At 39.0% G+C, this 57671-nt stretch carries 51 protein-coding genes; 37 read left to right on the top strand and 14 right to left on the bottom strand.

Translation table 11 applies throughout. The annotated features are described in order from the left end of the window. The first annotated feature begins 105 nt into the window (after window positions 1-105). Both hisD and hisC read left to right on the top strand, forming a co-directional pair. The gene (gene hisD / locus ASC84_RS13785) at window positions 106-1407 is read left to right on the top strand and encodes a histidinol dehydrogenase (protein WP_081401076.1); all 1302 of its coding nucleotides are present in this window, start codon (window positions 106-108) and stop codon (window positions 1405-1407) included. A 175-nt stretch (window positions 1408-1582) separates the two neighbouring features. Next, window positions 1583-2680, top strand: coding sequence for a histidinol-phosphate transaminase (hisC, locus tag ASC84_RS13780; RefSeq protein WP_056515644.1), 1098 nt, complete (start codon window positions 1583-1585; stop codon window positions 2678-2680). Here the strand turns inward: hisC and ASC84_RS13775 are convergent. Further along, window positions 2677-4020: an anthranilate synthase component I family protein gene (locus ASC84_RS13775; protein ID WP_056515642.1), complete on the bottom strand. Its 1344-nt coding sequence runs from the start codon at window positions 4018-4020 to the stop codon at window positions 2677-2679. The two genes, hisC and ASC84_RS13775, sit on opposite strands and share 4 nt — an antisense overlap. A gap of 264 nt (window positions 4021-4284) precedes the next feature. Here ASC84_RS13775 and ASC84_RS13770 point away from each other — a divergent pair, with 264 nt between their 5' ends. From ASC84_RS13770 to ASC84_RS13745, 6 genes are all read left to right on the top strand, one after another. Then, window positions 4285-5211 carry a DUF6160 family protein gene (locus tag ASC84_RS13770; protein ID WP_056515659.1) on the top strand — a complete coding sequence of 309 codons (927 nt, stop codon included), beginning with the start codon at window positions 4285-4287 and terminating at the stop codon, window positions 5209-5211. 208 nt (window positions 5212-5419) lie between these two features. Further along, a complete protein-coding gene (locus tag ASC84_RS13765; protein ID WP_056515639.1) occupies window positions 5420-6253 on the top strand; it encodes a C39 family peptidase in 834 nt (277 codons plus the stop codon). A 54-nt stretch (window positions 6254-6307) separates the two neighbouring features. Continuing rightward, a complete protein-coding gene (locus ASC84_RS13760) occupies window positions 6308-7546 on the top strand; it encodes a hypothetical protein (protein ID WP_056515636.1) in 1239 nt (412 codons plus the stop codon). Between the two features lie 13 nt (window positions 7547-7559). Beyond that, a complete protein-coding gene (locus tag ASC84_RS13755) occupies window positions 7560-9224 on the top strand; it encodes an OmpP1/FadL family transporter (protein ID WP_056515633.1) in 1665 nt (554 codons plus the stop codon). Further along, complete coding sequence (gene filE, locus ASC84_RS13750) at window positions 9224-10513, top strand: putative pilus assembly protein FilE (protein ID WP_056515630.1); 1290 nt, start codon at window positions 9224-9226, stop codon at window positions 10511-10513. Before ASC84_RS13755 ends, filE begins: the two co-directional genes overlap by 1 nt. 10 nt (window positions 10514-10523) lie before the next feature. After that, window positions 10524-12470 carry a hypothetical protein gene (locus ASC84_RS13745; RefSeq protein WP_056515627.1) on the top strand — a complete coding sequence of 649 codons (1947 nt, stop codon included), beginning with the start codon at window positions 10524-10526 and terminating at the stop codon, window positions 12468-12470. A gap of 106 nt (window positions 12471-12576) precedes the next feature. Here ASC84_RS13745 and ASC84_RS13740 read toward each other — a convergent pair whose 3' ends face one another. Next, window positions 12577-13125 carry an NUDIX hydrolase gene (locus ASC84_RS13740; protein WP_056515655.1) on the bottom strand — a complete coding sequence of 183 codons (549 nt, stop codon included), beginning with the start codon at window positions 13123-13125 and terminating at the stop codon, window positions 12577-12579. A gap of 125 nt (window positions 13126-13250) precedes the next feature. Between ASC84_RS13740 and ASC84_RS13735 the strand changes: the two genes are divergently transcribed. The 13 genes from ASC84_RS13735 to ASC84_RS13675 all read left to right on the top strand — a co-directional run bounded on the left by ASC84_RS13735 (window position 13251) and on the right by ASC84_RS13675 (window position 26601). Next, the gene (locus ASC84_RS13735; protein ID WP_056515624.1) at window positions 13251-13865 is read left to right on the top strand and encodes a CoA pyrophosphatase; all 615 of its coding nucleotides are present in this window, start codon (window positions 13251-13253) and stop codon (window positions 13863-13865) included. 59 nt (window positions 13866-13924) lie between these two features. Continuing rightward, complete coding sequence (locus ASC84_RS13730) at window positions 13925-14458, top strand: gamma carbonic anhydrase family protein (RefSeq protein WP_056515621.1); 534 nt, start codon at window positions 13925-13927, stop codon at window positions 14456-14458. 168 nt (window positions 14459-14626) lie between these two features. Next, a complete protein-coding gene (tsaB, locus tag ASC84_RS13725) occupies window positions 14627-15292 on the top strand; it encodes a tRNA (adenosine(37)-N6)-threonylcarbamoyltransferase complex dimerization subunit type 1 TsaB (protein WP_056515619.1) in 666 nt (221 codons plus the stop codon). A gap of 32 nt (window positions 15293-15324) precedes the next feature. Continuing rightward, window positions 15325-16149, top strand: a complete 825-nt coding sequence (locus ASC84_RS13720; RefSeq protein WP_004723699.1) for an undecaprenyl-diphosphate phosphatase — start codon at window positions 15325-15327, stop codon at window positions 16147-16149. A 5-nt stretch (window positions 16150-16154) separates the two neighbouring features. Then, window positions 16155-16961: a class I SAM-dependent methyltransferase gene (locus ASC84_RS13715; protein ID WP_171252546.1), complete on the top strand. Its 807-nt coding sequence runs from the start codon at window positions 16155-16157 to the stop codon at window positions 16959-16961. 121 nt (window positions 16962-17082) lie between these two features. Then, window positions 17083-18501 carry a C13 family peptidase gene (locus ASC84_RS13710; protein ID WP_056515613.1) on the top strand — a complete coding sequence of 473 codons (1419 nt, stop codon included), beginning with the start codon at window positions 17083-17085 and terminating at the stop codon, window positions 18499-18501. 122 nt (window positions 18502-18623) lie between these two features. Then, a complete protein-coding gene (gene fghA, locus ASC84_RS13705; RefSeq protein ID WP_056515610.1) occupies window positions 18624-19460 on the top strand; it encodes an S-formylglutathione hydrolase in 837 nt (278 codons plus the stop codon). 159 nt (window positions 19461-19619) lie between these two features. Next, a complete protein-coding gene (locus ASC84_RS13700) occupies window positions 19620-20726 on the top strand; it encodes a YjgN family protein (RefSeq protein ID WP_056515605.1) in 1107 nt (368 codons plus the stop codon). A 20-nt stretch (window positions 20727-20746) separates the two neighbouring features. After that, window positions 20747-21871, top strand: coding sequence for a M48 family metallopeptidase (locus tag ASC84_RS13695; RefSeq protein ID WP_056515602.1), 1125 nt, complete (start codon window positions 20747-20749; stop codon window positions 21869-21871). 276 nt (window positions 21872-22147) lie between these two features. Continuing rightward, complete coding sequence (gene rpe, locus ASC84_RS13690) at window positions 22148-22834, top strand: ribulose-phosphate 3-epimerase (protein WP_056515599.1); 687 nt, start codon at window positions 22148-22150, stop codon at window positions 22832-22834. Between the two features lie 408 nt (window positions 22835-23242). Continuing rightward, the gene (locus ASC84_RS13685) at window positions 23243-23653 is read left to right on the top strand and encodes a hypothetical protein (RefSeq protein WP_227515149.1); all 411 of its coding nucleotides are present in this window, start codon (window positions 23243-23245) and stop codon (window positions 23651-23653) included. A 55-nt stretch (window positions 23654-23708) separates the two neighbouring features. Further along, a complete protein-coding gene (locus ASC84_RS13680; RefSeq protein ID WP_056515595.1) occupies window positions 23709-25688 on the top strand; it encodes a multicopper oxidase domain-containing protein in 1980 nt (659 codons plus the stop codon). Next, on the top strand, window positions 25675-26601 hold the full coding sequence (locus ASC84_RS13675; protein ID WP_056515592.1) for a copper resistance protein B: 927 nt from the start codon (window positions 25675-25677) through the stop codon (window positions 26599-26601). Before ASC84_RS13680 ends, ASC84_RS13675 begins: the two co-directional genes overlap by 14 nt. Window positions 26602-26651: 50 nt before the next feature. On the opposite strand, the gene ASC84_RS13670 is transcribed toward ASC84_RS13675, so the two are convergent. Further along, entirely contained in the window at window positions 26652-27143 is a 492-nt protein-coding gene (locus ASC84_RS13670) for a hypothetical protein (RefSeq protein WP_056515589.1), read from the bottom strand. A 218-nt stretch (window positions 27144-27361) separates the two neighbouring features. On the opposite strand from ASC84_RS13670, the gene ASC84_RS13665 reads away from it, so the two are divergent. The 4 genes from ASC84_RS13665 (at window position 27362) to ASC84_RS13650 (ending at window position 29317) form a co-directional block, all read left to right on the top strand. Then, a complete protein-coding gene (locus ASC84_RS13665; protein WP_056515587.1) occupies window positions 27362-27679 on the top strand; it encodes a multidrug efflux SMR transporter in 318 nt (105 codons plus the stop codon). A gap of 109 nt (window positions 27680-27788) precedes the next feature. Next, entirely contained in the window at window positions 27789-28106 is a 318-nt protein-coding gene (gene sugE, locus ASC84_RS13660) for a quaternary ammonium compound efflux SMR transporter SugE (protein ID WP_004723676.1), read from the top strand. A 36-nt stretch (window positions 28107-28142) separates the two neighbouring features. Further along, window positions 28143-28625, top strand: coding sequence for a methylated-DNA--[protein]-cysteine S-methyltransferase (locus ASC84_RS13655; RefSeq protein WP_056515584.1), 483 nt, complete (start codon window positions 28143-28145; stop codon window positions 28623-28625). 35 nt (window positions 28626-28660) lie between these two features. Continuing rightward, window positions 28661-29317: a nuclease-related domain-containing protein gene (locus ASC84_RS13650; RefSeq protein WP_056515581.1), complete on the top strand. Its 657-nt coding sequence runs from the start codon at window positions 28661-28663 to the stop codon at window positions 29315-29317. 109 nt (window positions 29318-29426) lie between these two features. Here ASC84_RS13650 and ASC84_RS13645 read toward each other — a convergent pair whose 3' ends face one another. Further along, a complete protein-coding gene (locus ASC84_RS13645) occupies window positions 29427-29975 on the bottom strand; it encodes a hypothetical protein (protein WP_056515578.1) in 549 nt (182 codons plus the stop codon). 105 nt (window positions 29976-30080) lie between these two features. Next, entirely contained in the window at window positions 30081-30848 is a 768-nt protein-coding gene (locus ASC84_RS13640) for a hydroxymethylpyrimidine/phosphomethylpyrimidine kinase (protein WP_056515576.1), read from the bottom strand. A 105-nt stretch (window positions 30849-30953) separates the two neighbouring features. On the opposite strand from ASC84_RS13640, the gene ASC84_RS13635 reads away from it, so the two are divergent. Then, entirely contained in the window at window positions 30954-31598 is a 645-nt protein-coding gene (locus tag ASC84_RS13635) for an HAD-IA family hydrolase (protein ID WP_056515652.1), read from the top strand. 330 nt (window positions 31599-31928) lie between these two features. Here ASC84_RS13635 and ASC84_RS13630 read toward each other — a convergent pair whose 3' ends face one another. Continuing rightward, the gene (locus ASC84_RS13630; protein WP_004723670.1) at window positions 31929-32393 is read right to left on the bottom strand and encodes an Lrp/AsnC ligand binding domain-containing protein; all 465 of its coding nucleotides are present in this window, start codon (window positions 32391-32393) and stop codon (window positions 31929-31931) included. Window positions 32394-32532: 139 nt separating this feature from the next. Here ASC84_RS13630 and ASC84_RS13625 point away from each other — a divergent pair, with 139 nt between their 5' ends. The 6 genes from ASC84_RS13625 to ASC84_RS13600 all read left to right on the top strand — a co-directional run bounded on the left by ASC84_RS13625 (window position 32533) and on the right by ASC84_RS13600 (window position 38888). Then, entirely contained in the window at window positions 32533-33792 is a 1260-nt protein-coding gene (locus ASC84_RS13625; RefSeq protein WP_004723669.1) for a D-amino acid dehydrogenase, read from the top strand. Window positions 33793-33876: 84 nt separating this feature from the next. Further along, window positions 33877-35001 carry an alanine racemase gene (gene alr, locus ASC84_RS13620; protein WP_056515572.1) on the top strand — a complete coding sequence of 375 codons (1125 nt, stop codon included), beginning with the start codon at window positions 33877-33879 and terminating at the stop codon, window positions 34999-35001. A 10-nt stretch (window positions 35002-35011) separates the two neighbouring features. Beyond that, a complete protein-coding gene (locus ASC84_RS13615) occupies window positions 35012-35383 on the top strand; it encodes a RidA family protein (RefSeq protein ID WP_004723667.1) in 372 nt (123 codons plus the stop codon). Window positions 35384-35568: 185 nt separating this feature from the next. After that, complete coding sequence (locus tag ASC84_RS13610; RefSeq protein ID WP_004723666.1) at window positions 35569-36999, top strand: amino acid permease; 1431 nt, start codon at window positions 35569-35571, stop codon at window positions 36997-36999. Between the two features lie 252 nt (window positions 37000-37251). Then, the gene (locus tag ASC84_RS13605) at window positions 37252-38361 is read left to right on the top strand and encodes an acyltransferase (protein ID WP_056515569.1); all 1110 of its coding nucleotides are present in this window, start codon (window positions 37252-37254) and stop codon (window positions 38359-38361) included. 5 nt (window positions 38362-38366) lie between these two features. Then, the gene (locus ASC84_RS13600; RefSeq protein ID WP_056515566.1) at window positions 38367-38888 is read left to right on the top strand and encodes an SMI1/KNR4 family protein; all 522 of its coding nucleotides are present in this window, start codon (window positions 38367-38369) and stop codon (window positions 38886-38888) included. A 34-nt stretch (window positions 38889-38922) separates the two neighbouring features. Here ASC84_RS13600 and hemJ read toward each other — a convergent pair whose 3' ends face one another. From hemJ to ASC84_RS13565, 8 genes are all read right to left on the bottom strand, one after another. Continuing rightward, complete coding sequence (gene hemJ / locus ASC84_RS13595; protein ID WP_004723664.1) at window positions 38923-39375, bottom strand: protoporphyrinogen oxidase HemJ; 453 nt, start codon at window positions 39373-39375, stop codon at window positions 38923-38925. Window positions 39376-39456: 81 nt separating this feature from the next. After that, window positions 39457-40689, bottom strand: coding sequence for a beta-ketoacyl synthase N-terminal-like domain-containing protein (locus tag ASC84_RS13590; RefSeq protein ID WP_004723663.1), 1233 nt, complete (start codon window positions 40687-40689; stop codon window positions 39457-39459). 302 nt (window positions 40690-40991) lie between these two features. Continuing rightward, window positions 40992-41144 carry a hypothetical protein gene (locus ASC84_RS22940; RefSeq protein WP_227515148.1) on the bottom strand — a complete coding sequence of 51 codons (153 nt, stop codon included), beginning with the start codon at window positions 41142-41144 and terminating at the stop codon, window positions 40992-40994. Further along, on the bottom strand, window positions 41138-44980 hold the full coding sequence (locus ASC84_RS13585) for a DUF4132 domain-containing protein (protein WP_056515563.1): 3843 nt from the start codon (window positions 44978-44980) through the stop codon (window positions 41138-41140). The genes ASC84_RS22940 and ASC84_RS13585 overlap by 7 nt, the downstream gene beginning before the upstream one ends. Window positions 44981-45109: 129 nt before the next feature. Then, window positions 45110-47248 (bottom strand): hypothetical protein, encoded by a 2139-nt coding sequence (locus ASC84_RS13580; protein ID WP_056515560.1) that lies wholly within the window; start codon window positions 47246-47248, stop codon window positions 45110-45112. Further along, a complete protein-coding gene (locus ASC84_RS13575) occupies window positions 47245-48429 on the bottom strand; it encodes a VWA domain-containing protein (RefSeq protein ID WP_056515557.1) in 1185 nt (394 codons plus the stop codon). Before ASC84_RS13575 ends, ASC84_RS13580 begins: the two co-directional genes overlap by 4 nt. Continuing rightward, window positions 48426-51092, bottom strand: coding sequence for a DUF5682 family protein (locus ASC84_RS13570; protein WP_056515553.1), 2667 nt, complete (start codon window positions 51090-51092; stop codon window positions 48426-48428). Before ASC84_RS13570 ends, ASC84_RS13575 begins: the two co-directional genes overlap by 4 nt. Window positions 51093-51094: 2 nt before the next feature. Beyond that, on the bottom strand, window positions 51095-52186 hold the full coding sequence (locus ASC84_RS13565) for an AAA family ATPase (protein ID WP_004817563.1): 1092 nt from the start codon (window positions 52184-52186) through the stop codon (window positions 51095-51097). A 313-nt stretch (window positions 52187-52499) separates the two neighbouring features. Here ASC84_RS13565 and ASC84_RS13560 point away from each other — a divergent pair, with 313 nt between their 5' ends. The 5 genes from ASC84_RS13560 to ASC84_RS13540 all read left to right on the top strand — a co-directional run. Then, complete coding sequence (locus tag ASC84_RS13560; RefSeq protein ID WP_056515550.1) at window positions 52500-53981, top strand: EcsC family protein; 1482 nt, start codon at window positions 52500-52502, stop codon at window positions 53979-53981. A gap of 147 nt (window positions 53982-54128) precedes the next feature. Next, window positions 54129-54503 (top strand): 30S ribosomal protein S12, encoded by a 375-nt coding sequence (rpsL, locus tag ASC84_RS13555; RefSeq protein WP_004648013.1) that lies wholly within the window; start codon window positions 54129-54131, stop codon window positions 54501-54503. A gap of 179 nt (window positions 54504-54682) precedes the next feature. Continuing rightward, window positions 54683-55153: a 30S ribosomal protein S7 gene (gene rpsG / locus ASC84_RS13550; protein WP_004655203.1), complete on the top strand. Its 471-nt coding sequence runs from the start codon at window positions 54683-54685 to the stop codon at window positions 55151-55153. Window positions 55154-55340: 187 nt separating this feature from the next. After that, window positions 55341-57479 carry an elongation factor G gene (fusA, locus tag ASC84_RS13545; protein WP_004723654.1) on the top strand — a complete coding sequence of 713 codons (2139 nt, stop codon included), beginning with the start codon at window positions 55341-55343 and terminating at the stop codon, window positions 57477-57479. Between the two features lie 93 nt (window positions 57480-57572). Continuing rightward, window positions 57573-57671: GTP-binding protein (locus tag ASC84_RS13540; protein WP_009586195.1), on the top strand; the 99-nt coding region annotated here is incomplete at its 3' end.

Genomic DNA, 57671 nt, shown 5'->3' with positions numbered 1-57671 from the left:
TTTTTTGTAATCAAACTTTCCTATTAAAGTAAGTTGAAATGTTGCGGTGATGTTGCCCACAAGATACTCAAAACAAGGTAAACTAAATCTTTCTTAAACAACCTTGTGGGTAAATTGATGCGACGTTTATCGACTCAAGAGCAGAACTTTAAACAAGTCTTTGCTGACTTGTTAGCTTTTGAAACAGTGAGTGATCCTGAGCTTTTAAAAACAGTAGACCAAATTATTGCAGATGTGCGTCAACATGGCGATGCACATGTACTTAAACTCACTCAACAGTTCGATCGACATCCAGCGCATCAATTTTCAGATTTAGAACTGACACAAGAACAACTTAAAGTTGCATTTGAGGGGTTAACCGTAGAAGTACGTGAAGCTTTGGAATTGGCGGCCAATCGTGTTCGCTCATTCCATCAGGCTCAAAAACAAGACGGTTGGTCTTATGTGGATGAATTAGGAAATACCCTGGGTCAAAAAGTCACCCCTTTAGACCGTGTTGGTATTTACGTTCCAGGTGGTTTAGCTTCTTATCCATCCTCTGTGCTGATGAATGCTTTACCCGCGCATGTGGCTGGGGTAGCAGAAATTATTATGGTGGTACCTGCGCCAAATGGTGATTTAAATCCTTTGGTATTGGCAGCTGCTTATTTAGCAGGTGTAAGTCGTGTGTTTACGATTGGCGGTGCGCAAGCAGTTGCCGCACTGGCTTATGGAACAGAAACAATTCCAGCAGTGGATAAAATTACAGGACCAGGTAACCGTTTCGTTGCTGCGGCAAAACGTGCTGTTTTTGGTCAAGTCGGTATTGACATGATTGCAGGGCCTTCTGAAATTTTGGTTTATGCAGAAGGTCACAATGACCCGAAATGGTTGGCGATGGATGTTTTGTCACAAGCTGAACATGATACGGTGGCGCAAGCGATTTTTATTACGCCTGATGAACAGCTGTTAAATGATGTCGAGCAAGCCATTGAAGAACATTTGGCTGCACTACCCAAAGCTGAAATTGCACGAACTTCGATTGCAAATCGTGGTGCTTTGGTCTTGGTTAAAGATCGTCAAGAAGCCATTGATTTGATTAATCAAGTTGCGCCTGAGCATTTGGAATTGTGCTTAGATGACGCTGAGCAGATGTCAGAAAGTATTCGCCATGCAGGTGCAATCTTTATGGGGCGCTATACACCAGAAGCGATTGGTGATTATTGTGCGGGACCTAACCATGTCCTACCTACTTCTGGTACAGCACGCTTTTCATCACCTTTAGGTGTTTATGATTTTCAAAAACGTTCAAGTTTGATTATGTGTTCTGAGCAAGGAGTTAAATCGCTTGCCAAGGCCGCAGATATTCTTGCACAACAAGAAAATTTAGATGCGCATGCCCGATCAGCAAGATATCGTTATCAGTAATTCACCAATGGCCCAGTATCCGTAAAAAATCCTTCTCCCTTATGGAGAGGGTGTGGATGAGGGTGTAAAAATTTAACTGACTTAGTTTGGGGATTCTATTGAAATACCCAAACCCTCTCCTAGAGTGAGAGTGCTTATATAAAGTAAGTCAAGTGAGAAAAAATACGAGATAAAAATGCCAAATATTAGCCCTGAGCAAATGCGTTTTTGGAGCCCTGATGTACGTGAATTAGAACCGTATGTTCCGGGTGAGCAGCCTAAAATCCAAAACTTATTAAAACTGAATACCAATGAAAACCCCTATCCACCATCGCCAAAAGTGGTTGCAGCGGTTCAGTCCGTACTTATAGATTCAGCAGATGTATTGCGACTTTATCCAGATCCAGATGCATCGGCACTCAAACACGCGATTGCGAAACAACAACATGTAGATGTCGAAAATGTCTTTGTTGGCAATGGTTCAGACGAAGTTCTAGCCCATATTTTTAAAGCATTTTTTGTTCAAGATAAGCCAATTCTATACCCGGATATTACCTATAGCTTTTATCCTGTTTATAGTCAGTTTTTTGGAATTTCAACCCAAACTAAAATCTTGCCGTTAAATGATGATTTTGAAATTGATGTGGCTGATTATAAACAGCCGAATGGTGGGATTATCATTACCAACCCCAATGCACCAACCAGTATTGCATTGGGGCTGTCTGCAATTGAACAGGTCTTGCAAGCCAATCCTGATTCGGTGGTTGTGATTGATGAAGCATATGTGGATTTTGGTGCTGAGTCAGCTGTGTGTCTGGTTGAAAAATACGAAAACTTAGTGGTTTGCCAAACGACTTCAAAATCTCGTTCTTTGGCAGGTTTACGCGTTGGTTTTGCAATTGCACAGCCACATTTGATTGCAGCATTGGAAGCTGTTAAAAATAGTTTTAACTCCTATCCAATTGATCGTTTTGCAATAGCTGCAGCTGTCGCATCATTTGAAGATCAAGAATACTTTGTAGCACAATGTCAAAAAGTCATTGTGAGCCGTGACAAACTGGTGGCAGATTTAGCGGCGCTTGGGTTTAAAGTATTACCATCTTCAGCCAACTTTATTTTTGCGTGTTTACCCTCAAAAGATGCTGGTGAACTGGCAAAAGCATTGCGTGAACGTGGCATTATTGTTCGATATTTTAATAAGCCACGGATTGATCAATTCTTACGTATCACTATTGGTACAGATGAACAAAACCAACGCCTTGTTGATACATTAAAGCATGAGATTTTAGTCTAGGATTCATGTTGAGGTTGATGCCATGTATTGAGTAAATCAAGCATGGCAGCAACTTTATCAAAACATTCCTGATATTCTGCATCACAATCTGAAGCGATGGTGATTCCACCGCCTGCCCACAATGAAACATCATCTTGATATTTTTGAATTGAACGAATCAAAATGTTCCAAGAACCGGTTCCATCAAAATTAAAATAGCCCAGTGATCCGCAATAAGCGCCTCTTGGCGCACTTTCAAGTTCTTCAATAATTTGCATGGCGCGAATTTTGGGTGCACCAGTAATTGAACCACCTGGCAACGCTGAAAATAAGACATTAAATGGATTGACATCCGGTTTTAGGATGGCAGTCACCTCACTCACCATATGATGTACTTGGTTAAAAGATTCAATATTAAACAGTTTTGGGGTTTTTACTGAGCCAGTTTCAGCATAGACACTTAGATCATTGCGTAATAAGTCCACAATCATGACATTCTCTGCTTGATCTTTTTTAGAGTGAATCAAAGCATTTTTTGATTGCGCATCTAAAGTTGGATCGTCATAACGAGGCATTGTCCCTTTTATGGGTTTGGTGATAATTTTACGATCAGCTTCGAAATCAATAAATAACTCAGGTGAGCAACTCAGTAATTCAAAATCATTGATTTTTAAATAACCCGAATAGGGAGCATCTGTGAGTGTCCAAAAGTTTTCGGCGGTATCTAAAAGTAAACCTTGTGCTTTTGCAGTGAATTCCTGAGTTAAATTAATTTGATAGCAATCACCCGCTTTTATATATTCTTGGACTTGTGTAAATGCTTGATCATATTGTGGCTTTGTCCACGTCGCAGTACAGTTTGATAAAAGTTTAAAGCTTTGATTTTGTGTGACTGGTCTGGTTAATAAATCTTGTATAAAGTTGAAAAACTCTTCTGCACAGGCTTCTAAACTATAAAAAAAGAATTGTTCATTTTCTCGTTTGATAAATGTTTTATAAACACCCATGTAAAAATTAGGTTGAGACTTGGTTGTAGCATCAATGTGTTGCTGAGAGGCATAGTTGTAGTCAATAAAACCCATATATCCACCCTGAAAAGCATGCTGTTTCGGGGCAGATTGAGAGCTGAAGTTAAAGAAGTGATTTAAATGAGGATCGGCTTTATCTTTTTGATAATGGGTAAAATGATTTCTGGTATAACAAGAAAGTTGTTGCTGGATTGAGATACAGTATTGTTCAGGTGAAAAAGAAACAATATCTTCGCCCGCGTTTTTTAAATAGATACAACCGAATAATGCATCAATACGGTGTAATAAATCTGTAGTGCTATTTGATGAAAAATCTAATAACTTCCGAAACATAGGGAGGGTTAACTCAAGCGCGAAAAGGGTTTATAAAGCACTATTCTACCTGAAAATAGCACTTATAAAAGTGTTTACCGTTTATCGGTTTAATTGGGTTTTTGATAAACAGCAGTTGAACAAAAAGTAACATACCGTTAATTTAAAAGGGCAAAACGGACTACTCAAGGATTGGTGTTCTAAGTTGTAAAACAACTAAAAACAACAGGGAACTATGGAGAGTGGTTAAAAATGAAAAAAAATGCTCTTGGGAGAGTACAGATTATGAAATTATTTACTAAACTTGCTTTAGTTTCGGCAGTGGCTATGAGTTCAAACGCAATGGCGATGCAAGCAATGGATGATGCGGCGCTGAGTGCAACTACTGGTCAGGATGGTATCAGTATTGGTATCGATGCAGATAAAATTGAAATTGCAAAACTACATGTTTTTGATGGTGATGGTTTAGCTGCTACAGGTACTCCTGGTGTTACTGCTGGTTCTGGTGGTTCAGGCAAAGCAGGTGCGATTACTTTAAATAATGTAGTTGTAACTAAAACTGGTACAGGTAATTTAGCTGATTTGGTTATTGATACTGATGGTAGTGCTACCGCTGGTAATACTGGTACACCATTCTTAAATGTCGCTGCTGCAATTAATGCACTGAAAATCGAGTTAGGCAAAATTGAAGTGAATAATGTTACAGGAACAGCTGGTGCATATAAACCTGATGCTGGATCAGCTGAAATTTTGAGTGGCTTGACTGTGAATGTAGGTTCTACTACTGCAAATATTCAATTGGGTAATACACCTCAAGGTGCAATGATTAAACTGAATGGTTCGATGATTGGTGGTTTATCAATCAGTAACTTGGCCTTGAAAGATGCTTCTGCAGCAGGTGGTGGTTATATCGTATTGGGTGGCATAAAAGTGACTGACAGTGGTTCAGCTAATTTGGCTTTAGATGCTGATGTTGCTGTTACAACGAAAGGTTTGGCTGTAACTGCAATGAAAAGCACAACAGGTACAGACATTTATCTAACTAAAGTTGTATTGGGTGGTGGTACTGGCTTTGTGCCAGGCACGCCTGGAACTGCAGGTACAGGAACAGGTTCGGGTTCGATTGGTGATGTTGCAATTACAGGTATGAAATTCTTTAATGGTGGTTCAGCAACAGCAAATGGTGTAAAACTGACAATTTCTGGTCATTAAGTTAAGAATTGAAATGTCAGAAAAGACGCATGCAAAGCATGCGTTTTTTTTTACAAAAAAGCTGAGTAAAAGCGACAAAAGTTGAAAAAAAGACTGTTTTTTTTTTCAAAAACCGTTATCTTCATAAACACAGGGACGTAGAGTGTTCACTCTAAAAATAAAATCAGCACTTTAGGCAAAATACTGCCGAAACTTGATAGTTAAAATTATGATAGAAATTACTTTAGGTTCGGCATTAATGTATTATTTTGCCAACCACGCCTTAGATGTGAAACCCAAGCCAAAGGATGCGATTTACTATACTGAGCTTGCGGATTCCAGAGAAAAATCATTCGGACGTAATCACCGTGAAATGGTGCATGTTAAACCCGCTTTAGAAAATCAATTCCGTGGAATTGTACGTCAAGGCTATGACTATAGTTGTGGTTCTGCTGCGTTAACAACACTGTTAAATGGCTATGTTGGGACAAACTTAACCGAACAGCAAACCATGGAAGGCTTATTACGATTTGGTGAATACAACCGTATTATTGAGCGACGAAGTTTTTCATTGCTGGATATGAAGCGTTTTGTTGCTGCAATTGGATATGAAAGCGGTGGCTATAGAGGTGAGTTCACAGACCTAATCAATCAAAATCAACCGGTGATTGTGCCAATTTCTTATGCAGGTTTTAAACATTTTGTTGTATTTAAAGCTTATAAAGATGGCCGTGTTTATGTGGCAGATCCTGCCTTGGGGAATATTAGTTTTGATCAAGAGCGGTTTAAGCAAATTTGGGAAAATAACACCTTATTTGTGATCAATGCGCCAAAAGATCAACAACGCAACTTGTTGGCACTACAAGATGCGGATATGCGCCATGTAGATGATGCAACAATCAACCGCTATGCTTTAGTTGAAGCGCAATATTCAACCGATTATACCAATAAATTAGCCGATAGAGGCTCAACAATGCGTAAGGTGATTGACCAAGATATCAAGTCTGCAACATACAATCAGCCAATTACATCCTATATGCGACTCTATTATAAACGTAAGTAGAAGATGGATTAAAAAATTACATAATTGAATTGGATTTTTGGGAATAGGAAGAATATGAATAATCAGTGGATGAAACGGACTTTACTTGCGGTGAGTATTCAGTTTGCAATTGGAAGTTTATATGCAGCTGAAACAGAGGCTAGTGCGGATGTAGTAGCAGATCAGGCTGCAAGTACAGACAATGCCAGTTCTGCAACCAGCAGTCAAACAGCTCCAGTTGCAAATGTGGCGCAAGCTACAGAAGATGTAAAGATTAATAAAGATGAAACAAAATCTTTAGTACCTAAACCAGGGACACAAGCTGCAGAAGCATTACAGAAGAAAGAAGGCGACGCTTCTCAAGAAACCAATTTACAAGAAGTTTTTACATCCAATGAACGTCAATACTCTTTAATCAAAAAGGGTGAGTTCTCAACTTTTTATGATTTAGATTATTCCTACTATCGTGATTCGCAGTTAAATTTAGGAATTAACGAAGGTACAGCTTATCAACTTCGTGTTGATGAGGATGCCAGTCATACCATCAGTAATACATTTACTGCACAGTATGGAATACGTGATAATTTAACCTTTACCGCATCTATTCCTTTTATTGCCAAATCAGATAGCTTAAAAGATGCCACTGCTGCGGGTCTAGGGGATATTAACTTTGGTGCACGTTGGGAACCTTTCCCACTGAAAGCAGGCCGATTACCGCTTATTTTATTTGGTAGTTTATCGACCAAAACCGGTGACAGCCCATATGAGATAAATCCAGAAAAAGACCTTTCAACAGGTAAAGGCTATTATTCTGTAGGTGTTGGCGCAAGTACCCGTAAATATATCGACCCTGTTGTACTGTTTGCATCGGTTTCTGCCAATTATGGATTTAAAGAAACAGGTTTAAATCAAGTTCGTGGTGGGGGTAATGCCAATGGTCAAGGTGGTCAGCAGCTTGGTCAGCGAACTTTAGAAGAATTCGATCCAGGTATGACGGGTGGTTTCTCTTTTGGTTTTGCCTATTCATTTAACTATGATGTTTCGATGACCATGTCATATCAACAATCATTCAATATGAATACTTCTTTCACATATAAACCATATCCTGGGGCAACGAATCAGAATCCAGAGAAATATAAAGCAGCTGACCAATCTAGCGGGATGTTTTCCATTGCTTTAGGGGTGCGTGTCAATCCAGATACGATTGTCAATGGTACATTGGGGATCGGCTTAACTGAAGACTCACCAGATATTTCACTCGGTCTATCTTTCCCATTGGATATTTTAGGCTTTGGTAAGAAGAAAGCGAACTAAAGGAGTGTAAAGTATGAAAAACATACGTTTGCGCCCATTAGTTACAGCGATTTTATTAACAGGGTGTTCAACTCAAGTATTTGCGGCGTTAGGACTCAACCTATCGGTAGATATACGCTCACTAACCATGGGGAATGCAGTGACTGCAGATCCGCCTGGAATTAGTGCCATTCATTTTAACCCGGCAGCATTAACTAAACTAAAAGGTTTGCAAACTGACGTACAAGGAATTGTTGCAAACTTTGATATACAACGTGAGTTTTCTGCTCCACCTGGTTATAACGTATTTGGTTATTCTGATGATCCACTGATTTGTAATGATGCACCTGACAATCCTTCGGGGCTTTGTACCGATTATAAAGACTCAGTGCGTGGGGATGTCGAATATGCCAGTTTATATGTTCCTATTCTAAAGAAAGTGGTGGATTTAGGACCTGGATGGCCAGTATTAGCACCAACAGGGGGGATTTCCTATAATCCTCCTGGCTCAAAATTAACCTATGCAACTGCCGTATATGCACCCATGGTGGCAGGTTTTGGATCAGAAGATGGTAACCCAGGTAACTATATGGGGCAGCAAGTTGCCATTGAGCGTATAACCTATTTGTCTCCATCTATTGCATACCAAGTCAGCGATGAATTGTCTATTGGTGCTTCAATCGGGATGTCATACAATGCAATGGCATTAAAAACTGATCTAAGATTTCCAAATGAAATGATCGGCGTTCTACGATTAATCGATGAGTCAGTTTGTGGACCTTTCCGAAATAATTCGAATGTGATTACAGATCTCATATTATTTGGTATTTGTAATGCTGATGAGGGAATGGATCCATTTGGCCAATTCGGGAAGATGCAGGTCAGTCTTGAACAGAGTCTAAGTCCAAGTTATAACTTAGGTTTAATGTGGGAACCTACGGATAACTTTGGTTTTGGTATGGTTTATCAAAGCTCCGCTAAAATGCGTATGAAAGGTAAATATTTTATCGATAATGCCAACGCACCGCGAGAACTTATAAAGGGCCTCAATTCTTCAGCAACAGGACAAATTCTTGCGGCGATTTTAGGTTTTCCAGGTTATATCCCGCCGACCGAGTCAGGTTTGATTTCAATGGATTTGGAATATCCTGCTCATTTCCAAGCTGGTATAAAATATAAGGTTTTACCTGATTTACAGGTGAACTTCGATGTAGGATGGACGGATTTTAAAGCATGGGAAAAGTTTCAGTTTGAATTCGATCGACAAATTTCAGCATTAAAAATTGCCAAATTATTATCCAATCAAGTCACAGATTCATCTTTAGCCTTTCCATTAGGCTTTCAATCGCCATGGAGCTGGGGGATTGGTATTGAGTATTCAGCAAATGATCGTTTAAAACTTCGGGCAGGTTATGAACCGCGTGCTAGTGCGATTCCAGATGATAAACGTAATACTATGGTGCCGATTAACAATGCGCAATTATTTGGTTTAGGTTTAGGTTACCGTTTTGATGAAGATAGTGATATAGATTTATCGATTGGTTTCTTACGTAGCCGAGATAATATCCCAGCAAACAGCAGTAGTTTGGCGAACAAGACAGGGGTAGATAACTTACTATTAAACCCATACGCTGGTTTAAATGTAAAAACCAATACAAAAGTTACAATTCTAGGGCTTAACTACAGAACGAGATGGTAATGCGTTTGAATGTTGATAAAAAAATAGTCGTAACTTCTTTGTGGCTAGCGTTAAGTTCTAGTCTAGCCACATCGGCTTCTTATGCTGCCAATTTTTATACAATTATTGGCCCTGATGGACATCCGATGATTGTTCAGAAGCCTGAAACAGCTCCAAAAGTAGGAGTAAAGCAAAAAGATAAACAAGTACAAGAAGTTAAGCCAATACAAGAAGCTAAAAAAATACAAGAGGCTCAAGCTGCTAAGCCTAATGTACCAGTAGTAGAAGCTCCATCTGTCGTTAAACAAAGTCAAAAAGAGATAACGCCTCAAAATACTCCATCAGCGGTTACTACTGCTCAGTCTGAACGGCAACCCGCTTTAATCGAGCATAAAGCTAAAAGTCAAAGCCCTGTTCAGATACCAGATCAGCCTTTACCACCAGCGTCACAGATGATAGTACCTCAGCTTGTTGTGGAAAAACCTCCACAGCAGCCCACTGATATTACTCAACAAACCAATAAGGTTGAGAAACTAGAGAAAATAACGCCAGTAGACCAAACTGCGGTCAAGACCAATAAAGAAGTTGCGCCGAAAAGTACTCAAACTATAGAAGATCAGCATTTCACAGTTATTGATGGTGAAAAATATGTAAATAATGAGTATTTAGAAGATCGTGAATTCAATTTAGAAGGTAAAAAAAGATTTTATATGACGCCTGAGATTGGCGCAGTGCATGGACGTTATGAAACCATCGAACGGCAAAAAGGTTTAAGTACGAGTCTTTTAAATAGTATTCGCGGAAATCCAGAATCGAAAGAAAAAAAGCCAGTTGTTTTGTCTTCAACCTATTTTCGTTTACCTAAAGATGAGGTTGTTCATAATTTAGAACAAACGTGTTTTTCTGGTAAAAAAATAGCTAAAGCAAAATATTTATCAATCAAAAATCAAGAAGTTGGCTTATGGCCAGTTGCACCGATTAAAGAGAATTTTGCTTATGAAGTAGTGAAATTAGATTCTTCAGTGCAAAATATTTTATTAACATCCTATGCATCCTCTTCAAAGGTTCAAAGCTATTATTGGCCTTTGGTGGTATTTTTAGATAGACAAGGTTGTGTTCTCGAAGGTGTTAGCGGTTTTAAAAATGAAGAATCACACGACAATAATTTACAATATGCAGCGATGGAAGGCGTTTTAAGAAAACCTGATCAAGCTGTATATCTATTTTTAACACCACTATCCTCAGCATTAGATGTGGAAAATAAACAATTAACAAATCATGGACAAATTAAGCTGAGTGTAATTCAGTAAGGATGAAAATATGAAAAAAAGATTATTAGCCCCTTTGGTTTTAACAAGTTTAGGCCTAGCACTCGCGGGATGTGGTGGTGAAAGTGCAACAGTCAATGAAGACCCAAATAAAGGTATCCCAACTTATTCAAATGGTTGTGATGCAGATTCTACAGAAAAATGTTTAGGTTTTTATGTTGATTATCCTGTAGATGGTTTAAATTTTGATTGTAGTACAGATACCAGAAATCATTATGCGACTAAACTAGAAGGTGGTTTGGCACTTGGTGGTTGTTTAATTGGCGATAAAGCGAAATTCTATATAAAAGGCTCACAATCGGAAAGAAAAATTGTTTTAGGCGATGTTGACTTGGCAAAAGTGCGTCCTTTAAAAGTGCGTGGCCAACCTGCTGCAATTGGTTTGATTGATATTGCAAGTGCTATGACAGGCAAGCCACCAACAAGCATGACCATGAGTGATGATACATTTAAAGTAATGGTTGGGTTGGTTCGCGTTTTCCAAGCGATTGGGTTGGAGCAGGATGCCAATCAGGTTGGCGATGTACAACCCCTTGAGTTAACAGATAATATTAAAAATAATTTAACAACAGTCAATGCGGATATTGGGGTGGCTGATTTTATCAATGGTAGCTATGTTGAAAAATTAAAACCGTGGGTCAATATTGAAGCGGTTGATCAAGCTTCTGCAGTCGCGACTGCGCAACGCTTGGTTCAACAATCATTAGTAAATATTTATTCAACAAACTTCCTTATTTTCAGTGGTGCAAATGTTGATATTCAGGGCTTTACAGGTAAAAGTGAATTAAGCACCAAGAATGAATCTATCGCCAATATGTATTTAGTCACTGACCGTCAAGGTTATACATCAGGTTATGCAATGCAATGGGTCGGTGTACCTCAAAAAGTAGAAGGCAGTACAATTGCTGACTCACTGTTAAAATTTTTATTGCTTAATCAGGTTGTACCACAAAAACTCAATGTAAATGGTCAACAAGGTTGGATCAATCCATTGACCCGTAAAATCACCTCTCCACTTGTATTTAAAAAAGATCAAAGTTCAACGGATAAACTTGAAATTTTTCAGGGCGCTTTGCTGAATAATACCAATGTTGCTGGTACTGAATATATGTATAAGCGAACAACGGGTGCAACCACGGCACCTGCGGATCCAACGATATATGGGAAATGGCGTCAAACTTTAAATGCTGATCAACTTTCTGGTGGAATTGATATTTATAAAACCAATCCTGCCAATTACTTAGATCGAAAAGTTTTCCTCACTAAAAACACAGTGAAAACTGGTGAAAAATATTATTTCCCACTGTATGCGAATATTACATTTGCTTTTGATAACAAAGAAGTTAATCCAAATACCCAAACACTCGGTATTGTGATTGATGAAAATGGAGATATTCGTACCAATTTAGGTAAAAATAGTGCGCTAAATTCAACTACATGTGCTGATGTAGATCCAATTACTTATATTGATAAAGAAACAGGGGTACAACAATATCGTATTGGTACTACAGGTACAGCTTATATAAATGGTAATGTTGAAAAGTCGATTACACTTCGTATGATTTTGGCCAATCCTATATTTGGTAGTCTTGATGGTGCATTGGCAGGTTTAAATGAAACATTAGTTGTTCGACCAACCAGTGGTACATCTGCAGAAGAAATAGCCAATGCTTCAGTTTCCTCTGGTGGTATACGCTTAAACCTCCAACGATTAATCAATGAGCAAAATACAAACAATGGTGTTAATATTACCAGTTGGGATGGGGACAAGACGATTACTGCAACATGGGTGAATTTACATGCATTTTACCAGTCAGTTTATAACAATGTAGAAGCCAATAAAGAGAAAGTTACACCTGAGCAAAAAGAGCTAGCAAAGCGTTTATCAGGGTCTTTAACTGTAAGTTTACCGCAGTGTTATACCATTAAAACCAAGTAATTTATGTTAATTAAAAAAACCTCGATTCAAGTGATTTGAATTGAGGTTTTTTTGTGCCAATATTTTTTAATGCTCAACCATTGGTCGAAGCAATATCAGGTTTTTATTATCCTGTCTGATCTAATCGGGTACCCAATGTTTCTAGATGCATTGGAAATGTATTGGTTTTTCGGTCTTCAAAATAATGTCTTAACGTGCGTTCTACACTTGGAAAAGCTAAATCGTTCCAAGGAATCTCATACTCTTCAAATAAACGACTTTCAATGGTTTCTTCACCTGCACCAAATACGCCATCTTTTATTTGTGTTTTAAATAAAACATAAACTTGTCCAATACGTGGAATATTATACATGCAGTAAAGCTGTTCAATCTCAACCTCAGCTTCTGATTCTTCACGTGTTTCGCGTGCTGCACCTTGTTCCATGGTTTCAAAAAGTTCCATATAACCAGCAGGTAAAGTCCATAGTCCATAGCGTGGTTCTATTGCACGACGACAAAGTAAAACTTTATTTTCCCAGATCGCCAAAGCACCACAAATCACTTTAGGGTTAACATAATGAATGGTGCCGCAGTGTGTACAAACTTTACGGATTTTTTGATCACCTAAAGGAATTTTTTCTATGGTTGGATGACCACAAGCACTGCAAAAACTCATAAGCTTCATTAAAAATGTGAGATAACTCAGCATAACTGAAAAATTCTACTTTCGCATCATTTATAGCCTTATCGATAAAATTTCCTATATGATAGAACGAGAACAAAAAAGATAGAGTGAGATCAATGAAGGATGATGAGCTAACCCAAGTATTGCAAAATCGATTACGTTTTGGCAAAAGAACTTATGCCGCCAATGCCGCAGTGCTCATTGCAATTACTCAAGAAGCTGATCCTAAAATTTTACTGACCAGACGTTCTGCTTATTTATCAAATCATGCAGGAGAGGTTTCTTTTCCAGGTGGAAAGCGTGACCCAAATGATACCAGTAATATCGTTGTGGCTTTGCGAGAAGCATGGGAAGAAACAGCACTCAATCCATTTGATGTCAAGCTGATTGGTGATTTACCCATGGAACGGGCAAAAAGTGGAATGACGGTAAAACCTGTTGTTGGGTTAATCCCGCCAGATATTCAATTGATTGCTCAGCCAAGTGAAATTGATCGTATATTCTATGCGCCGATTAAAAAAATGATGGAATCACAGCCTATTCCTTATGAAGTACGTTTGGCACATCAATCGGTTTATTTTCCCAGTCTAAGAATTGAAAATGAAATCATTTGGGGTTTAACCGCCAGAATTCTAATTTCATTATTTAAATATGGTTTGGACTATCAAAAGAACTGGCCATTTTTATTGAATTCTCCATCATTTAAATCACAAATATTCAATAAAAAGTAATGCTGAAAAGTTATGATCCAAGTGAATGGTCTTAAAATATCTCAAAGGAATGTAATACCATGATGTATAAATTTAAAGGTTTTGTGCCAAAAGCGTTACATGTACCTTTTGATGGTTGGATTGCGGATAATGCGACGGTGATTGGTCAGGTCGAATTGGGACAACAAGTCAGTGTCTGGTTTGGTGCAGTCATTCGTGCAGACAATGCCAAAATTCATATTGGGAATTTTAGTAATATTCAAGAAAATGCCGTTTTACATACAGATACAGGGATTGAATTAACCGTTGGCGATTATGTAACCATTGGGCATCAAGCTATGTTGCATGGTTGCAGCATAGGCGATAACAGTCTAATTGGTATTAACGCCGTGGTTTTAAATCATGCTGTGATTGGTAAAAATTGCATCATTGGTGCAAATAGTTTGATTCCAGAAGGTAAAGTTATTCCCGATAATTCCTTGGTGGTGGGCTCACCAGGTAAAGTCGTGCGAACTTTGGATGAGAATGCGGAGAATTTATTAAAAATGAGTGCCTTGCATTATGCGTCCCATTACAAGAATTTTATTGATTTAGAAGAATTTAAATTTGATTAAAGTCGTGGTTTTAAAATTATCACTTAAATGCCAAGCACAATGTCTTGGCATTTTTATGGATAATTTTGATCTAATGTATTTTATCTGACTGGCTTTATCTCTAAGCCCTCGCGCTATTGAAATGAGTGGAGTATCATAGGCAGCATTTTTAACACAGTAAGGTTGTGCATGAAATTGCTGGCATTGGAAACTGCCAATGAGCAGTGTTCCGTTTCGATTGTTGATGAAACTCAAACACTCTATTTTCAACTTGATACGCGAGCAAAAGCACAAACTCAAACCATTTTGCCGATGATTGAGCAAGGTTTTGAGCAAAATCAAATCTCCAGTAAAGACTTGACTGCAATTGCATTTAGTCGTGGACCGGGTTCATTTAGTGGTGTACGTATCAATGCCGCAGTGACTCAAGCTTTAGCCTGGGCAAATGATATTCCTGTGATTCCAGTTTCAACCTTGCAAGCGTTGGCGCAAGCTGCTTATCAGCAAGCCCAATTGATTGAAGTCACGGCTGTTTTAGATGCACGTATGCAAGAAGTTTATATGGCAAGTTTTAAGCTTGACCCAAATAACATTATGCAACTTGTAGACGAAGAAAAATTATTAGACTATCAACATGCTGCAGAATATCAAAAATATACCTTGATCGGTTCAGGTTCAGCTTTGGTGAATGTAGAGGCTGTTGCGTTTCAACAGATTACTGCTTCCGCTAATGATATCGCCACAATTGCGCGTCAAAATGCACTGCAAAAGCAATGGTTGAGTGCAGAACAAGCTTTACCTGTATATTTACGTGATAATGCATGGAAGAAAATTCCAGAACAAGGTAAACCATAATCGTTTTTCGCTTTAATTTTTAGGATTTCACAATGGATCTTTTACTGCTACTCAAAGCAGCCATTATGGGTATTGTTGAAGGTATTACCGAATTCTTACCTATCTCAAGTACAGGGCATTTAATTCTTGCATCTGAATTAATGAATTTCTGGACCAAAGAAAAAAGTGACTTATTTGTCGTTGCTATTCAAATGGGCGCAATCGCTGCGGTGATTTATGAGTATTGGGGCAAGCTTTGGGGTGCAGCAATTGGTTTGTTTTCAGGTGAACCGAAAGGGCGTCATCTTGGGATCAGTATTATTGCAGCTTCAATTCCAATTATGCTAGTTGGCTTAACTTTTGGTGATATCGTAAAAGAGCTGTTGTTTAATGATATTTCTGTGGCGATTGGTTTAATCGTCGGTGGTTTAATCATTTGGTGGGTTGAAAAAAATCCACCAAAAGTCAATGCGGTGGAAGTGGAAAATATCTCGATTAAAGAAGCGATTTATATTGGTTTAATTCAGGTATTGGCGCTTATTCCAGGGACTTCACGTTCAGGTGCAACCATTATTGGCGGCATGATGCTGGGTGTATCGCGTAAGGCTGCAACAGAATTTTCGTTCTTCCTCGGTATACCAGTCATTGTTGGTGCGGGCTTATTAGATCTTTTTAAAAATTATCATATTTATGAAACAACACAAGATTGGACCGTGTTTTTTGTAGGTCTTATCGTTTCTTTTGTTTCTGCTTTAATTTTGATCCGTGTTTTGGTGGCTTATGTTTCTAAGCGTGATTTCATGGTCTTTGCTTGGTATCGTATTGCTTCAGGTTTGTTGATTTTATTGTTTGCATTAACAGGTTGGAAATTATGGTAAGCGAAATTCGCTTATTTACTGAGTCCACATTTTTTGAGAAAGCACAGTCCTACCAAACTGTGCTTTCTTTACGTGGTGTCGTGGTAAACATTGCAACGATTGAAAAACTCAATGCACGGTTTTTAAGACTGAACCCAGAACTTGCCTTGTGTGTTGATGAACAAGGGTTAAGTCTGTGCGCCAATGGCATGAAAATGCAGCCTGATTGGAAAGCGGAGATTCCACGTTTAAAACGTGCAACTTTAAAATCTGAAATGATTGCACGGGCATGTAATATTTCAGAAAAACCAAACTTAATTGATGCAACTGCTGGTCTAGGGCATGACGCATTATTGATGGCACACTTAGGGGCGAAAGTAACCCTGATCGAACGTCATCCAATTTTATTTACATTACTGGAAGATTCAAAAAAACAATTGGAAAATGATCCATTTTTAGCCAAAGTTGTTGAGCGTATTGATTTGGTTTTTTCTGATTCAGCTGAATATTTACAACAATTGATCATCACGCACCAAACTGTCGATGTTGTTTATTTAGATCCGATGTTTCCGCAACGGGATCAAAATCAGCAAGCCATTAAAAAACAGGCGCAAGTGAAAAAGCAAATGCAGCTATTACACATGCTTTTACCTGAAGATGGTGAAATGGATTTAGGCGATCATCTTTTAGTCTTAGCACGGCAAATTGCCAAGCGAGTTGTGGTAAAACGTCCTAGACTGGCTGTATTTTTAAATGATCAGGCAACCGATCATCAATGGCAAGGTGATGCTTGTCGTTTTGATGCCTATTTTAACAGCAATCTTATTGAGTAATTTGGTAACTGTTTCAATAATAGTCGAATTATTGATATATAGTTAAATCAAACATTGATAATTTTTTAGCCAAGCCTAAACTAGATAGGCTGATTGAAGCCACTGCCTTAACAGAATCTTTATGATAGATCTTAAACCCTCGATTAACTTTTGGCATGATTTGAAAAGTAACCAACGTGCAGGGATTTGGTTATTCTTAGGTTCGCGAAAGTCTTTACAAATTGTTCGTCCATCGATTCTTCAATTGATTTTTTGGGGGCTGTTGGGTGCAGGTGCCAATACACTATTTAGCTGGTTAGTTGCTGGTGATGGTGGTGTTTTTAATCGGCAAGGTCTTGTCAGCTACGCATTGTGGCCTTTTATTGCCTTAATTGTAGGGATTTTCCTATCACAACGAACCAATAATCCGCGTTTGATGTTGGTTCCAGCACTGTTATGGCTGGTGCTTGATACGCACATCATGTTGTTTCAATGCTTGCTGCAATATTTGGGCAATCAAGATCTACTACCTTATTTCACTTACGATGTAATCCCACTGCTATTTTTTGCTTTGTTTATTTGGCAAAGCCTTGCTGTGGTGTGGGTATTTTCAAGAGAATTAAAATGGCCATGGTGGGAACGTGCTTTGATCATGTTTGCTACTGTAGCCACTTTGTTCACTTGGCAGGTTTCGATTAAGGAACAGCCGATTTGGAAAGTAGAAGACGTTCCTCCAACGATCAGTGAAAATGCTTTTTATGCACAAAGCCATTTACTCAATAAGGCATTGGAACAGGTTCAGTTTGGTGAGTTTGCTCAAACGCATTGGTACTTTTTAGGTGTTGCTGGTGCAAGTTATCAAGACGTGTTCAAATTTGAAATAGATCGAATTAAAGAACAATTTGATACCCGCTTTGGAACCTTTGGACGCTCTGTTGAGTTGGTCAATAACCCACAAAGTATTAAAGACACTCCTATTGCGTCTAAAACCAGTATCGACCTTGCTTTACGCCGTATTGGCCAACAGATGAATCGCGAAAGTGATGTATTATTTCTTTATATGACTTCTCATGGCTTACCTAATCGTTTTGAACTAGAAAATGAACCGATTAATTTGGATGATGTCGATCCAAAATGGTTAAGAGAAACCCTCGATAAATCGGGTATTCGCTGGAAAGTGATCGTGATTTCAGCCTGTTATTCCGGTAGCTTTGTTTCAGCACTCCAATCACCAGATACTTTGATTATTACTGCTTCAGCAGCAGATCGTGCCTCATTTGGATGTTCAAATGAAGCCGATTATACTTATTTTGGTCGAGCTTTCTTTGATCAGGCAATGCGTGAGCAAGGTTCTCTCAAAGCCGCATTTAAAGAAGCGACTGAAACAGTTGCAAAATGGGAAAATGCACAAGGTTTTGATCCATCTGAGCCGCAATGGGTGATTGGGAAAAATATGGAAATGATGTTACCGCAGTTGGAACAACATTTATTTCCACAACAGGGTGTTATCACTTCTGCACAAACCCAAAATGTAAAATTGGATACGCAACAAAAGCCATGATAAATAACGGCGTTTTAAATGCGAAAGCAAAAGCGCTTTAATTTATATTGAGTTGAATCTATTGATGCTATAAGACGGTAGCCCTAAACAATTTAAAGATCAAAATGTGGAGCGATGCGCTGATGGAACTTTTAAGTAAAAATATCTGTTTTGATGGTGAACAAAGAATTTACCAAACTCAGTCAAATTATTTAAAAGGGGCAACGAAGTTTGCGACATATCTTCCGCCTCAAGCATTAAAAGGGCAGAAATGTCCTGCATTATTCTATTTAGCAGGACTGACCTGTACAGAAGAAACCTTTATCATAAAGGCGCATGCACAGCGCTTGGCATCTCAGCTTGGTTTAATCTTGATTACACCTGATACATCACCTCGTGGTGAACACGTTGCACAAGGCGATTCATGGGATTTGGGGCAGGGTGCAGGATTCTATCTCAATGCAACTCAAGCACCTTGGGCTGAGCATTTTCAGATGGAAAGTTATATTGTAGATGAACTTTATCCATTGCTAATAAAAAATTTACCGATTCAATCTGAAGCTGTAGGAATCTTTGGTCATAGTATGGGCGGGCATGGCGCACTAACACTGGCTTGGAAATATCCAAATTATTTTAAATCAGTATCTGCATTTGCACCGATTTGTGCACCGACAGAATGTCCTTGGGGTGAAAAGGCATTTTCTCATTATTTAGGCGCTGATCAGTCTGAGTGGACAAAGCATGATGCGACTCAATTACTGCTTTCTAAAGGTCAGTTATTTGACGAAGTGCTTATCGATCAAGGTATAAAAGATCAGTTTTATAGTCAATTGAATCCCGAGAAATACCAACAAGCTTGTCATAAAGTTGGGCAAAAACTCACCTTAAGATTTCATGAAGGTTATGATCACGGTTATTATTTCATTCAAAGTTTTATTGATGACCATTTACAATTTCATGCTTTGCAACTACAAAAATAATTGAATCGTCTAACAAAAACTGAATTTTGAGTAAAAGTAAATCGTTGTTTGCTTTTACTCTATTTCTTTCAGCGCAGAAAAAATATAAACTGCTTTTTGAGGTTTTTTATTTCATATCATTTTAGATTGTCATCAAATAATTTGAATAAAGAGAAGAATATGCAAGAACAAATACCGCCTCCATTTCCGAGTCATTTGAGTTTGGAAAAAGGCGCTACACCACCAGAAATACAGCAGCCCGTAGATCAGCAATCTCCTAGAATTCACCGTTTTAAATTTCACGGTGATGCAATGGAATATTTTGGTATATGGATTGTGAATATCTTATTGACCATCATTACTTTAAGTTTGTACGCGCCTTGGGCGAAAGTACGTCGTTTACGTTATTTTTATGGTAATACTGAATTCTTTAAAAGACGTTTTGACTTTACTGGCATCCCCACCAAAATTTTAGTTGGACGTTTGATTGCATTGGGTATTTATGCCGCCTTTTCAATCTCCTCGCAGTATTCCATGATTGCGACGGTGGTTGGTTTAGTGGTGCTGTATGCAGCAGTGCCATGGCTGATTCGGGCAACAATGCGCTTTACCGCAAGAAACAGTAAATTCGGCAATAGTCGGTTTTATTTTGCGGGAACTACAAAAGAATCCTATAAAGTCTTTTTTCTGAGTATTCTAATTTATATTTTTAGTTTAGGGATATTTGCTCCTGTTGCGATCTGGTTGTATAAAAAATACTACATCGATCATTTATATGCAGGGCAGTTGGATTTTAAATTGAATGCCGATTGGTCAGCCTATATGGCGGCAGTTTACATTCCAATTTTTATGTCTTTTGGAATTATGCTGGCATTTGGCATTATTTATTTCGGAATTATCGGCTTTATTGCAGGGTATACGCCAAACTTTTTTATCTTTGGTGTCTTTGCGATGTACGCTGTGGCAGGGTTGTTTATTTATCCATTGATCGCGGCACGTATTTTTATTACCACATGGAACAATACAACAGTTGGCAGCAGCCAATTTAAAACAGATTGTAATCAATGGCGTTATGCATGGATTGTGGCATCAAATTGGCTGGTTAAAATATTAAGTATTGGTTTAATGTCTGCATGGGCGGCAATTCGTATTCACAAATATCAAGTTGATTCGATGAGTTTAATTTTGCATGATGATCCAGATCAAATGATGAATCTTGCACAGCAAGAGCAAAGTGCTTTAGCTGAAGAAATTAGTGACATCTTCGACATTGATGTTTCTTTATAATGATATGAGTTGAATAATTTATGTCACGACCAATAGAAGTCATTTTCTATGATGGTGTGGTGTCTAAACCACACCATGCCCAACTTTTTGCTCAATCTGAGTTCGAAGTGCTGATTCAGTATGGTGAGCGTTTAGAGCATCAACGCCGTTATGCATATCGCGATATGGAATTAATTGGCGCACTGGGGCAATTAAATCCTGCAATTGAACTTAAAGATGACGCACGGATTGAATTTCAGGGGGCTTTACCAGAATGGTTTAATTTGGGGACTAAAAATGTCCAGCATTCAATCTGGAAATTAGAACGCTCTCCAAGTTTAATTGTATTCAGTATCATCTTTGTGGTGGCTTTTGTTTTTGCTTTAGTAAAATGGGGTGTTCCGGCGGCATCACATTATGTTGCTTTTCAGTTGCCTGAAAATAGTTTGAATAAATTAGGCGATGAAGCGGAAAAATATGTGTTGAATAATTGGACTAACCCCAGTCATTTGGCACAAGGTCAAAAAGATCAAATTTCCAAGCAATATCTAAATACCATCGCTGAAGGAAAGCCAGCAAAATTGGTTTTTCGTGAAGGTGGGCGATTGGGTGCCAACGCAGTGGCTTTACCCAACAATACGATCATTGTTACCGATGAGCTGATTGAAATGGCGCATAGTGATCAAGAGATTTTAGGTGTCTTGGCTCATGAGCAAGGGCATTTGGTGGAACGGCATAGCTTACAGCAAGGCTTGACCAGTTTGGGGTTGAGTGTACTCTATATTGCCATGACGGGAGACAGTTCAGACCTCTTGACCTCGTTACCTGCCGCGATGATCGGTGCAAATTATTCACGCAAATTTGAAGCTGAGGCGGATATGTATGCGCTGAAATTGATGGATCGTAAAGGCATTGAAGTGTCTCATTTTGCGAATTTCTTACAACGCTTAAGTGATGAAACTGCACTGGAAGAAAAACCAAAGCAGGCAGGCAAAACGGCTGAAGCTGATAAAAAAACTGACCCAAATAAAAAACAGCCTCAAAATGAGTCTAGTGAAAAAGAGAGCTCTTTAGAGATTTTTGATGCCTTGTCTTCACATCCTGCAACTGAAGAACGCATTAAAATGGTTCGTGATTTTGAGAAAAAACAACTGGCTAAACCTTAAACAGTATAGATAAGCGATGTTTATCTATAGATTGTGCAAGGTGGCGGTGACTGGATCTAGGGCTTAATGAAGCCCTTTATTTTTGTATTTTTCTCAAAAGATCAGATTATTCGTTAAAACCCATATCATCAAGTAATAGACAGCCGCTGATTCAACCAGATTGATTGCTATGACCTGATAAATGAGCAAGATAAGTAAAACTGTTGCTTTTTAAAACAACCCAATAGGGTAAGTTTGTTATAATGGGAAAAATTTTTATCTTTGCCAGGTTGTTTCATGTCCAAGCCATATCTGATCGCACCTTCAATTTTATCTGCTGATTTTGCCCGTCTGGGTGAAGATGTGGAACATGTATTGGCAGCTGGTGCAGATGTTGTCCACTTTGATGTCATGGATAACCACTATGTGCCAAACCTAACTTTTGGTGCGGGTATATGTAAGGCATTAAAGAAATATGGGATCAAAGCCCCGATTGATGTGCATCTTATGGTTTCACCTGTTGATCGTATGATTGGTGATTTCTTAGAAGCAGGTGCAGATATTATTACTTTTCATCCTGAAGCAACGCATCATATCGACCGTTCATTACAATTGGTTAAAGATGGTGGTGCCAAAGCAGGCTTGGTATTTAATCCAGCAACACCCTTGCATTATCTCGATTATGTTTTAGATAAAGTGGATCAAGTGCTTTTAATGAGTGTAAACCCAGGTTTTGGCGGTCAAAAATTTATTCCAACCACTTTGGATAAATTACGTGAGGCGCGTAAAATTATTGATGCTTCAGGTCGTGACATTCGTTTAGAAATTGATGGTGGTGTTGGCCCAGCAAATATCCGTGAAATTGCTGAAGCGGGAGCAGATATGTTTGTTGCAGGTTCTGCAATTTTTAGTAAGCCTGATTATCAAGCTGTGATTAACGAAATGCGCGCTGAATTAGCAAAAGTTGGACAAGTTTCGGCTTAAACTTTTCCACAAATGTATTGTGTGAATTGTGGATAACTTTGATGATAACTATATGGATAACCATGTTGATAAGCATATGGATAAGCTGGGTATAGATTAATCAAAGGGTGATCAATCGTTTATCACACATGCAATTTTTGTTTAAAAAGAGCTCAAACGAGCTCTTTTTTAATAAGAATAGTCCGCTACTCATCAATTTAATTATTCATTTTTTATTCAAAGTGCAGTTGATGGAAAATTATTCAGTGATATTGACAATCTTTCCGCGTGATATTTGCCAAACTCGTCATTATTGGCTATGCTTTAGCTTCATCTTAGATTAAAACATAGGTTTTAGTTTTGTTTAGACAACTGCACAAACGGCTTTGGTTTGTTTGTCTTATGGTTTTTGCCATAGGGTGGAGCAGTGTGTCTATTGCATCTGTAAATGTGATGCAACATGAGCAAATGATGAATTCATCGCTTGTAGATGAACATCAATCGATGATGAAAAACAGTGTTGTACAAGAAATGAAACAGCACTGTGCAGATATACAACAAAAACAAAATGATCAAAACTCGCATCTCAATCATGAGCAACAGGCGCAAAATCTAAAAGATTGCCATAATCAACAGGTTCAATCTCAAGATACGCAACTGACTAAATGTCTAGATTGTGCTGCATTCTCATGCCAATCTTCAGTGGTTTGGTTCAATCCTGATATTCCAAAATTGATTGCACCTGATCATCTGCAAAATACTCAAGCCTATCAAATCAATTACCAAGCTCAGCACCTCGCAGGGCATTGGCAAGAAATCCTACGCCCTCCAAAAGCCTAATCTGATTTTAGACACTTTTTTATTCAAAATTGCTTGTTAAAATTTAGGTTAAGTTATGTTTATTCAGTTATCTCAAAAGCGATTAGCTCAAAGCTTGATTGCGACATTGTGCTTGGTCTCCTCAACTTGGGGAATTGCCGAAATCAAAGAATATCAACTCAGCATTGATGAAGGAATCGTCAATGTAACAGGTAAACCTGTAAAACGAATTACTGTAAATGGCCAGTTTCCCGCACCACTTTTAGAATTTGAAGAAGGTGATGAAGCGGTGATTCGAGTTAAAAATAATTTAAAGAATCAGGATTCATCGATCCATTGGCATGGCCTATTATTGCCCGGCATTATGGATGGTGTACCTGGCTTTAATGGTTATAACGGGATCAAACCCAACGAAGAATTTGTCTATAAGTTTAAAGTTCGTCAGAGTGGAACCTATTGGTATCATGCCCATTCGAAAGGCCAAGAACAGGATGGCTTATATGGTTCTTTAGTGATTTATCCAAAGAATAAAAAACCGCTGGCAGCACATGAACGCACAGATCGTGATTATGTGGTGATGTTGTCGGATTTTCATGAGCAAACCAGCGACCAGATCCAAAAAAACCTAAAAATTTCCGCAGAATATTATCAAAATCGACGTGAAACCTTAGGGGATGTTTGGAAACAGTTACAACGTGATGGTTTAAAAGCAACGTGGTCTGATCGCAAAATGTGGAATCAGATGCGTATGTTAAAAACAGATATGTCTGATGTGACGGGTTATACCTTTCTTGTAAACGGAAAAACCCCTGAACAAAATTGGACAGGTCTGTTTAAGCCAAATGAAAAAGTTCGACTGCGCTTTGTGAATGCATCGGCAATGTCGTTCTTTGATGTACGTATACCTCAGCTAAAAATGACAGTGGTCAGTGCCGATGGGCAACCTGTAAAGCCAGTAAATGTAGATGAGTTTCGTATTGGTACAGCTGAAACCTATGATGTAATTGTTGAACCAAAAACCAGTCATTATCAGATTGAGGCAGAGTCTATTGATCGTTCAGGATTTGCGATTGGAACACTCCATAATGAATTAACAGCAAAAAGTGCTGCTATTCATATGCCTGCTGCTCGTCCACGTGCTGTGCTGACTATGGACGATATGGGAGGTCATGGTGGCGGAGGGATGGATCACTCCAAAATGAGTATGGGTGATATGTCAGGCATGGACCATTCCAAAATGAATGCGAAAGATATGCAGGGTATGGATCATTCAAAAATGAATGCCAACGATATGCAAGGCATGGATCACTCCAAAATGAGTATGGGTGATATGCAAGGCATGGATCACTCGAAAATGAGTGCGAATGATATGCAGGGCATGGATCATTCAAAAATGAATGCCAACGATATGCAAGGTATGGACCATTCAAAAATGAATGCGGATGATACGCAAGCTATAGATCATTCACAGCATCGCAATTCATCGGCAGCGCAAAAAAATGACCAAGTGGTTTATGGTTGGGCAAATGCATCGACGCCGCAAGGAGATAAAGCACTGCAATACAGTGATTTAAAATCACTAACCCCTCAACCTGATACTCGTGATGCCACCAGTGAATTGGTGATTCGCTTAGGCGGAACCATGGAGCGTTATGTTTGGACGATTAATGGTAAAAAATTCAGTGATGCTGAACCACTCAAAGTGAAATATGGCGAACGTATCCGAATTAAATTTATCAATGACAGTATGATGGCGCATCCAATGCATTTACATGGCATGTTTATGCAACTGGAAAATGGTCAGCCTGCTGTGGATATGCCCAATAAACACACCATTGTTGTACCACCTGCAAAAACAGTTACAGCATTATTAACCGCTGATGAATTGGGTGAATGGGCAATCCATTGTCATTTGCTCTACCACATGAGTGCAGGGATGATGAATAAATTGATTGTTGCCAATGTGAGTGAAGGCAAAGTTTCCACTCAGCCAGTTCAAACAAGCAACACCACTCAAAAGACTGAAGTGAAAGGAGACGAACATGCAAATCATTAATCTTTTTTCTAAATCAGTTCTGGCAAGTTCATTACTTATGCTGAGTGGTTTGGCTTTGGCCCATGAAGGGCATCAGATGCAAAGTGATACGAGTATTGGGACTGAATCAACTGTAGTGACTGATCATTCAAGCATGGATCATTCAAAAATGAATCAGTTGGATGAGCAAAGCAATGCTGTAGATCATACACAGCATCAAGCGCTTACAACCACTATGGGGGAGGAGAGCATAGCTTCGCATAGTACCCATGATCATCGTAAAGAACATGGTGCGCAGGTTTATCAGAGAGTGACTATTGATAATGCTTGGATGCTGGATGAAGATGGAAAAGGTACTTTAGATTCATCTTTAGAGTTACGCATAGGTACTGATGAAAATAAGTTATTCATTAAAGGGAGCTCCAGTAAGGCTGAATCAGACAAAGTAGAATATGATCTAAGTGCACTCTATAGTCGTAACATTGCTGATTTTTGGGATGTACAAGCAGGTGTGCGCTACAGTGATAATCCTGAACGAAGCACTGATCAGGAACGCTTTGATGCGGCTTTGGGTTTACACGGATTGGCACAGTACTTTTTTGAGACAGATGCTTATCTGTATTTCGGACAAGACAGTCGGGTTGCATTTAGCCTAGAAACTGAACGTGATTTACTATTAACTCAAAAGCTGATTTTAAAGCCTTATTTAGATTTAAATGTGGTATTTAGCGATGATTCACGCTATGCCCAAAAAACAGGTCTAAACAGCATTAAAACAGGTTTAGAAACCCGTTATGAAATCACAAAAAAGGTGATGCCTTATGTGAGTGTGGCCTATGCATATTCTAAAGGTAACAAAGAGACAGCATGGCAAACTGCAACTGACTCCGAATCAGGTTGGTTATATGGTGCAGGTCTGCGTTTTAGATTCTAAGCTTTCGTTTTTCGTATAAAGCAAAAGGTCACTTCTTTGGGAGTGACCTTTTACGTTTCTGCAATGCCAGCAACACGTTCAAGCTGGTTATTTACAAATTTAAATTCCATTCCATGCTCTGTATCTAAATCATAATGAATAGAGAGGGTTAAAGTGTCGGGTGCACTCACACGCAAATTTAACATGGTCTGAATATAAGGATTGTGAGATTCCACATCCTGAATATTCAATGCAGCCTCACCTGATTTTTCTGGATTTTCATAATAATGTGCATAAAGCTTTTGATAGCGTTCAAAAGCATGTTGCTGGATGGTCTGAACATGTTGTTCAATACTGTTGATAAATAATTGGTAGGTTTTTGCAAAAGCGTTGAGTTGATCAAGATTGGGCGCTTCTTCGATTTCATCGCCATCTTCATCAAACTCTTCCCCTAAGAAAATCTCCCGATCAGCATTTTGATTAAAAAAACAATGCGAAAAAAATGTTTCTGAACTAAACCCAGCCCAGCTCGGGTGGATATCACCCCAATAATCATGTTTCATGGTTTTGATCCCTGATTTTTATATTTAGCATGCTTGATCATAAAGTAAGCCTCATGAAAAAAAATTATTCGAAATGTAAAAAAGGTCAAATTTTGTAAATTTTAATAAATTCCTCAACATGAGTTGATATAATTAGGCTTCTTCAGGAGGAACGACCTCCCTCAATTTGAGAAAAATCGTCAGGACGGCCTGATTCTAATTTAAATTTGGAGCTGGTCATGGCTTGGGTTTTTCTTATTTTCGCAGGTATCTTTGAAATCGTTTGGGCATATAGTATGAAATTGTCCGAAGGTTTTACAAAGCTTACACCAAGTATTGTCACCTTATTTTTCATGATTTTAAGCTTTGGTCTATTGGCATATGCGATGCGTACTTTGCCATTGGGAACTGCTTATACCATTTGGACAGGGATTGGAGCGATAGGCTCATTCTTGGTTGGTATTTTTATCTTGGGCGAACCTGCAACAGCAATGCGTATGTTCGCTGCTGTACTGATTGTTTCTGGCTTAGTTTTAATGAAACTTTCTTCGACTTAATTTATTGAAATGTTTAAGTGCTATTTCTGTAGGAGATAGCACTTTTTTTACGTGTAGTTCATGGTGTAATCAATAGTGGAAACATCCAATAGAAAATGGTGAATGTGTAATGGCATGGGTTTTATTGGCAGTTGCGGGTGTGTTTGAGGTGGTTTGGGCATATTTTATGAAGGTATCTGACGGGTTTACCAAGCTGACACCGAGTATTTTGACCATCATCTTTATGATTGCAAGTTTTGCATTACTTTCTTATGCAATGAAAACATTACCACTTGGAACAGCTTATACCGTGTGGACAGGGATTGGTGCGATTGGTTCTTTTGCCGTCGGAATTTTCTTTTTAGGTGAAGCAGCTTCAGCGATGCGGATGTTGGCTGCTGTATTGATTATTTCAGGTCTTATTTTGATGAAATTATCTTCAAGCTAAGTTAAGCTGTTGGTGAGTTGGAAAGGGAATAAGGACATGCAACTTTCATTTATGGAAATGAGCTCCCCAGTCGGGATATTAAAATTAGTCGCCCATGATCATGCCTTGATTGCAGTACTTTGGGAAAATGAAAATCCTAAACGGGTTCGTTTGGCTGAATTAATTAAAAACAATACACATCCAGTTTTGTTGGAGACGGCGAAACAATTGAATGAGTATTTTCAAGGAAAAAGAACCCAGTTCGATTTACCGCTAGATTTTGCGGGGACTGAGTTTCAACAGAAAGTTTGGCAAGCTTTGTTGACGATTCCATTTGGTGAAACGCGTAGCTATAAAGAGATCGCAGAACAGATTGGAAATGTCAAAGCGGTTCGGGCAGTGGGTGCAGCGAATGGTAAAAATCCCATCTCTATTATTGCGCCATGTCATCGTGTGGTCGGGGCTGATGGTAAATTAGTGGGTTTTGCGGGTGGGTTGGATAATAAGGATATTCTTTTAAAAATTGAACAAGTGCCATAGACTCAACGCTATTCATTATTACATTACAATTTAAAATGATTGCTCAAATTTTTGTACCATTATTATCAAATTTAGGTTGGATTGTTTTACTTTTCGTTGCGATTACGCTGGTTAAATTCTTTAAGCCCTTTTTAAAAGGGAAAATAGGTGAATTTGCTGTCAGCACCCATGTAAAACTCTATTTAGACAAAGAAAATTATATTTTATTAAATGATTGTACTCTGCCTGATGAGCAAAATCAGACCACCCAAATAGATCATATTTTATTAAGCCCTTATGGTATTTTTGTCATTGAAACAAAGAATTATAAAGGTTGGATATTTGGTGGCGAGCGTCAAAAGATTTGGACACAAAAGATTTATAAAAAGAGCTATAAGTTCCAAAATCCATTACATCAAAATTATAAACATCAAAAAGTTTTAGAAAGTGTGCTCACAGATATTGTTGATTCAACTCAGATCCATTCAATCGTGGTTTTTATGCCTGATTGCGAATTTAAAACCCAAATGCCAAACCACGTCTTTCGTGGTGCAGGTTGGACAGATTATGTCAAAAAATTTAAGCAAATCAACATTCCTCCAATGAAATTAAAACGTATTCAGTATCGTCTAGAGAAAGAAATTTTAGAAAAGTCGTGGAAAACCAATCGCCAACATATACAAAGCCTTAAAGATAAATATACTGAGAAATGAACAGATTACTCATAATCAACATCGTCCAGATTACATTATATTTTTTGTTTGATTGGGGTCTTATGCTGTATCAGTGGCATTAATATCAGCAGAGGATGAGGGGGAAAAATCACTCATCCGCAGCTTTAGACTTTAACCATTTCCATTGCCCATTTTTAAATTGGTAAGTGTCGATCCACCATCTTGCGCCACCTCGACATGAGCTGGTCATTTGTTTCTTCTGGGGAATCAGTTTGAGATCCGTCAATCCAGAACATTGTGCATGGCTAAAATCAAATTTTTCTTGGTCCAACACTTGATAATCTTTACTTTTAGGTCGGTAGAGAAAAATATCAAAAATAGAATAAACCCCCATTCCCATATCAGGTGTAGACACAGCAATATCGGTATATCCATCAAAATTATAGTCTTGAAAATGAATCTGTCGTTTTCGTTCAAATGGTAATTCTGCAAGATCAAATGCTTGCTGTTTAGCTGCTGTTTGAATGATGAGTTGACCTGATTCATCATCGCCATCTTTAAAAATAAAATGGGTTTTTTGCCCATTCACTACATCGTTAATATTGTGATTTACAGTTTGTTGTTGTGGTTGAGCAAATACGGCGAATGAGGTTAAAAGTAAACTTGATAGCATTGTTGTCGTGAGTATTTTGTACATTATTATTCTCATTGTCTTTTCTATTGTTTTAGGGGAGTTTCCAAGTTTCAGCTGTTTAGTGAAACTTGGATGCTATTTTCAAAAGTGCAGAGCAATATTCAACATTTAAAAGCGCTTTGGAATTTTTTGGCCACCTTCAATCGGCGTTTCGGCATTTTTTAATACACCAAATAACCATGTTTCAGCATGTTGTACCGCGATTTTAAGCGGATCTCCTAGTGCTAAACGTCCTGCAATAAAGCTTGCCAATGAACAACCTGAACCATGGTATTCACCTGCCAAACGGGGACATTTAGATTCAGCGATCATTTCACCATTCACATACAAGGCGTTGCGAATATAGTCTGGGGTATCTTCATGCCCACCTTTTACCAGAACCGCTTGTGCGCCCATTTCAAACAGTTTGGCTGTGGCTTTTTCTATGTCTTGTTCTGCTGTTAAGGCGCGTAATTCCACAGTATTTGGGGTAATGATTGTTGCCAGAGGAATCAGTTCAATAAAGGCTTTAACCAAGGTCTCTTGATTACCCAGTGAACCACCACTATTTGCCACTAAAACAGGATCAAGTACATATAGATAATCTGGATGTTCACGTAAAAACTCAGCCAGTGCAGCAATATTATCTGTGGTTCCTAACATCCCCGATTTGATGGCTTTAATGGGTAAATCACCGACAACTGCATTGGCCTGAGCAAGCAGTAGTTCTTTGGAGCTGGCTTCAAAACCAAAAACTTGTTGAGAGTTTTGAATGGTTAATGCTGTACAAGCAATTGCCGCATGTGCGCCACTTTGACCAATCGCTTCAATATCAGCCTGTATACCAGCACCACCAGAAGGGTCTAGACCTGAAAAACAAAGTACAGTAGGGCGCACGATGATGTCCTTAATTCACAAATTTACGTTAGTATAGGCAAGTTTACGAGAACACTCGATAGTAATTTGATAATTGTTTCAAACACAGATTTAAAGGATTGGATGGTGATAAAGAATATTTTAATCGATCTCGATGGCACATTAACCGACCCAAAAGTAGGCATTACGACATCTGCACGTTATGGACTTGCAAAGGTTGGGCATCCGATTCCTGACAGTGAAAATATCGACTGGATTATTGGTCCACCGTTAAAGGCATCATTGGCAAAGCTACTCAATGTTGAAGCAAATGACCTCTTAGCTGAGCAAGCTTTATTGGGTTATCGTGAACGTTTTGCTGTAACAGGCTTATTTGAAAATCATGTTTTTGATGATGTAGCGCAAACCTTGGCAGCCTTAAAAAGTAAGGGCTATCGACTGTTTTTAGCCACCGCAAAACCTGAAGTTTATGCACGTCAAATCTTAGATCATTTTGATTTATTAAAATATTTTGATTATCCCTATGGCAGTGAGTTAAATGGCGAGCGCACCAATAAAGGTGAGTTAATCACTTATATCCTTGAAAAAGAAAAGTTAAATCCAGAAGAGTGTTTGATGGTGGGAGATCGGGAACATGATATTTTTGGTGCACGTAAAAATGCGATTGAAACCATTGCGGTAGAATATGGATATGGCTCAAAACAAGAATTGGACGAAGCAGCGCCGAAAGCAAGAATTGCAAAGTTCTCTGAATTGTTAAACCTACTCTAAATCTGCTTTTAGTTCAGACTTTTGGGATAATTTGAATTTACCTTAATGATCCCCAACCGAGAATATTTTATCGATGTGTTGGGGATTTTACTCGTAATCACATAGTTAGTAGCAATCACACATTTAAACAGGGACTAAATCCCCAGTAGTCTTTTAATGTTATTCACCAAATTGGGTAGAGATACTGCATGATGTGGAAGCATTAAACGCTTAAACCCATCACCGCTAAATTTACGATCTATTTGCAGTAAAACTTGGCTTTAAGGTGGAGAGATATTCAAATGTGAAATGGGTGGCAAGTCAATCCATTTAAAGGTAAAAATGATGGAATTAACGCACATCCAAATACAATGATTCCTTAATTTCCTCCATCACAATATAGCTATGTGAAGAGGCTGAAGATGGAAGTTTTTTAAGTAAATCACCAAGTAAGCGTCGATAAGCGCTCATTTCTTTTAATCGGGCTTTGACTAAATAATCAAAATCTCCCGAAATAAGATGGCACTCTTGTACTTCTGGTATTTCCATTAAGTCCTTAGCCACTTGTTCAAACACATCACCAGACTTTGCGGATAAACTAATTTCTAGAAAAACCAATAAGTTACGATCAAGGTGTTTCGGGTTTAGGCGTGCATGATAGCCCATAATGATGCCATCTCGCTCCAAACGTTTGACACGTTCAGAACAAGGTGTGGTCGATAAACTGACCCGTGAAGCCAATTCGCTGATGGCAATTCGACCCTCATTTTGAAGAATATCTAAAATCATTCGATCTATACGGTCTAATTTACGCATCAATTATTCCCTTTTTTTTAATCATTTTTCACGACAATAAATTAAAACACCTAAATTTTAGCATTAAAAATAGTGAAATAAACTATTTAACCAAAAATATACTAGTGAAATAAACTAGTAAATGCATAAAGGATAAGAAATGCGTGTAATAGTATTAGGTAGTGGTGTGATTGGCGTAGCAAGTGCATATTACCTCGCGCAGCAAGGAGCACAAGTTACAGTTTTAGACCGTCAAGCAGGTCCAGCTGAAGAAACCAGCTTTGGTAATGCAGGTCAAATTTCTCCAGGCTATTCGACACCGTGGGCTGCACCCGGTATTCCATTTAAAGCGGTTAAGTGGATGTTTCAACATCATGCACCACTTGCGATTAATATCGATGGCAGTATGTGGCAGTTGCAGTGGATGGCGCAAATGCTTAAAAACTGTAACTCTGAAAGTTATGCGATCAACAAAGAACGCATGACCCGTGTAGCAGAATATAGCCGTGACTGTTTAAGAGAACTGCGTAAAGATACTGGGATTGAATACGAAAACCGTTCAAAAGGCACGTTGCAAGTTTTCCGTAATGAAGCCCAATTAGAAATGGTTCAGCGTGATATTGCTGTACTCAAAGAATGTGGTGTTCCACATGAGTTATTGCTTAAAGATGATCTTGCTAAAGTAGAACCAGCATTAGAACATGCCAAAGATAAATTGGTTGGTGGTTTACATCTTCCAAATGATGAAACAGGCGACTGCTATTTATTTACCAATGCTTTAGCCAATTTAGCCAAAGGTTTAGGTGTCGAGTTTAAATTCAACCAAAATGTTGAAAGATTGGTGGTTGAAGGTGATGAAATCAAAGGTGTAGTGGTTAATGGTGAAGTGTTAACTGCTGATCGCTATGTATTGGCTTTTGGTAGCTATTCACGTGATTTCTTAAAGCCGCTGGAATTGAATTTACCTGTTTACCCAGTGAAGGGTTATTCTTTAACTATTCCAATTGTTGATCCAACATTTGCACCACAATCTACAGTTTTGGATGAAACCTATAAAATCGCGATTACTCGTTTTGATCAACGTATTCGTGTTGGTGGAATGGCAGAATTAAGCGGTTTTAATCATGGTTTAAATGCGGATCGCCGTGGCACATTGGAAATGGTGACCCAAGATTTATTCCCGGGTGGTGATTTGGCACAAGCGTCATTTTGGACCGGTCTTCGCCCAATGACCCCAGACAGCACACCAATTATTGGCGCAACACGTTTTAAAAACTTATTCCTCAATACTGGACATGGCACTTTAGGCTGGACGATGGCATGTGGTTCAGGAAAATTGATCAGTGATCTGGTGCTTAATCATCAAACCGATATCAGTACCGAAGGTTTATCTATTCAGCGTTATCCACACGCTGCTTAAGTGCCACTTTGTTAAAACAGTGATAAATAAATTGTTTAGCGATAAATAATTTACAACGCCAATCCATATTCAGGGATGAATAAAATGCCTAGACCAATTACTGCCGTCATTCATCAGGATGCTTTGTTGCATAACCTGAATGTCGCCCGTCAATTTATGCCACAAAGTAAAGTTTTTACCGTCGTCAAGGCCAATGCTTATGGACACGGTATTGAACGTGTCTATGATGCATTCAAATCCGCAGATGGTTTTGCTTTGTTGGATATCGATGAAGCAAAACGCCTAAGAACATCGGGATGGACAGGTCCAATTCTGCTCTTAGAAGGCATTTTTTCAGCAGATGATTTATTGGATTGTGAAAAGTATCAATTAAGTTTTAGCCTGCATAATGAAGATCAAGTGAATTGGCTAGAACAATTTCAAAGCCAATCTCTCAAAGACAATCCAGCACAGCCTCAATTTGATGTATTTTTAAAAATGAATACAGGAATGAATCGCCTTGGTTTTAAACCTGATGCGTATCGGGCAATGTGGCAAAGATTAAAGCAATTCGATGTGGTGAAATCTATCACGCATATGATGCATTTTTCAGATGCTGATGGTGAGCGTTTGGGGCAATCTGGGATTGCCTACCAGCAGGCTATTTTTGAACAAACCATTCAAGATTTAGACGGTGAGCGCTCAGTTTCAAATAGTGCGGCCATTCTCCGACATTCACAAGATTTACGTTCAGATTATATTCGTAGCGGGATTATGCTGTACGGCAGTTCTCCAGACTATCCAACACATTCAATTCAAGATTGGAATCTTAAACCAAGCATGAGTTTACGCAGTGAAATCATTGCAATTCAAGATTTACAGCCGAGTGAAACAGTGGGTTATGGATCTAAATTTACTGCAACCCAAGCCATGAAAATCGGTATTGTGGCATGTGGTTATGCAGATGGTTACCAACGTATTTCTATGGATGCACCCGTATTGGTTAATTCTGTACGAACCCAAACTATTGGTCGTGTCAGCATGGACATGTTAGCGGTTGATTTAACCCATATCCCAGATGCGCGAGTTGGAAGTGAAGTGGTACTTTGGGGACAGTCTTCAAATGGAACTGTACTGCCGATTGATGAAGTTGCAGCAAGTTCTGGAACCGTAGGTTATGAGCTCATGTGTGGTGTAACTGCACGGGTAAATTTTAAAATTTCAAAATAAGGACATCAACATGTCAAACAACGTTCAACACGCAGACATTCAAAAACTCAACAGCAATCAAGTAATGAGTGCAGTCACCATTTTCAATAAAGTGGTTTATTTGTCAGGCCAAGTTCCTAAAAATACCCAACAGGATATTATTGGTCAAACTCAAGAAATCTTGGCAACAATTGACCAGTTATTGCTTGAGGCAAATACTGATAAATCACGTTTATTGTCTGCTCATGTCTACATCAAAAATTTAGATGATTTTGCGACGTTCAACACCATTTGGATTGATTGGTTAGAAGGCTGTGTTGCACCATCTCGCGCAACGATTCAAGCTGATTTGGTTAATCCAGATTGGTTGATTGAGATCGCAGTTATTGCGGCGCAGGCATAAATTAATCTCTTGTCATAAAGTAGAATTGATTATTGTCAATAATTAAAGCAGTATTTGCCCCGAATTAAAGCTGGACACATGTAAACCATGTGGCCCAGTTCGCGTTAGGTAGAACAATAGAACGGGAATGTTCTTATGCCACAAGCGGGTTTTACCTCCAAAAAATTGTCAAAAAGGATATTTTTATGACAACTTCAAGCCATTCAGATGACGTACCATCGTCGCCAAATGAGCTACAACGGAAATTATCCAATCGTCACCTACAATTAATTGCGATTGGTGGTGCAATTGGTACAGGCTTATTTATGGGTTCAGGGAAAACCATTTCCCTTGCAGGCCCTTCAATTCTGATCATTTATATGATCATTGGTGCAATGTTCTTTTTCCTGATGCGCGCATTGGGTGAAATTCTACTTTCAAATCTGCACTACAAATCCTTTATTGATATGGCACATGACTTAATTGGTCCGGGTGCTGGCTATTATATTGGCTGGTCATACTGGCTCGGTTGGATCTTAGTGGGTATTGCGGATTTGGCTGCAATTATCAATTATCTTAATTTTTGGCTTCCTGACGGAACCGCCTTTACCCCCATGGGACAAGCCTTAATTAGTGCAGGATGCGTACTCTTGGTATTGGGTATTAATCTCCTCACGGTAAAGTTGTTTGGTGAAATTGAGTTTTGGTTTGCTTTGATCAAAATTTTAGCCATTGTCGGATTGATTCTTATTGGTGGCTATATGGTGTTGAGCCATTTCCAAGCACCGACAGGTTCAGTTGCAAGCTTTAGCAATGTCTGGTCGCATGGTGGCATGTTCCCGAAAGGCGCAAGTGGCTTTTTAGCAGGTTTCCAAATTGCCTTGTTTGCTTTTGTCGGTGTCGAGCTGATCGGTACTATGGCGGCAGAAACCAAAGATCCTGAAAAGAACTTACCTAAAGCGGTCAATGCGATTCCGACCCGTATTATTTTGTTCTATGTATTGGCACTCTTTATCGTGATGTCGGTAACCCCTTGGAATGAAATTCCTGCGGATCAAAGTCCATTTGTCACATTGTTTCTACATGCTGGTATTGGTGCAGCGGCTGTGATTATGAACTTGGTGGTTTTATCCTCGGTAATGTCATCGATGAACAGTGGTGTATTTTCGACCAGTCGTATGTTGTTTGGATTGGCCAAAGAAGGACAAGCACCGACTAAGTTGGCTGAACTGTCTAAACGCGCCGTTCCTGCAAAAGGTTTATTGTTCTCTTGTGGCTTTATTATGGCAGGTGCAGCACTACAATATTTTGTTCCAAATACCGTTGAAGCATTTACCTTAGCCAGTTCTTTATGTGTGATTTTATTCATTAGTATCTGGAGTATTATTATGGTGTGTTATATACGCTACCGTAAATTACGCCCAGAATTGCATGAGAAATCAAACTTTAAAATGCCGGGTGGTGTATGGATGTCTTATCTTGTTTTGATCTTCCTTGCTTTTACTTTGGTGATTTTAAGTCTAGAGCCTGATACTTTAAAAGCTTTAATCATCAGCCCATTGTGGGTGATTATTTTAGCAGTGACCTATCAAATGATGTATAAACCGCGTATGAAAAAGCGTAATCAGCAGCTTTAATGTTGAATATTCAATTGATCAGGAGATGGTGTTAGATCATCTCCTGAATAACTATGATATGAAAATTTTTGATATAAATTAAATTTAAAAATTAAACGCTTAGATTAAATATAAAATGCTCAACTTTTTGGTTTTATCCGTGATTGATTGCATAGGTTCAATGTGAAATTTAACAAATTATTCAAAATAAATTACTGAAATAAAAATAAAAAGCACGTTTAATAGCATCATTTACGATAAACAACTGCATATATGCGCAATAACAAGATCGATCTCTTACGTGGAGTTTCAATTTTATTGGTACTTCTCCACCATTTTAATATTCCTTATAAACTGCATGACACATTTCTAGGTATACAAATCTTTGGCGAAAGCTTAAGTACCTTAATTGCCCGCAATGGTAATTATGGTGTGACCCTATTTTTTGTGATTTCAGGTTTTTTAATCACCCAACATACTTTACAAAGAAGTGGCACACTCGCGCAGATTAAGCTCAAAGATTTCTATATCCGCCGTATTGCCCGAATTATGCCTTGTTTGGTCCTACTGGTGGCGCTGGTGACGGCACTGGGTGCAATGGGGTTAAAACCCTTTATCAATCAAGCGCCAAACGGTATTGAAGTCTCTTATGGCTTAACTGTATTTTCTGCTTTTACCTTTTGGATGAATATCCTGATCATTGAAAATGGCTGGGTGAATTATGCGCTAGGCGTGCTATGGTCTTTATCTGTTGAGGAAGTCTTCTATTTAGCATTTCCAATTTTATGTGTTGTATTAGGCCGTGGTAAAGGCTTTATTATATTTTTATTGGCAATCATCATTTATGCACCTTATTTCCGTTCATTGCATTTTGCTGAGGAAAGCGGGGCTTATCTTTATCATTACTTCTCAAGTTTTGACGGAATTGCGATGGGTTGCTTAACTGCTTTAATGACTCAGCGGATGGGACAAAAAATACAGGTTTCAAAAATCGTGGTTCCAATCATTGTTTTGTTGATGGCCGCTGTTTATTTATATGCACCAATCAAAGAGGTTAGTACGTGGGGAATCAGCATTTTTGCCATATTGTCAGCAATGTTGATCTTCTGTTTTGCTCAGAACCCATATACTGAATCTCGCTCTATATTGTCAAAAGGTGTAGCGTGGATTGGACAACGTAGTTATGAAATGTACTTGTTTCATTTGATTATCTTGGGTTTATTTAAAGTTTTTTATTTTCCCAAAGAAACCTTAGCTGTTGAAAAATTAATGCTATTACCAATTTATTTTATTGCTGTTTTTGTATTGAGTTGGGCCATTGAAAAGTGCTATTCAACACCGATGAACAGAAAAATACGCCAAGTTTTACTTAAAAATGGGTGATAAAAATGGAAATATTGCAGTTAATAGAAACCATAAAACAAGATCCAAGCTGTGAGGTGTATCCTGCACAGTTAGCACAAAATTTGCCACAAAATATTCCTGATGATGTGAAGATCTTTTATCGTGAAACCAATGGAATAAAATTTTTTCCACAAGAAGCTTATTCAATTGAAATCGTCGCGAGTCATCAATTTATACCGATTAATACTTATTTATTCTCAGACGAATCAATCGATTTGGAATTGGAAAATGATGATATCAGTCATGACTGGTTTTTAATCGCAAAGGTAGATGAAATGAGTCAATACATCAGTATTGATATGGCGCAAGCTAGACGAGGTCAATGTTATGATAGCTTTTTTGAAACTCATGCAACGATTGGTGATTCACCTATTATTGCCCAGAACTTTACTGCGCTTTTACATCAGTTATATTTGAATAAAGGGCAATACTGGTATTGGTTACAAGATGATTTTCAATATTTAGGTGATGCTTATGATCCGCCTTTACCCAATCGAGATGTATAAAAAAACCTCCATTTAGGAGGTTTCTATCTACAATTTAAAATGTTGGTTTAACGACCACTAAAATCACCACTGCAAATAAAATCAGGGTTGGCATCTCATTGAAAAATCGCCAAAACTTATGCGATTTATAATGTGCATTGCCAATCAGTTTTTTACGGTAATAGCCACAAACAAAGTGGTAAATTACTAAAAGACCAACTAAACCGACTTTTAGATAAAACCATAAAGCTTCATGGTAATGACGTGTAGCATCACCCCAGTCTACGAGAAAATGTGCGGTGATCAATGTTGCGATCATCGAAGGCCACATAATGCCCCGATATAATTTACGCTCCATGATCTCGAAACGCTGATGACTTAGATTGTCATCGCTCATGGCATGGTAGACAAACAAACGCGGGAGATAAAACAGTGCTGCAAACCAACACACGACTGCAATGATATGTAAAGCTTTTACCCAAAGGAAAGCTTCTGAAGGAGCATCCATCAATTTACCCTTTTAAGGGCAGTGTGCGAGATGTTGATCATCCAAACTTATTTTAAATTTGAATGATCAACAATTCTTTGTTTAGCCTTCCCATTTTTTAAAAATGAGACAAGCATTGACACCGCCAAAACCGAAACTGTTACTCATCACAGTATTCAATTTTGTATCGCGTTTTTCAAGTACGATGTCATAACCTTTTGTGCCTTCATCAAGCTCAGTGACATTGATGTTTGGCGCGATAAAGTCATTTTGCATCATCAATACAGAATAAATGGCTTCTTGAACACCAGCAGCACCCAGACTGTGACCTGTCATAGACTTGGTTGAGCTTAATGGTGGAACATTACCTTCACCAAATGCACGACCCATCGCAAGAAGTTCAGTCACATCACCAGCAGGTGTTGAAGTACCATGGGTATTGACATAGTCAACCTTATCTACGCCATGTTGTTTAGCTTCTTCTAAAGCCATTAAAATACAACGGGTAGCACCTTCACCTGATGGTGCAACCATATCCGCACCATCCGAATTTGCAGCATAAGCAACCACTTCTGCAAGAATATTTGCACCACGTGCTTGAGCATGTTCAAGTGATTCAAGTACAACAAAACCACCACCACCCGCGATCACAAAACCGTCACGGTCAGCTGAGTATGGGCGTGAAGCTGTTTCTGGAGCATCATTATATTTAGAACATAGTGCGCCCATCGCATCAAACAATAAGCTTTGTGACCAGTGATCTTCTTCACCGCCACCGGCCAACATTAAATCTTGTTTACCCAATTGAATTAGGTTGTAAGCATAGCCAATCGCATCAGCTGAAGTTGCACAAGCACTGGTGATTGAATGAGCAACACCTTGTAATTTAAATGCAACACCGACATTGGCAGTAATGGTGTTTGACATATTACGTGGTACGAAGAATGGGCCAATTTTACGCGCACCTTTTTCTTCTAAAAGTTTAACCATCTCTGTAACAGACGCCGTTGAGTTACCACCTGAACCCCCTGCAATACCGTAACGAGGATTACCGCCCAATTGCTCTGGTGTTAAGCCAGCATGTTCAACAGCTGCAAGCGCTGAATTGTAGGCATACATTGCACATACGCCCATGAAGCGCTTGAGTTTACGGTCAATACCATCAAAATCTTGTTCTGCTGCGGCACTGACATGACTTTTAAAATTAAGTTCTTCGTAAGTTGAATTATGACGTGTCCCTGAAATACCATTTTCCAAAGAGTGCTTAACAGCTTCCAATGTATTACCGATACATGAGTTAATGCCCATACCAGTGATGACAACACGACGGTTCATGCAAAGTCCTTTATTTTAGAATACAGAATGAATGTTTACATTTAAACGCGTTTACTTTTTTAGTTCAATGGCGAAAGATATTGATTCTTGTGCATCATTTAAAACAATATATTGTATGCTTAAAAGTTAATTAAATAACTGAAAATAAATATATTTATTATTTTTATAATAATATGAATTCATGATGGATATTTACATCAATTAGGCAAAACCATCCATAAGCAGGGCTTACTAGAGATGGTTTGAAGCACTAATTTTTGAAATAAATTTTAAATTGCTGGAACAAGCATGGTGTTTTATCCCTATTGTAGAACAAGGCTTCTCTTTACCTGCTGAGTTGAATTACCCATATAACCGATATGATGACCATCAAGACCAATCATATCGGTTGCAATACAACTGTTATAGCCTGTAGCAAGCCTAAACAAAATTTCTTTGTCTTTATGAATTACCAAGGCGTTTTCTTTTCCCACTCTGGATCAAAACCTGATGTCGATGCAGCAACTTTTAAATAATCTGCATAACTCTCAGCCAATAAAATTGGTGGAATCTGTTTAAGTGGAAGTTCATTGTTGTTCCAAGAGCGGCTGGCTTTTTTACTAAAAGTCAGTTCATAAAGTACAGCAGGAATATTTTCCTCTGGTACATAGCTTCCACTAAATGTAATTTCTACATCGATACCCAACTGTTTATACGGCTTGGTATAGCGGTCAAATGAACCACCATCTTCGATACTGGCACGTTGGTAGCCTAATTTTGTCACTACACCACGGAGGGTAAAGGTATCTGTAAGCCAGCCGTTATGATCCTTAATTTCAGTGACATTATCATCTTCAAGCTTCGGCAGGTGATGAGTCATCTGTTCAAATAAGAATTTCACTTTATAGTCTTTAAAGTGTGCAATCCAATCTTTCGCTTCCTTTTCACCGACCAAAACCGCATGAGAAATTTGAATTTTGCTGTCTGCGCTGAGTTCGATTTCATCATCATCTAAATTCAGTAATGCACCATCATCACTTGGTCTAAAACTGATTTTTTCACCATTGGTTTTGATCTCAAGCCAAATCAGCTTTTGGATTAAGCGTCTCATAATCGGATGGGCAAAGATATACTCTTGCCACTCAGCAACATTCCACTGACGTTCGCTACACATCGCCTCATACAAACGACCTGTTTGCATATCAACGACTTGTTTAAACTCTTTTTTACTGGTGCTAAATAGTGCTTTGGCTTCTTTGATCAGGCTTTCATCATCATTTTGGCGGGCAGCAGGTAGTGCTTTAACTTCTTTACCTTCTTCATTTTTAAGAATGAATTTGTCTTTATCATCGACAATGGCGCTAAAGTTACGTGAGCCATATTGTAGCTGTAACACACCATTTTCATCTAAACCTGCTGTTGGAATAGTACGGTCAGCCAGCTCATCACTTGTCCATTGATTGCGTTCAGCAATCTCAGCAACCAATGTGTTTGCAAGTGTTTGCACTGAAGCAGTACGGTAACGACGTGAAAGTGAAAGCAACAGTTGGATGATTAATGGGTCATTACTGATCGATAATGCACTAATCATGGCTTCAATTTGTGAGCGACGAGGGTAGTGTTGCTTCATATAGTTCTGCAATTGTTTTACTGCAAAACTTCCTTGTGCATTGGCGGTCAGTGAAAGCATACCTTTACTTTTGATCGCGGAACCCAGATAAAGTCCTAAACGTTCGCGTTTAATCTCTTCAATCACTTCTTCTAAGGTGATGGTGCCATATTTGGCATAATATTCAGGGTATTTTTCACCATAACGTTTGTATGAATCCCGATAAGAACTCAGACGGCCAGGCGCTTCTGTGGTTGCATATTGCGTTGCTTCATCCAATGGTGTTTGTAAGGTATCTTGATGAATAAAACTGTGTAATAAATGATTGGCAAGTTGTACCTGATCTTTTTGATCGAGTAAGCCACTGTAGCGTTGTAATAAGGCATTGGCTCTAGGCTCTTTCAGTTTTTCAGCCAATATCACCCACCATTTGACAATTCTAGGGTCAACCTCTTTACCATTCTGCCATTTCACTTTTGGTAATGTGTCAAAATCAAACCATGTAAAACTGCTTGAAAGTTTGCCTTTTAAACCGTCTTCTGCTTCTTTTAGTAGCACTTCTGGTTTGAGATAAGCACTAATATCCTGTCCAAGCTTTTCCAATGCCGTTAGAAGAGCAGCTCGAACGATTTCTTTCTTCTCTTTTTTAAGTAAAGCATTCAGCGGTTTTACTGCATCCTGATTTTGTAGACGTGCTAGCCATTCAATTGCAGTGATTCGAATGTCTTGTTTACCCGAATCTAGAGCTTCAATGGCACGTTGATGAATGTCTGGAAGGTGTTGTAAGGTTTCTTGCGCTTCATAACGCAAACGCTTATTTTCACCCAATGCAAATTCGAGTAAGCGCGGAATAAATTGTACTGGCAAGGATGGGAAACATTTAAGTACAAAGATGGCATCGGATGGGTTAAAGCTTTGATATTCATTTTTTTCTAAAGATGGAGAAAGCCCCAACGCTTCAGTTAAATATTCTTGATTTTCCGCAAAAAATGGCCAAATTTTATCTTTTTCATAAATATGATCTTGTAAACTTTGATAATAGGATGATCCCGCTAGAATCCCTTGAGCGACTCTACGTTTGGGATTATTAAATTTAGCCGCATCTAGGGCCTGAACGATATGACGAAGTTCATAATTGGCATATTCTTCAGGTTTAAGCATTTCAAATAAATTAGGCCAATAAATCCAATTCCGATTGCGTATCGCAATGATTCTCATGGCATGATTAATGGAAAACTCAGGATATTTTTTATATTTATTTTTATGGGTAATAATATTTTCAACTTGGTGTACATTTTTAAAAGATGCATCACCGTTCAGTTGGTCAACAATCGATGTTAAGGTTTGATGATTAATTTTTTTAAGCTGCTTTAAATGATCTTGAGCCCAAGTTCTTTTATAACTTGCTGTTTTATTCTCTTCAATTTCATCGGCAGCATTCTGTTCAGCTTTAGCCAAAATTTCTTGATAATTTTCTAAAATAACCTCGGTAAAACTTGCTGGAATTTTTTGTTCAACAAACGGTTGAAAGGTTGGTGCTTCAAAATCTTGCTGTAATTGAGCAGTATCAACAGATCTTAAGCGCTGAATTGCCATTTGTAAGATTTGTTGTACAGATTTTTGTTTTTCTTGTGCAAAAGCTTGTTCTAGTACAGTTAGATTGTCAGCACCTAAACGTGCCAATAGATCTGCAGAAAAGCCACGTTCCTGACTTGAACCTTCCAATAGATTTTGATTTAAATATTTTTGGCTATCTTCTGGATTTAAATTCGTCAATAAACTGGTGGCTTTAGTACGAATGGTTTTAGATTTCCCTACAGAAAGTTTTACAATCAAGTCGGGGATTTGTTTGATCAATGCTGTTTGTTTGGCGATATAGTCTAAAAAGTTTTCTTGTCCAATGATGCTCAGTGTTGGAATAAGTTTTCTGAGTTGATCTAATCGGGCTGAAATGAAATCTTGGGTGTCCTTGAGTAATAATATTTTATCTAATTTACTAGAATGATAACTGTCGATATTTTGGCGTTCAAATAAATAAGGCAACAGTTCATCGCCTAAACCCTGTTGATCACTTTCAAGCAAATCAAATAGTTTCTGTTGGGTCCAATTTTGCTTTAACAATTTATTCGGATCTGATTCACTAAACTGCTGACTATCAAACGCGGTAATAAATGTATCTACCGTGAGATAAATAAACCAAGCGGGCACTTTTTCATAAATATTGGTAAAATTTTTCTGTTGTGTTGCCGCTTCAAGCACTTTGGCAAAACGAATGATTTGTTCAAATTCTAATTCTTCAAAGATCTCACCATAATAACGACGGCGTAGTTTTAGTGCTGCTTCAGCAAGCTTATTTTCTTTTTTATCCAGTGATTGATTGTTTTGAGGCCAATACCAGCTATAGGTACCCGGCTTTTCCAGTAAAAGCAGTGCTTTTTCATGCGGGTATTGCTGTAATTTAAGTAATATTTCTGGATTTTCTCCATCCAAAATAAACAAAACCACATTTTGATCAAGTTGGTCTTCAATGACGGCCAAAGGCTGGAAAATATGGTAGAGCTTTTCAACTTTATTTTTTAAATCTTCATTATGTTTTTGAATGTGGTCATGATCAGCGGTTGAGTTTGCTTGTTGTGTTTTCACTGCCTTATCCTCAGGCTTTAAAAACATCGACTCAATTTTTGAAAAAAGTTTATTTAACATCTGTATTCCTTTTGAGCAACTCGCTGTTGCTTTTCTATAGGCGCTAATACTTTAGGCTTTAATACTGTGCTTGGTAGTTCACTAAAATTATAGAAAAATATCATCAATTTAAATAGCAAGCTTAATTTATCACGACGTAACTTGTCCTTCTAAAGCGATTCTATGATTTAGGCGTTGTAGTTGTAATAAAACATGTCGCCATTTTAAAAGCTGACTGGCTAAATTGTGCTGTGTGGAATCTGATTTGAGTGAGTTTTGAATAAAGCTTAAACCCAAATCTGCAAACTTTTCAGCAAAATCATCCAGTTTAACCAGATCATCCATATCCAGTTTTGAACGACCTGTATTTGCATAGAATTCAAACAAGGCTTGTGATTCCAAGATCAAAAGGTCTAATGCAGATAAATGTTGCTGATGTTTCCATTGTTTTTTTTGTTCGAGCAATTTTTCAATTCGACCAGTAATCAGCTCAACCAAGCTACTTTTCTTCTGTACAGGATAATCATAATCCAGACTGAATATTTTTAAACCTTTTGGCGTTGTTAAAAACACACTACATGGAATGAATTGAATCTGTTGCTGTGTTGCTTCGATACGCACCAATGTTGTGATAATTTTTTCATTATGAATCAGTTGGGTGAGATGTTTAATTCGTGCACGGTATTCTGGTTCTATCGGAATGACCAGCTTGAGTGCTCTATTTTCATCGTCAGTAATACGGTATTCAAAATATTGCTCTAGTTCGTTGAGTTCAGGCGCTGTGATACTTTTATGGCGAAGCAGTACATAACGTGATTTAAGCTGTTCTAGGCTTGAATGCGGAACAAGCATTTCCTGTAAAGATTGCCATGTTGAAATGCCAATATTCATCTGTTCTAAGTCAGATTGGCTGAGTGCATTCAACAAGCCTTTTGGTAAAAAACGAGTATCTGTGCTGGCACTGAGTTGTGTATCTGAACTGGATTTTGCATGGGTTAGTTCAAGTTGATGTTGGAGTAAAAAGCTGAGAGAACTTCCCCAAATTCCAGTATTGGCTGCACTGTGCATATCAAAGGTACGATCTAAATGATTGGCACGTGCCTGAGTCACTTCTTTGAGTTGTTGCTCTTTTGCATCCCAGAAGCACACTGTTAGACCATGTGCACCACTCTCTGTATTCCACCATTCACAACCAAGAGGGATCAGATGTGCTATGCTTTCTTGTTGATAGTCGCGTTGTACAGCACCACGAAGTTGTCGCAATGCTTCGGCTTTAACATCTGGATTTAAATGCTCGATTTCTGACAGTGCAGCCAAATAGGCATACAAATGTGCCAATTGATTAAAAATCTGCTGCTCATCAACCTGTACATCTGCTTCCAAAAACTGCTTCATTGAGCCATGTAAGGCACGCAATAAGCTCCCTAAACGTGGTAAGTTTTGTGCGCGTGCTTGCATATTTAAAATATGCAGTGACATGACCATTTCTTTGGCCAGATGTGACAAACCTTGCTGAATAAAGTTTTGACAAATGAGTTTAAGTTCTTGGATCAATACCTGATCATCAGGCAAAAGTTGCTGAGTAGGATGGTGTTGTTGCGCTGTTGTATCAATGGACCATTGCCATTTTTCAGGGGCATTTTTCAGAACTAAATAAGCAATACATGCCAAATGCCCAGCAACTTTTTGTTTATCTGCAATTTCTGACAACATGCCTTCAAACCCTGTTGCGGGGTAGAGAACAACTGGATTGGGACTTAAATCGGTTTGAAAAGTGATTTTATGTTCTTGAATATCAATTTGACAGGATTCAGGTTGCAGCAACCAATTTTGTACAAATTCATAGGCCAAACGAATATTGGCTTTGCCTGCTTTTTTTTGGATTTTGCTTGGATCAAATTCTAAAACAGTTTCAAGGGCTGATGTTGTTACTTGCTCAGATGGCTCAGTATGTTGAGCTAGCAGTACTGTATCTTCTCGATTATTGTTAGGGCTATTTTCACTTGGGCTATTTGCGGTAGCCAGTAGTGTTTCATGTTCCTGAACCCATAAAATACTGCTGAGAATGTGTTTACAACAGCCTTGTGCTGAACAATTACACAGTGCTTTGGTGATGCCTTCAAAGGGCAGTTTAACTTCACATTCTTCGACTTTAAATACCAGTTGATCGTGCTCTTGTTGTAGTAGTTCAACAGCATCTAAGGCTTTACGGGCACGACGTAGAAGACCAGCATTACTGTGCATGGTTAGGCTGTCTTCATCGTATTGGGTATAAATATGCCAACTCATTGCATCACCTCTGCAAACCATGTCGCCAAATGTTCAGGAGTCATTGCTGCGATTTGCATACCACGTTCTTGGAGTTTTTGTGCCATATTGATGTCATAAACAGGATTGGCTGCTTGATCCAGCGCCGCAAGCCCAAGCAGTTTGCAGCCTTGTTGGTTGAGTTGACTGGTGGTATTGAGCATTTGTTGAACGGATGCACCTTCTTCAAAGTCACTGATCAAGACTAAAATACTGCGATTGGGCTGTTTAATCTTCTTTTGACAGTATTGCAAAGCTTGACCAATATTGGTTCCGCCACCGAGTTGAATGGTCAGTAAGACTTCAACTGGGTCATGTGCCAAATGGCTTAAATCAACAATTTGGGTGTCAAACAGGACCAGACTAATATTGACCGCAGGGAGAGCTGCCAAAATACTGGCACATACTGCTGCATACATGATCGAATCCATCATCGAGCCACTTTGGTCGACACACAGTACAATTTCCCATGGCAAATGTTTCTGTACACGGGCATTAAAATAAGGGGTTTGGATAATCAGTTTTTGTAAATCAGGCTGATAATTCTTGAGATTGGCTTGAATGGTCCGTTTCCAATCAAAGTTTTGTGTCTGTTTAAGATGTGAACGCTTAAAACGATTACGACGACCTTGTAGTGCTTTTAAAAATTGTGTACGGATTTTTTGTAAGAGTTCTTCCACGACTTTTTGAATTAATTCTCGAATCGCATCTTTCATCTCATTGCTTAAACGACCACGCATACTCAGCAAAGCTTTAGCTACTGCAGGGTTGGGGTCAAGTTGTCTTACATGCTCTGGATTTTTAAATAACTCAGTTAACTCATAGCGTTCTATGGCTTGTTTTTGCATACGTTCAAAGGTCGATTTTGGGAACAGTTTTCGACTTTGGTTGAGCCAGTTAATCGCGTTAAGCTGCGAGGCTTCCAAACCGCCATGGCGATTTTTCCCTTGTTGGATGCCACGACGTTTATATTCATTTTGGTAGAGATAATCGAGGTTGCGCTCAAGTTTTAGTTGATCGCCTGACAATGCCGCTGCTGATAAATTCTGGTCGGCATAGCGACCGAGCATCAAGCGCCAACGGCGTGCTTGATCCATTGCATCAAGAGAAGCGGGGGTATCTGAGTTTTCATCAAGATTTGGTTCAGGAGGTAATTGGCTCATTTATTCACTCCTTGTTGTTCTGATGGCGGTTCAAGCTGTTGTTTTGGGTTGAGTTGTTCTGGATTGAGTTGTTTTGAGCGATTGCTTGCCCAGCGATCTAAGTGATCATATTCAAATATTTTTTGCAGTTGCTGGTTAAGTTGTATGCCTTGGAATACATCCTGTTCCCCAATATGACTGAGTACCTGATCGAGAATGACATCCTCGCCAAGTCCTGTGGTTTTTGCGATAATTTTAGATACTTTAGTGCTTTGCTTTGGGGTAAGCTGACTAAAGATATAGCGTAAATCAGGTAAAATCCGAATAAAGGTGTCTTCCGTCCAATGACTGACCAATTGGTGAAGTGCATCAATTGCAACCTTGGATTGCACAAAGATTTCAGGCGCAATAAAAAACATGCCATGTAGGTATTGCACAGCATCTTCAGGATCACTTCCCACTGCAAAAGCCAGTTGTAATTGTTGTTGAAGCTGATTTTGCTCAATTTCATGATCTAAAAACTGTAAAGTATGTAGCGCACCTTTGAGTGAACTAAGATGAAACTCATCAATTTTTGCCAGATCAATTTGGCTATACATCAGTTCCAGTAAATCTACATCTTGTGCATTTACGACTGCATGCTGTAGTGAAAGATTTCGTTGCTTGATATTTAAAATCAGTTCATGCAAGGTTTTTAAGTTGCTAAGATTTTGTTCAACTTTTTCTTCGTGGGTATCGTAAATTTGATCAAGTAAAAAACAGGCCTGATAGACGGCAAAACTTAAACTTTGTATCACGATATTTTCGGGTAAATTTAACAGCTTGTGACCATGCCACAAATAATACAATTGCTGTGCTGCACCAATCACCGAGGCAAGGTTTTGATCGCTTTCTAAAAAAGTATCGAGTTGTTGACGGAGCAATTCTAAATGTTGCTTTAATCCTAAGCGACATGCCAAAGCCAGCAATTTGGCAGTTTCAAAGGCAGATTGTCCCACACCTTTTGCTTCATTTTCTTGCTGTAGTTTAATAATTTTAAGCAGTGCAATTTGTTCGAGTTGATTGCCCATTTCTGCCAATTCAATCAAACGCGCTTCGACACTGGGTGTCCATGCATAACGCCATTCCTCAAATAGCAAATCCAGACTGGCACCTTGAACAAAATCTGGGCCTGAAATACGTTGAGCAAAATTACAGCCGACAAATTCCAATAAATGCAAATATTGACTAATGTTCTGATGTAAAGGTTTACGATAAATATCGAGTTTTCGATTGCGTAAAATGGTGTCATTTAAATTAAAACGATAGGCTTTAATCTGTTGATAGGTATTTTGTAATAATGCAGGGCTGTGCTGATTTTGAGCAACCTTACCAAGTTGTTGCCCACTTAAAAACTGAAAAATCAGGGTAAATAAATGCTGTTGTCCATCATCCATTTCCCCTTTGATTAAGGCAGATTGTAAGGCATCGAGTAAATCATAACGGCTCGGTTGGTAATGTCCTCGAAGGCAAGCCAATTGCCAAGCTAGTTCAGCGGTATTTTTTAGCGCGATATAAGGCGTTACATCCAGTGCATTTTCTTGGTTTAAAAAATGGCACAACTCATTTAAATATTGAAAAAATTGCAGTTGCGTCTGTTCAACCGTTGGGTTGTTTGCAGATTTTAAATTTTGCCAATGTTGTTGGTAATATGCAGGTGAGGGCATACCTGAAGCATAGCCATTTAAAGCATCTAAACGATCGAAACTATAGCGAATCAGCCAAGCTTGCTCTTGCCAGTGTTGCTTTTGATCTTGGACAATAAAACGTTCTGCTTGCTGTGGGGCTGCTAGATTTTCAATTAAGGCAAGACTATGAAAGCCACCCGTGATCACCAAAATTTTATGCTTGGGATCAATACTGTCTTGGATGCAATTCCACATCACATCTTCACGATGTAATGAAGCATCTTGTAAGAGTACCTCACGCTCATAATCCAGACGTGCCAATGAACACCAAGCAAAAACATCATCAAAAAAAGTTTGAGCATGTTGCAGTTGTTCAACATTTTGCAGCTCGAATAAATGATCCCAAAGTTCATCGTGATTTCGGCAATGCATGGTTTCAGCAAGTTTTTGGATATATTGGCTATGCGCAAAATAACGTTCAGACAGCAAACTTTTTTGTTGCCAGTCCAAATCGGACTGTTGTGTTTTTAAGGCACTTTGTTTTGCCCAATCCAAGTCAATAAATTTAACGTCTGCTTGAATGAGTTTTGCCTGTTGGATGGCGACCCATTCAGGTGAGTATTCACAAAAAGGGAAGTAGGCAGAAAAGATTTCTGGTTGAACCTCGTCATCACTTTCATGTTCTTCGCCAGCACTCTCTTTATTTGCAGCGCCTTTTTTGGGTGAGGTTTTATTGGAAGAGCGTTGTGCTTGTGCAAATATAGCCACAGGAGGCTGAGTGGCTTGGTTCTGTAAGCTTTCAATTAAGAATTCAAAACTTGTTGGTGCTTCGATTAAAATGTGTGTGGGCTTTAGTTCATCGATATATTGTTTTAACGCGTATGCACAAGCGGGGCTATGATGGCGGATTGGCGCAAAAAAAACGTTTTGCTCTGCCATTTGCTGTTTCAGTTGAAATGCCTGTTTTAAGCGTTCAGGCATTTCACCTCTCTCTATATTTCGATCCAACAGCTGCATGATTAAAACTCTCGGCTGGCGTCATAGAAACTTTTCCAGTCGGCATCTTTACGTGCACGCTCTTTCACCACAGTATCCAGATAGTAACGTAGGCGTTTAGCGTCATCTGGATTATCTTTAAACACAACTCCAATCAATTGTTGTGCGAGGTGTTCTGCTTTTAATTTTCCATCACTGAGATAAATGGCTTGTAGACCTGCCGCATGGGCAATATTGACCGCTTCAGCAGTAGACATAACAGCATCAGGCGTTTTAAGTGTTGCGCCTTGCAGACTTTGTCCTGTTCTGAGCTCATTGAAAATGGTCACCAAGAGTTCGATAACTTCTGGGCGAACTTGGATTTCACTGTATAAATCAGCAAGCTGGTTCTTAAGTTGTAATCCCACCAGTTCGATTTCAAATTTTTGATCACGAATTGGTTTTACTGTTTCAAAGTTAAAGCGGCGCTTTAATGCTGCTGACATTTCATGTACGCCACGATCACGCAAGTTTGCTGTTGCGATGATGTTAAATCCTTGTGTCGCTTGCAAACTAAAATCTTGTCCCATTTCAGGGATCATCATTTGCTTCTCAGACAGTAAAGACACCAACACATCCTGAATTTCAGGTGGACAACGGGTGATTTCTTCAAAGCGGGCAATTTGTCCGTTTTTCATGGCATAGAAGAGCGGGGAGGGAATCAGTGATTTATCTGTTGGTCCTTCCGATAAAAGGAGTGCGTAGTTCCAAGAATATTTAATATGGTCTTCGGTTGTCCCTGCTGTCCCTTGAATTGTGAGCTGAGAATTGGCTGAAATGGCAGCACTAAATAGCTCTGAAAGCATCGATTTTGCTGTACCTGGTTCACCCACCAGCATCAAACCCTGATTGCCCATCAACGTAACCAAGGCGCGGTCAACTAAAGCATCATCACCATAAAACTTTTTTTGAATATCCAGCTTGGCATCACCCAAGATAAATGAGCGAACAGCGTAGGCAGAAAGTTGCCAACCTGCTGGCTTTCTATGTTGATCTTGTTCTTTTAAGCGTTCTAGTTCCGCTTGATATTTTTGTTCTGAACTGTGCTTAATTTGATTTTGAAAATTTTGCTTCATAATGATTCTATATATATTTTATCCAATGAATCTATCATAACTGGCAAAGGCTGAGATGACCACTGGTACATAAGTTGTCCGCGACAAATTGTGACATCTATTTGTTATGAAAAGTATTTTTAAGTAAATTGAGTGCTGTAATTGCAAGTAAACTAGGGTTAGATTGTTTATAATTGTATAGTATGATGATCTGTATTGAAATTTTGTGAAATAGTGATTGTATTGATTCGTGAATCAGTACATTAATGTAAGCGTTGAGAAACTATTTAATACAAGCTTTAGTGTTTGAAAAACCACAGTTACGAGGGTGCACATGGCAAATTCTAATAAAAAACAATCAGGCGGATTTATTTCAAATGCTTTTGGCGTGGCCAAAAAGTTAAGCGAAACAGGCTTAAGTGTGATCAATCATGTTGCTCCTGGTACAGTGAGTAAATTGAGCCACAGTCCTAAAGATGAATCCGTTGTACAAGGTACTGCTCAAGAAAAAAGTGCTTTTGAACGTAAACAATATGAAAATCCTCAACAAATGCTACGGGAACATTTACCCAATGTAACCGGGCAGCTTTTGGGGAAACATTATAAAAAAATCAATAATGTCGCTTCGTTTATTTCACCAGATTTAAACGATAAATTGTCTGATTTTATTTTTGATAAGCTAAATGAGTTTGTTTCAGAGCTGACTTCTGTAGATGCTGTTCTAAAAGAAGTGGGTGCAAAAAGCTTGGCAGAATTGGCCAAGGATCCTGAACGTTCACAACGGATCAGTACTGCGCTGGCGAATCAGAATAAAATTATTGCTGCAATTCAAGGTACGGTTACAGGCGCGTTCGGCGGCTTAGGCGCAATTCTTGATGTACCTAGTTCACTGGCTTTGGCACTTCGAAGTGTTTATCACACTGGGCGAGCGCATGGTTTTGAGTTGAATGCAAAAGATCACGCTGTTGTTGAATACATTTTTAAACAAATTGATCTAGGCACTGTTGCTGAAAAACACGCATTAATGGCGGCAATACGAACTTTTGCAGGGGTGTTGCAAACCCACAATGTGAGCCAATTGCAACAGCTTTTAGGTTCGAGCAATGATATAGAGCTGTTAAAAAAATGGGTGGCAAATGAGGATGGTACATTTAAGTTGCCATGGATGAATAATCTTCCACATTTTAGTCTGTTGACACGACTCACCCCCTTAGCCACGATGAGCATCAGTGCTGCATATAGCTGGAAACTGGTCGATGATGCAACCGATAAAGCTCAAATCGTATTTTCTGGCGCAAGGCAATATCTGCTACAGCATTCTGATGAAAAAATTGATGTATTAGATGCTTATGAAAAATTTAGTCAATTGATCTCAAACGCGCATCCCTTGCTTTTAGAAGACAGCAAAGCAGAAAAGCTTGCAGAGAAAGTCGAGCCTCAGGTTGAAAATGAAGCAATTACTCATGTTGAAGTGAAGGAAAAAACCAGTGAAGCTGTTGAAGAATCCAATGCTGAGCAAAAAGTTGAGCAGGGGATTCAAAAACTGGCTGAAACGCACATTGAAGATAAACATGCGACTCAACAGCAAGACAAAGCGACACCCGTAAAACCTCGACGTACCGCACAAAAGAAAGTCGCAGCAGTGGAGACCACTACAGCGAAAGTAACTGATGTGGCGAAAACATCGACAACTGCAAAAACTGTAACAAAAAAGCGTACCCCGGTAAAAGCCAAAGCGTCTACAGAAAATACGGTAAAAGCGTCTGAAAAAACGCAAGAAGCTACTGAAACAAAATCAGAAAGTAAGCCTGAGTAAGTTGAATCATTCATTTAGCCAAAGCTTGAAATGGTCAATATTTGACACCATGTTGAATGTTGACCATTTTTACTTCTTGGCTTACAATTGCATGCCCTCAAAAAGTGGTAATTTTTTGAGGCTTTTTATTAACGGGAGAATTGCCATATGGCAACAACAAATCAGTTGATCCGTAAGGGTCGCACAACTTTGATTGAAAAATCAAAAGTTCCTGCGTTGAAGGCTTGTCCACAACGTCGTGGTGTTTGTACACGTGTTTATACAACTACACCTAAAAAACCTAACTCAGCAATGCGTAAAGTTTGCCGTGTTCGCTTAACTTCAGGTTTCGAAGTTTCTAGCTATATCGGTGGTGAAGGCCATAACCTACAAGAGCACAGTGTTGTTCTTATCCGTGGTGGTCGTGTTAAAGACTTACCAGGTGTACGTTACCATACCGTTCGTGGTTCTTTGGACTGTGCTGGTGTTAAAGATCGTAACCAGTCTCGTTCAAAATACGGTACTAAACGTCCTAAGAAATAATCTTTTAAAGATTAGCTTCTTAAGAATATAGAGCCGCAATCCTTTATCGTCTCGCTTGTCTGATTTCTGCATTAATTTTGTGAAATTCAAGCGACGTGTAGTAAGGCCAGCGAATAGCACACGACACTTTGTGCTGATGCTGGATAAACCTGAAGTGTCATATTTATAGGTAGATTAAAATGCCAAGACGTCGCGTAGTCGCTGCTCGTGAAATCCTTCCGGATCCTAAGTTCAGTAGCCAAACAATCGCTAAATTCATGAACCACGTAATGCAAGATGGTAAAAAGTCTATTGCTGAAAGTATCGTTTACGGTGCTTTAGACCGCGTTCAAGAAAAAAATAAAGTAGACCCAGTTGAATTTTTCGAGACTACTCTTGAAAAAGTTCGTCCTATGGTCGAAGTAAAAGCACGCCGTGTTGGTGGTGCTACTTATCAGGTACCTATGGAAGTACGCCCATCCCGTCGTACTGCCCTAGCTATGCGTTGGTTGGTAGATGCTGCTGCTAAGCGTTCTGAAAAAACTATGGCGTTACGTCTTGCTGGTGAGTTGCTTGATGCAGCTGAAGGTAAAGGCGCAGCGATCAAAAAACGTGAAGATGTGCACCGTATGGCTGAAGCTAACAAAGCCTTCTCTCACTACCGCTTCTAAGCGGCTAAAACAGTCCCTAATCAGGAGAATACTCATGCGTACTGCAGCACGATTTAACATCGCCCTCTACCAAAGTGGGGGATTTGCGGGTATTTAAGTTGCCCATTACGTATCGAGTATCCGTACGCATCAATGCTTCATTGATGCGTCCTGTTTTAAACAACAAAATTTAGGAATGCAAGAAATCATGGCTCGTCAAACCCCAATTTCTCGTTATCGTAACATTGGTATTTCTGCGCACATTGATGCCGGTAAAACTACAACTACTGAACGTATTTTGTTCTACACAGGTGTATCTCACAAAATTGGTGAAGTACATGACGGTGCAGCAACAATGGACTGGATGGAACAAGAGCAAGAACGTGGTATTACAATCACTTCAGCTGCTACGACTTGTTTCTGGTCTGGTATGGGCAAGCAGTTCCCTGAACACCGTATCAACGTAATTGATACACCGGGACACGTAGACTTCACAATCGAAGTTGAACGTTCTATGCGTGTTCTTGACGGTGCGTGCATGGTTTACTGTGCTGTAGGTGGTGTTCAACCTCAGTCAGAAACTGTATGGCGTCAAGCAAATAAATATAAAGTGCCTCGTTTAGCATTCGTGAACAAGATGGACCGTACTGGTGCAAACTTCTTCCGTGTTGTTGAACAAATGCGTACTCGTTTAGGTGCTCATCCTGTACCTGTAGTGATTCCAATTGGTGCTGAAGAAAATTTCCAAGGTGTTGTTGACCTGATCGAAATGAAAGCAATCATTTGGGATGAAGCTTCTCAAGGTATGCAGTTCGAATATGGTGATATTCCTGCTGATCTTCAAGCATCTGCTGAAGAATGGCGCACCAATATGGTTGAAGCTGCTGCAGAAGCATCTGAAGAGTTGATGGACAAATACCTAGAAGAAGGTGATCTTTCTAAAGAAGACATCGTTGCAGGTATTCGTACGCAAACTTTGGCTGGCGAAATCCAACCAATGCTTTGTGGTACAGCATTCAAAAACAAAGGTGTTCAACGTATGTTGGATGCTGTAATTGAATTCTTACCATCGCCTACAGAAGTTAAGCCTATCGAAGGTATTCTTGACGACAAAGCTGAAACTAAAGCGATTCGTGAAGCATCTGATGAAGCGCCGTTCTCTGCATTAGCGTTCAAAATCATGAACGATAAGTTCGTAGGTAACTTGACTTTCGTACGTGTTTATTCTGGTGTTCTTAAACAAGGCGACCCAGTATATAACCCAGTTAAGTCTAAACGTGAACGTATTGGCCGTATCGTACAAATGCACGCAAATGATCGTCAAGACGTTGAAGAAATTCGCGCTGGTGACATCGCTGCATGTGTAGGTCTTAAAGACGTAACAACTGGTGATACGCTTTGTGATGAGAAAAACATCATTACACTAGAGCGTATGGAATTCCCAGAGCCAGTAATTTCTCTTGCTGTTGAGCCTAAAACTAAGGCTGACCAAGAAAAAATGTCTATCGCTCTTGGTCGTTTGGCTAAAGAAGATCCATCGTTCCGTGTACGCACAGACGAAGAATCTGGTCAAACGATTATTGCGGGTATGGGTGAGCTTCACCTTGACATCCTTGTTGACCGTATGAAGCGTGAATTTAACGTTGAAGCGAACATTGGTAAACCAATGGTTGCTTACCGCGAAACAATCAAAAAGAGTGTTGAGCAAGAAGGTAAATTCGTACGTCAAACAGGTGGTAAAGGTAAATTCGGTCATGTATATGTTCGTTTAGAGCCTATGGATGTTGAAGAAGCTGGTAAAGAATACCAATTCGCTGAAGAAGTTGTAGGTGGTGTAGTACCTAAAGAATTCTTCGGTGCGGTTGACAAAGGTATTCAAGAACGTATGAAGAATGGTGTATTGGCTGGTTACCCTGTTGTGGGTATCAAAGCGACATTATTTGATGGTTCTTACCATGATGTCGATTCTGACGAATTATCGTTCAAAATGGCAGGTTCTTACGCATTCCGTGATGGTTTCATGAAAGCAGATCCTATCTTGCTTGAACCAATCATGAAAGTTGAAGTAGAAACTCCAGAAGACTACATGGGCGATATCATGGGTGACTTAAACCGTCGTCGTGGTATGGTTCAGGGTATGGACGACTTACCTGGCGGTACTAAAGCAATTCGTGCTGAAGTTCCACTTGCTGAGATGTTTGGTTACGCGACTCAAATGCGTTCTATGTCTCAAGGTCGTGCGACATATTCTATGGAATTTGCTAAATATGCTGAAACTCCACGTAACGTGGCTGAAGGCATCATTTCTAAATTCCAGTCTGGCGGTAAAAAAGGTGACGACGAGTAATCTTTCGATTACTATAAGCCCAAACTAATTCATAGTTAAAAACCAAGTGCTCATGCAGTGACCCTGCATGAGTAGTTTAAAAAGGAAGCTCTCATGGCTAAGGCTAAGTTTGAACGTAATAAGCCACACGTAAACGTGGGTACAATTGGTCACGTCGACCATGGTAAAACAACTTTAACTGCTGCAATTGCA

Origin of the sequence: Acinetobacter sp. Root1280 (assembly GCF_001425285.1) — a bacterium.
Taxonomy (GTDB): Bacteria; Pseudomonadota; Gammaproteobacteria; order Pseudomonadales; family Moraxellaceae; genus Acinetobacter; species Acinetobacter guillouiae.
This window is presented reverse-complemented; position numbering and strand designations above follow the sequence as displayed.

What these genes read in the sequence shown, in the direction of transcription:
- ASC84_RS13565 (WP_004817563.1), bottom strand. Translation starts at nt 52,186, where the DNA reads ATGAAGCAAAATTTTCAAAATCAAATTAAGCACAGTTCAGAACAAAAA.
- ASC84_RS13665 (WP_056515587.1), top strand. Translation starts at nt 27,362, where the DNA reads ATGGCTTGGGTTTTTCTTATTTTCGCAGGTATCTTTGAAATCGTTTGG.
- ASC84_RS13650 (WP_056515581.1), top strand. Translation starts at nt 28,661, where the DNA reads ATGATTGCTCAAATTTTTGTACCATTATTATCAAATTTAGGTTGGATT.
- ASC84_RS13655 (WP_056515584.1), top strand. Translation starts at nt 28,143, where the DNA reads ATGCAACTTTCATTTATGGAAATGAGCTCCCCAGTCGGGATATTAAAA.
- ASC84_RS13670 (WP_056515589.1), bottom strand. Translation starts at nt 27,143, where the DNA reads ATGAAACATGATTATTGGGGTGATATCCACCCGAGCTGGGCTGGGTTT.
- filE (WP_056515630.1), top strand. Translation starts at nt 9,224, where the DNA reads ATGCGTTTGAATGTTGATAAAAAAATAGTCGTAACTTCTTTGTGGCTA.
- ASC84_RS13645 (WP_056515578.1), bottom strand. Translation starts at nt 29,975, where the DNA reads ATGTACAAAATACTCACGACAACAATGCTATCAAGTTTACTTTTAACC.
- ASC84_RS13730 (WP_056515621.1), top strand. Translation starts at nt 13,925, where the DNA reads ATGATGTATAAATTTAAAGGTTTTGTGCCAAAAGCGTTACATGTACCT.
- ASC84_RS13580 (WP_056515560.1), bottom strand. Translation starts at nt 47,248, where the DNA reads ATGAGTTGGCATATTTATACCCAATACGATGAAGACAGCCTAACCATG.
- ASC84_RS13700 (WP_056515605.1), top strand. Translation starts at nt 19,620, where the DNA reads ATGCAAGAACAAATACCGCCTCCATTTCCGAGTCATTTGAGTTTGGAA.
- fghA (WP_056515610.1), top strand. Translation starts at nt 18,624, where the DNA reads ATGGAACTTTTAAGTAAAAATATCTGTTTTGATGGTGAACAAAGAATT.
- ASC84_RS13770 (WP_056515659.1), top strand. Translation starts at nt 4,285, where the DNA reads ATGAAATTATTTACTAAACTTGCTTTAGTTTCGGCAGTGGCTATGAGT.
- alr (WP_056515572.1), top strand. Translation starts at nt 33,877, where the DNA reads ATGCCTAGACCAATTACTGCCGTCATTCATCAGGATGCTTTGTTGCAT.
- ASC84_RS13695 (WP_056515602.1), top strand. Translation starts at nt 20,747, where the DNA reads ATGTCACGACCAATAGAAGTCATTTTCTATGATGGTGTGGTGTCTAAA.
- ASC84_RS13615 (WP_004723667.1), top strand. Translation starts at nt 35,012, where the DNA reads ATGTCAAACAACGTTCAACACGCAGACATTCAAAAACTCAACAGCAAT.
- ASC84_RS13760 (WP_056515636.1), top strand. Translation starts at nt 6,308, where the DNA reads ATGAATAATCAGTGGATGAAACGGACTTTACTTGCGGTGAGTATTCAG.
- ASC84_RS13675 (WP_056515592.1), top strand. Translation starts at nt 25,675, where the DNA reads ATGCAAATCATTAATCTTTTTTCTAAATCAGTTCTGGCAAGTTCATTA.
- hisC (WP_056515644.1), top strand. Translation starts at nt 1,583, where the DNA reads ATGCCAAATATTAGCCCTGAGCAAATGCGTTTTTGGAGCCCTGATGTA.
- fusA (WP_004723654.1), top strand. Translation starts at nt 55,341, where the DNA reads ATGGCTCGTCAAACCCCAATTTCTCGTTATCGTAACATTGGTATTTCT.
- ASC84_RS13710 (WP_056515613.1), top strand. Translation starts at nt 17,083, where the DNA reads ATGATAGATCTTAAACCCTCGATTAACTTTTGGCATGATTTGAAAAGT.
- rpsG (WP_004655203.1), top strand. Translation starts at nt 54,683, where the DNA reads ATGCCAAGACGTCGCGTAGTCGCTGCTCGTGAAATCCTTCCGGATCCT.
- ASC84_RS13600 (WP_056515566.1), top strand. Translation starts at nt 38,367, where the DNA reads ATGGAAATATTGCAGTTAATAGAAACCATAAAACAAGATCCAAGCTGT.
- rpe (WP_056515599.1), top strand. Translation starts at nt 22,148, where the DNA reads ATGTCCAAGCCATATCTGATCGCACCTTCAATTTTATCTGCTGATTTT.
- ASC84_RS13765 (WP_056515639.1), top strand. Translation starts at nt 5,420, where the DNA reads ATGATAGAAATTACTTTAGGTTCGGCATTAATGTATTATTTTGCCAAC.
- ASC84_RS13735 (WP_056515624.1), top strand. Translation starts at nt 13,251, where the DNA reads ATGAAGGATGATGAGCTAACCCAAGTATTGCAAAATCGATTACGTTTT.
- ASC84_RS13560 (WP_056515550.1), top strand. Translation starts at nt 52,500, where the DNA reads ATGGCAAATTCTAATAAAAAACAATCAGGCGGATTTATTTCAAATGCT.
- ASC84_RS13610 (WP_004723666.1), top strand. Translation starts at nt 35,569, where the DNA reads ATGACAACTTCAAGCCATTCAGATGACGTACCATCGTCGCCAAATGAG.
- hemJ (WP_004723664.1), bottom strand. Translation starts at nt 39,375, where the DNA reads ATGGATGCTCCTTCAGAAGCTTTCCTTTGGGTAAAAGCTTTACATATC.
- ASC84_RS13720 (WP_004723699.1), top strand. Translation starts at nt 15,325, where the DNA reads ATGGATCTTTTACTGCTACTCAAAGCAGCCATTATGGGTATTGTTGAA.
- ASC84_RS13575 (WP_056515557.1), bottom strand. Translation starts at nt 48,429, where the DNA reads ATGAGCCAATTACCTCCTGAACCAAATCTTGATGAAAACTCAGATACC.
- sugE (WP_004723676.1), top strand. Translation starts at nt 27,789, where the DNA reads ATGGCATGGGTTTTATTGGCAGTTGCGGGTGTGTTTGAGGTGGTTTGG.
- ASC84_RS13570 (WP_056515553.1), bottom strand. Translation starts at nt 51,092, where the DNA reads ATGCAGCTGTTGGATCGAAATATAGAGAGAGGTGAAATGCCTGAACGC.
- ASC84_RS13680 (WP_056515595.1), top strand. Translation starts at nt 23,709, where the DNA reads ATGTTTATTCAGTTATCTCAAAAGCGATTAGCTCAAAGCTTGATTGCG.
- ASC84_RS13585 (WP_056515563.1), bottom strand. Translation starts at nt 44,980, where the DNA reads ATGTTAAATAAACTTTTTTCAAAAATTGAGTCGATGTTTTTAAAGCCT.
- ASC84_RS13775 (WP_056515642.1), bottom strand. Translation starts at nt 4,020, where the DNA reads ATGTTTCGGAAGTTATTAGATTTTTCATCAAATAGCACTACAGATTTA.
- ASC84_RS13605 (WP_056515569.1), top strand. Translation starts at nt 37,252, where the DNA reads ATGCGCAATAACAAGATCGATCTCTTACGTGGAGTTTCAATTTTATTG.
- ASC84_RS13745 (WP_056515627.1), top strand. Translation starts at nt 10,524, where the DNA reads ATGAAAAAAAGATTATTAGCCCCTTTGGTTTTAACAAGTTTAGGCCTA.
- tsaB (WP_056515619.1), top strand. Translation starts at nt 14,627, where the DNA reads ATGAAATTGCTGGCATTGGAAACTGCCAATGAGCAGTGTTCCGTTTCG.
- ASC84_RS13625 (WP_004723669.1), top strand. Translation starts at nt 32,533, where the DNA reads ATGCGTGTAATAGTATTAGGTAGTGGTGTGATTGGCGTAGCAAGTGCA.
- ASC84_RS13590 (WP_004723663.1), bottom strand. Translation starts at nt 40,689, where the DNA reads ATGAACCGTCGTGTTGTCATCACTGGTATGGGCATTAACTCATGTATC.
- ASC84_RS13755 (WP_056515633.1), top strand. Translation starts at nt 7,560, where the DNA reads ATGAAAAACATACGTTTGCGCCCATTAGTTACAGCGATTTTATTAACA.
- ASC84_RS13630 (WP_004723670.1), bottom strand. Translation starts at nt 32,393, where the DNA reads ATGCGTAAATTAGACCGTATAGATCGAATGATTTTAGATATTCTTCAA.
- ASC84_RS13740 (WP_056515655.1), bottom strand. Translation starts at nt 13,125, where the DNA reads ATGAGTTTTTGCAGTGCTTGTGGTCATCCAACCATAGAAAAAATTCCT.
- rpsL (WP_004648013.1), top strand. Translation starts at nt 54,129, where the DNA reads ATGGCAACAACAAATCAGTTGATCCGTAAGGGTCGCACAACTTTGATT.